The sequence below is a fragment of the Pristimantibacillus sp. Z349TD_6 genome, from assembly GCF_056173205.1.
Map to the genome: position 1 here is coordinate 5,702,501 of NZ_CM149662.1, position 57,671 is coordinate 5,760,171.

Annotated in this window: 43 protein-coding genes and 2 pseudogenes (2 of these 45 running past the window's edge); 9 read left to right on the forward strand and 36 right to left on the reverse strand. The window is 44.0% G+C overall.

Going from position 1 to position 57,671, the window contains the following annotated elements:
- From AC0VYE_RS24925 to arfA, 4 genes are all read right to left on the reverse strand, one after another.
- A protein-coding gene (locus tag AC0VYE_RS24925) for an ABC transporter ATP-binding protein (protein WP_475443218.1) crosses the window boundary here: on the reverse strand, positions 1-1,528 show its 5' portion. 317 nt of this gene lie to the left of the window's left edge; only the first 1,528 of its 1,845 coding nucleotides appear in the window; its start codon is at positions 1,526-1,528; its stop codon lies beyond the left edge, outside the window.
- Positions 1,521-3,251 carry an ABC transporter ATP-binding protein gene (locus AC0VYE_RS24930; protein WP_475443219.1) on the reverse strand — a complete coding sequence of 577 codons (1,731 nt, stop codon included), beginning with the start codon at positions 3,249-3,251 and terminating at the stop codon, positions 1,521-1,523. The genes AC0VYE_RS24925 and AC0VYE_RS24930 overlap by 8 nt, the downstream gene beginning before the upstream one ends.
- Before the next feature lie 139 nt (positions 3,252-3,390).
- Positions 3,391-4,311: an ArsR/SmtB family transcription factor gene (locus AC0VYE_RS24935; protein ID WP_076271728.1), complete on the reverse strand. Its 921-nt coding sequence runs from the start codon at positions 4,309-4,311 to the stop codon at positions 3,391-3,393.
- Positions 4,312-4,399: 88 nt separating this feature from the next.
- A complete protein-coding gene (gene arfA, locus AC0VYE_RS24940) occupies positions 4,400-5,908 on the reverse strand; it encodes an arabinosylfuranosidase ArfA (protein WP_475443220.1) in 1,509 nt (502 codons plus the stop codon).
- Positions 5,909-6,228: 320 nt separating this feature from the next.
- Here arfA and AC0VYE_RS24945 point away from each other — a divergent pair, with 320 nt between their 5' ends.
- Both AC0VYE_RS24945 and AC0VYE_RS24950 read left to right on the forward strand, forming a co-directional pair.
- Positions 6,229-7,137 (forward strand): sensor domain-containing diguanylate cyclase, encoded by a 909-nt coding sequence (locus tag AC0VYE_RS24945; protein ID WP_076271726.1) that lies wholly within the window; start codon positions 6,229-6,231, stop codon positions 7,135-7,137.
- A 169-nt stretch (positions 7,138-7,306) separates the two neighbouring features.
- A complete protein-coding gene (locus AC0VYE_RS24950) occupies positions 7,307-8,758 on the forward strand; it encodes a SpoVR family protein (RefSeq protein ID WP_076271725.1) in 1,452 nt (483 codons plus the stop codon).
- Between the two features lie 362 nt (positions 8,759-9,120).
- Here the strand turns inward: AC0VYE_RS24950 and AC0VYE_RS24955 are convergent, their stop codons facing one another.
- Together AC0VYE_RS24955 and AC0VYE_RS24960 are read right to left on the reverse strand one after the other, a co-directional pair.
- Entirely contained in the window at positions 9,121-9,645 is a 525-nt protein-coding gene (locus AC0VYE_RS24955) for a hypothetical protein (RefSeq protein WP_475443221.1), read from the reverse strand.
- A 60-nt stretch (positions 9,646-9,705) separates the two neighbouring features.
- Entirely contained in the window at positions 9,706-10,782 is a 1,077-nt protein-coding gene (locus AC0VYE_RS24960) for an L-dopachrome tautomerase-related protein (RefSeq protein ID WP_475443222.1), read from the reverse strand.
- A 1,647-nt stretch (positions 10,783-12,429) separates the two neighbouring features.
- Here AC0VYE_RS24960 and AC0VYE_RS24965 point away from each other — a divergent pair.
- Complete coding sequence (locus tag AC0VYE_RS24965; protein ID WP_475443223.1) at positions 12,430-12,675, forward strand: hypothetical protein; 246 nt, start codon at positions 12,430-12,432, stop codon at positions 12,673-12,675.
- Positions 12,676-12,962: 287 nt separating this feature from the next.
- On the opposite strand, the gene AC0VYE_RS24970 is transcribed toward AC0VYE_RS24965, so the two are convergent.
- Positions 12,963-16,076, reverse strand: coding sequence for a hybrid sensor histidine kinase/response regulator (locus AC0VYE_RS24970; RefSeq protein WP_475443224.1), 3,114 nt, complete (start codon positions 16,074-16,076; stop codon positions 12,963-12,965).
- Between the two features lie 708 nt (positions 16,077-16,784).
- On the opposite strand from AC0VYE_RS24970, the gene AC0VYE_RS24975 reads away from it, so the two are divergent.
- From AC0VYE_RS24975 to AC0VYE_RS24985, 3 genes and pseudogenes are all read left to right on the forward strand, one after another.
- Positions 16,785-17,423, forward strand: coding sequence for a DUF2238 domain-containing protein (locus AC0VYE_RS24975; RefSeq protein WP_475443225.1), 639 nt, complete (start codon positions 16,785-16,787; stop codon positions 17,421-17,423).
- Positions 17,424-17,584: 161 nt separating this feature from the next.
- Entirely contained in the window at positions 17,585-17,917 is a 333-nt protein-coding gene (locus AC0VYE_RS24980) for a WGxxGxxG family protein (protein ID WP_475443226.1), read from the forward strand.
- Between the two features lie 132 nt (positions 17,918-18,049).
- Positions 18,050-18,193 (forward strand): annotated as a pseudogene (locus AC0VYE_RS24985) (SpoVR family protein); the annotation flags it as partial.
- 187 nt (positions 18,194-18,380) lie between these two features.
- Here AC0VYE_RS24985 and AC0VYE_RS24990 read toward each other — a convergent pair.
- The 17 genes from AC0VYE_RS24990 to AC0VYE_RS25070 form a co-directional block, all read right to left on the reverse strand.
- On the reverse strand, positions 18,381-19,343 hold the full coding sequence (locus AC0VYE_RS24990; protein WP_305953938.1) for a carbohydrate ABC transporter permease: 963 nt from the start codon (positions 19,341-19,343) through the stop codon (positions 18,381-18,383).
- A gap of 20 nt (positions 19,344-19,363) precedes the next feature.
- Positions 19,364-20,266 (reverse strand): carbohydrate ABC transporter permease, encoded by a 903-nt coding sequence (locus AC0VYE_RS24995; protein ID WP_321166097.1) that lies wholly within the window; start codon positions 20,264-20,266, stop codon positions 19,364-19,366.
- Positions 20,263-22,812: a DUF5696 domain-containing protein gene (locus AC0VYE_RS25000; protein WP_475443227.1), complete on the reverse strand. Its 2,550-nt coding sequence runs from the start codon at positions 22,810-22,812 to the stop codon at positions 20,263-20,265. The genes AC0VYE_RS24995 and AC0VYE_RS25000 overlap by 4 nt, the downstream gene beginning before the upstream one ends.
- Before the next feature lie 12 nt (positions 22,813-22,824).
- Positions 22,825-24,918, reverse strand: a complete 2,094-nt coding sequence (locus AC0VYE_RS25005; RefSeq protein WP_475443228.1) for a YIP1 family protein — start codon at positions 24,916-24,918, stop codon at positions 22,825-22,827.
- Positions 24,919-24,938: 20 nt separating this feature from the next.
- The gene (locus AC0VYE_RS25010; RefSeq protein ID WP_076271716.1) at positions 24,939-25,820 is read right to left on the reverse strand and encodes a carbohydrate ABC transporter permease; all 882 of its coding nucleotides are present in this window, start codon (positions 25,818-25,820) and stop codon (positions 24,939-24,941) included.
- Between the two features lie 5 nt (positions 25,821-25,825).
- Positions 25,826-26,800: a carbohydrate ABC transporter permease gene (locus AC0VYE_RS25015; protein WP_475443229.1), complete on the reverse strand. Its 975-nt coding sequence runs from the start codon at positions 26,798-26,800 to the stop codon at positions 25,826-25,828.
- Positions 26,801-26,818: 18 nt separating this feature from the next.
- Positions 26,819-29,761 (reverse strand): extracellular solute-binding protein, encoded by a 2,943-nt coding sequence (locus tag AC0VYE_RS25020; RefSeq protein ID WP_475443230.1) that lies wholly within the window; start codon positions 29,759-29,761, stop codon positions 26,819-26,821.
- 84 nt (positions 29,762-29,845) lie between these two features.
- Positions 29,846-31,159, reverse strand: coding sequence for an ABC transporter substrate-binding protein (locus tag AC0VYE_RS25025; protein ID WP_076267732.1), 1,314 nt, complete (start codon positions 31,157-31,159; stop codon positions 29,846-29,848).
- Between the two features lie 291 nt (positions 31,160-31,450).
- Positions 31,451-32,887: a response regulator transcription factor gene (locus AC0VYE_RS25030; RefSeq protein WP_475443231.1), complete on the reverse strand. Its 1,437-nt coding sequence runs from the start codon at positions 32,885-32,887 to the stop codon at positions 31,451-31,453.
- Positions 32,877-33,890 carry a sensor histidine kinase gene (locus AC0VYE_RS25035; RefSeq protein ID WP_475443232.1) on the reverse strand — a complete coding sequence of 338 codons (1,014 nt, stop codon included), beginning with the start codon at positions 33,888-33,890 and terminating at the stop codon, positions 32,877-32,879. The genes AC0VYE_RS25030 and AC0VYE_RS25035 overlap by 11 nt, the downstream gene beginning before the upstream one ends.
- A gap of 121 nt (positions 33,891-34,011) precedes the next feature.
- Positions 34,012-35,601, reverse strand: a complete 1,590-nt coding sequence (locus tag AC0VYE_RS25040; protein ID WP_475443233.1) for a DUF4091 domain-containing protein — start codon at positions 35,599-35,601, stop codon at positions 34,012-34,014.
- A 30-nt stretch (positions 35,602-35,631) separates the two neighbouring features.
- Positions 35,632-36,597: a metallophosphoesterase family protein gene (locus AC0VYE_RS25045; RefSeq protein WP_475443234.1), complete on the reverse strand. Its 966-nt coding sequence runs from the start codon at positions 36,595-36,597 to the stop codon at positions 35,632-35,634.
- A 180-nt stretch (positions 36,598-36,777) separates the two neighbouring features.
- Positions 36,778-38,382, reverse strand: coding sequence for a response regulator transcription factor (locus AC0VYE_RS25050; protein ID WP_475443235.1), 1,605 nt, complete (start codon positions 38,380-38,382; stop codon positions 36,778-36,780).
- Positions 38,383-38,460: 78 nt separating this feature from the next.
- The gene (locus tag AC0VYE_RS25055; RefSeq protein WP_475443236.1) at positions 38,461-40,188 is read right to left on the reverse strand and encodes a histidine kinase; all 1,728 of its coding nucleotides are present in this window, start codon (positions 40,186-40,188) and stop codon (positions 38,461-38,463) included.
- A 119-nt stretch (positions 40,189-40,307) separates the two neighbouring features.
- Complete coding sequence (locus tag AC0VYE_RS25060) at positions 40,308-41,831, reverse strand: ABC transporter substrate-binding protein (RefSeq protein WP_076267772.1); 1,524 nt, start codon at positions 41,829-41,831, stop codon at positions 40,308-40,310.
- 53 nt (positions 41,832-41,884) lie between these two features.
- Positions 41,885-42,775, reverse strand: a complete 891-nt coding sequence (locus tag AC0VYE_RS25065; protein ID WP_076267726.1) for a carbohydrate ABC transporter permease — start codon at positions 42,773-42,775, stop codon at positions 41,885-41,887.
- 37 nt (positions 42,776-42,812) lie between these two features.
- Entirely contained in the window at positions 42,813-43,778 is a 966-nt protein-coding gene (locus AC0VYE_RS25070; protein WP_475443237.1) for an ABC transporter permease, read from the reverse strand.
- A gap of 239 nt (positions 43,779-44,017) precedes the next feature.
- On the opposite strand from AC0VYE_RS25070, the gene AC0VYE_RS25075 reads away from it, so the two are divergent.
- A complete protein-coding gene (locus tag AC0VYE_RS25075) occupies positions 44,018-44,920 on the forward strand; it encodes an alkaline phosphatase family protein (RefSeq protein ID WP_475443238.1) in 903 nt (300 codons plus the stop codon).
- A complete protein-coding gene (locus AC0VYE_RS25080) occupies positions 44,913-45,881 on the forward strand; it encodes a metallophosphoesterase family protein (protein ID WP_475443239.1) in 969 nt (322 codons plus the stop codon). Before AC0VYE_RS25075 ends, AC0VYE_RS25080 begins: the two co-directional genes overlap by 8 nt.
- 306 nt (positions 45,882-46,187) lie before the next feature.
- Here the strand turns inward: AC0VYE_RS25080 and AC0VYE_RS25085 are convergent, their stop codons facing one another.
- The 7 genes from AC0VYE_RS25085 to AC0VYE_RS25115 form a co-directional block, all read right to left on the reverse strand.
- A complete protein-coding gene (locus tag AC0VYE_RS25085; protein WP_475443240.1) occupies positions 46,188-46,685 on the reverse strand; it encodes a DUF1854 domain-containing protein in 498 nt (165 codons plus the stop codon).
- 1 nt (position 46,686) lies between these two features.
- Positions 46,687-48,921: an ABC transporter ATP-binding protein gene (locus AC0VYE_RS25090; RefSeq protein ID WP_475443241.1), complete on the reverse strand. Its 2,235-nt coding sequence runs from the start codon at positions 48,919-48,921 to the stop codon at positions 46,687-46,689.
- A gap of 37 nt (positions 48,922-48,958) precedes the next feature.
- Positions 48,959-49,402: a S24/S26 family peptidase gene (locus AC0VYE_RS25095; RefSeq protein ID WP_475443242.1), complete on the reverse strand. Its 444-nt coding sequence runs from the start codon at positions 49,400-49,402 to the stop codon at positions 48,959-48,961.
- Complete coding sequence (locus AC0VYE_RS25100; protein ID WP_475443243.1) at positions 49,395-49,673, reverse strand: PqqD family protein; 279 nt, start codon at positions 49,671-49,673, stop codon at positions 49,395-49,397. Before AC0VYE_RS25100 ends, AC0VYE_RS25095 begins: the two co-directional genes overlap by 8 nt.
- Complete coding sequence (locus tag AC0VYE_RS25105; protein WP_475443244.1) at positions 49,670-50,464, reverse strand: hypothetical protein; 795 nt, start codon at positions 50,462-50,464, stop codon at positions 49,670-49,672. The genes AC0VYE_RS25100 and AC0VYE_RS25105 overlap by 4 nt, the downstream gene beginning before the upstream one ends.
- 101 nt (positions 50,465-50,565) lie before the next feature.
- Entirely contained in the window at positions 50,566-50,712 is a 147-nt protein-coding gene (locus AC0VYE_RS25110; RefSeq protein WP_179089784.1) for a hypothetical protein, read from the reverse strand.
- 136 nt (positions 50,713-50,848) lie between these two features.
- Positions 50,849-52,006 carry a nucleotidyltransferase domain-containing protein gene (locus AC0VYE_RS25115; RefSeq protein WP_475443245.1) on the reverse strand — a complete coding sequence of 386 codons (1,158 nt, stop codon included), beginning with the start codon at positions 52,004-52,006 and terminating at the stop codon, positions 50,849-50,851.
- 1,146 nt (positions 52,007-53,152) lie between these two features.
- On the opposite strand from AC0VYE_RS25115, the pseudogene AC0VYE_RS25120 reads away from it, so the two are divergent.
- Positions 53,153-53,761 (forward strand): annotated as a pseudogene (locus AC0VYE_RS25120) (SpoVR family protein); the annotation flags it as partial.
- 88 nt (positions 53,762-53,849) lie between these two features.
- On the opposite strand, the gene rbsK reads toward AC0VYE_RS25120, so the two are convergent.
- The 5 genes from rbsK to AC0VYE_RS25145 form a co-directional block, all read right to left on the reverse strand.
- Positions 53,850-54,818 carry a ribokinase gene (gene rbsK / locus AC0VYE_RS25125; protein WP_475443246.1) on the reverse strand — a complete coding sequence of 323 codons (969 nt, stop codon included), beginning with the start codon at positions 54,816-54,818 and terminating at the stop codon, positions 53,850-53,852.
- On the reverse strand, positions 54,818-55,708 hold the full coding sequence (locus AC0VYE_RS25130) for a nucleoside hydrolase (RefSeq protein ID WP_475443247.1): 891 nt from the start codon (positions 55,706-55,708) through the stop codon (positions 54,818-54,820). The genes rbsK and AC0VYE_RS25130 overlap by 1 nt, the downstream gene beginning before the upstream one ends.
- 69 nt (positions 55,709-55,777) lie before the next feature.
- On the reverse strand, positions 55,778-56,329 hold the full coding sequence (locus AC0VYE_RS25135; protein WP_475443248.1) for a hypothetical protein: 552 nt from the start codon (positions 56,327-56,329) through the stop codon (positions 55,778-55,780).
- Positions 56,330-56,341: 12 nt separating this feature from the next.
- Positions 56,342-57,358, reverse strand: coding sequence for a glycoside hydrolase family protein (locus tag AC0VYE_RS25140; protein ID WP_475443249.1), 1,017 nt, complete (start codon positions 57,356-57,358; stop codon positions 56,342-56,344).
- 26 nt (positions 57,359-57,384) lie between these two features.
- On the reverse strand, positions 57,385-57,671 hold the 3' portion of the coding sequence (locus AC0VYE_RS25145; protein ID WP_076267714.1) for a carbohydrate ABC transporter permease. Its footprint extends 586 nt past the window's final position; only the last 287 of its 873 coding nucleotides appear in the window; its start codon lies beyond the right edge, outside the window; the stop codon is at positions 57,385-57,387.

Below are 57,671 nucleotides of genomic sequence, written 5' to 3' on the forward strand. Positions count from 1 at the left end.
GTCCTTGGCTAATTCCGCTGCCGTCTGATTTAAGTACGGTCCCGTACCCGTCCTTCAGACGAGAAATAAAGGAATGCGCATTTGCGAGTTTTGCAGCCTGCTGGACTTCCAAATCCATTGCATCCAGCTTGCCGTAACGGATATTTTCATAGATGGTGCCCTCGAACAAAAATGGGTCCTGCAGTACAAACGCCATATGCGAGCGCAAATTTTCACGTTTGAGCGTACGTGTATCGTGCCCATCAATCATAATGCTGCCAGAGCTAGGATCATAGAACCGGCACAAAAGCTGGATGAGCGTTGTTTTACCCGCTCCGGTTGGACCTACTAGAGCGATCGTCTCTCCTGGCGTAGCTTCAAAGCTTACCTCGCTTATCGTAGCTGTCCTTCCTTCATAAGCAAATGTTACTTTATCAAAAACGACTTTTCCGCTTACTTCTGCCAGTTCGCGAGCTGCTCCCTCATCTTTTCGTTCCTCGTCTTCGCTCAGCACATCAAATACACGTTCAGCACCAGCGACCGCAGATAATAGCGTATTCCACTGGTTAGCAAGGTCATTAAGCGGTCTTGTGAACTGCCTGGAATATTCCACAAATATAATAATTGTACCGACCGTTATTTGATCATTTAAAACAAATATCGCACCTATTCCTGCAATGATCGTGAAGCTTAAGTTGTTTAACGCGTTCATCAGCTTCGGAATGAAACCAGAAATCGTCTGCGCCCAGAAGCCAGAAACTCGAATACGCTCGTTGCGCTCCTTGAAGGCGGAGATGACTGTTTTTTCCTGAGAAAAGGCCTTCACTATGCGTTGTCCTGACAATGTTTCTTCTATATAACCATTTAAGTCGCCAAGATTGCGCTGCTGAGCTTTGAATAGGCGGCCGGTTTGTTTTGTGATCCATTTCATCCCAAGCACCATAAGCGGCACAACGAGGAAGGTTAATAGAGTCAAAAGCGGACTAAGGGACAACATAACGCTTACGGTTCCAACAAGAAGAAGGATACTTGAAAACACCTGAATAACAGAGCTATTTAAAGATGAGCTTACGTTTTCTATGTCATTCGTAACGCGGCTCATGAGTTCACCATGCTGACGCTTGCTGAAAAAAGGGATCGGCAGCCTGTGCAAATGATCAAACAATTCGACCCGCATGCGATAGACCGTTTTTTGCGAAATGGTTATCATCCATATACTTTGGAGCCACATCGTGATCGAGTGCAGCGCATAAACGAGAGCCATCAATAGTAGAAAAACAATAATTCCGCTATCTCTGTTCATCAAAAAGCGATCGATTGCGGTACCTGCCATATAGGGTCCTAGCAATGAGAACGCAGAGCTTAATATAACCATTACGATGACAGCTGCAAGTCTGCCCTTATAGAGGATTAAGTAACTCCACATTTGCTTCAGTGTTTGACTCATATTTTGCGCGCGTGGTTTACGTTTACCTTTGCCTGCTGCAGTGGATTCGACCGCTTCCCCAGATCTTTGGTACTGAAAAGGCTCCTTTAATTGTCTAAGCACGGGACACACCTTCCTTCCCGAACTGTGACTCGTATATTTTCTGATACAAACTGGATTCACGGATCAACTGCTCATGCTTGTCTTGTGCCAGCAATTGGCCTTCATCAAGCAGAAGGATGGAATCCGCAGCTACGGTCGAGCTTATTTTTTGCGTGATGAGGAATGTCGTGCAGCTCATATTTTTAAGTGCTTGCAGAAGAGCAGCCTCGGTCTGTACATCGAGTGCGCTTGTGCTGTCATCAAGCAGCAGTACAACTGGCTTTCTAACTAATGCCCTCGCAATCGTTAGACGCTGCTTCTGTCCTCCTGAGAGATTAACTCCTTTTTGACCCACTATCGTATCGTATTGTTCCGGCAGCTTCATAATGGTGTCATGGATTTGAGCTAGTTTGGCAGCCTCTATGATTTCTTCGATGCTGGCATTCTCCTTGCCCCAGCGAATATTATCCGCCACCGTGCCTGTAAACAGCATGATTTCTTGCGGAACATACCCAATCTGCTTGCGAAGCTGCTCAAGCTTCATTAAGCGGTTGTCTTTGCCATCCACGCGAATCACGCCCGTCTGCACATCGTACAGTCTAGGAATCAGTTGAATGAGCGATGTCTTGCCAGAACCGGTCGCACCCATAATGGCAATTGTCTCACCCGGCAATACCGAGAAGGATATATCTCGCAATACATGCAGATCGGAATCTGGATATTCAAAAGATACGTTCTCGAAGGAAACGTAGCCATCGCGAAGCTTTACCGCTTCATCGCTGTCAACTGTATCTGTTAAGTCGATATCCGTTAGCACTACCTCTTCAATCCTTTGAGCTGAAGCGCGCGCTCTCGAGAAGTTGACCACGATCATGGACATGATGGATAAAGCACCAATCGTCCTCATCGCATAGTTCACAATGGCAACCACCTCACCTACGGATGCTCCATTCCGATCGAGCTCGATTCTGCCAAACCACAGCACGGCTATAACAATCGCATTCATAAATAACAGCACGATAGGCATCGTAACTTCCGTTAAACGAAGAGCGGATACCGTACGATCCATCAGCTGCTCGCTGGAAAATGCAAAGCGCTTCGATTCATGCTTCATCCGAACGAATACACGCACGATTCGCATGCCGATTAAATTTTGCTGCATCACGCTATTCACTTGATCCAGCTGCTTCTGAACAGAACGAAAAAGCTTTTCTCCCTTTTTAAGCACCCAAAGCAGAAAAACACCAAGAAACGGAATGACCGCAGCAAGCCAAATCGCCAGCTTAGGCTGAACGATAAAGGCCATTACGATACTTCCGATTACGAGCAATGGGGCGCGAAGCATAATACGCAGTCCCATGAACACTGTATTTTGCAGCTGTGAAACGTCATTCGTTAATCTAGTAATAAGCGATGATTCCGGAAAACGATTAAAATTGGCAAATGAGAACGATTGCACTTTTTCATAAAGCCGCTCTCTTAAATCGAATCCGAAGCTCTGACTTACGTGTGAAGCATAGAAAGAACTAAGTATCCCAACAATAAAAGCAATAACAGAGCAACCAATTAGAAAGCCGCCCCATTGCAGCACAACCGATAAATTATTATTATCAATACCATCATCAATGATTTTTGAAATAATATACGGTTGAAGCAGCTCCACTACGAGCTCCACCAGCATAAGCAGCAGAGCAACGTAAGCAGCAAAACGATATTTTTTGAGAAAAGTGAACATAGTCAGCATCTTTGTTCCTCCGAGTAATAATGGCTTAGATTAGCTATCCTACTCATTATATCTTTTTGAACAGAAAATGGTATGCACGATTATAAACTCGGGGCAGTCTGAGGGAGGGGGTGCGCCTGCTTAAGGCAGTCAAGCTGCCTTAAACACTGCGCGCATCTTCATAGAACACTCGAAACATAATATCGTGATTATAGTTGCCAAAGCCCTTGCCATATAAGGTTAACCCGCCTACGTTAACGGCATCTTCCTTCACGCCAATGCGGAATGTCCAGAAATTTCGCTCTAACCCAATTTCGCCGATACTTGTTGATGACATATGCTGTCCATCAATTAGCGTCCCATCCTCTTGAATGCGTATCACCTTGAGCAGTCCGTATTGATTGACCCGATCTCCCCACCAAGCCGGTGAGAAACGTCCTCTTACATCTCCATAATCACCTGGGCTCGTCCACATGCCGATATCCATTCCATTAAGGGAAAAATTTATGTCAGATGGCCAGTTATCGTTTACCCCTGGCGCTTCTGAACCCAGCTCCAATGTAATTTCAAGTGCTACAGGCCGTTGTCCCGCTAGCAAATAATTCGGCACCTTGTATTCCACATAACCTTTGCCGAACCAAAGAATGCCTGCATTCATACGCTCCGGCTCCAAGAAGAAACGCGGATCGTCAAATTGCCCAATCAGCTTTTCCGTTGTAGCAATGCCGCAAGTCGGAAACACTTCAAATTCTGTAAAATGTCCAACTGGCACGCTGACGTCATGCACCTTCTTCACATCCAGCGCCTTAGGAGGCAGTTCAATCGTTATGGTACGTTCAGCAAGCGAGCAAATTTTATGTGTGCCGCCATGTTTACGAACCATCTTCGTCTCTACAATGCCAGCCTTCTCCAGCTTCCGAATATGCATCGTTACAATCGCGCTGCTTAGACCAATAGCTTCAGCAAGCTCCTTTACGTTCATCATATTTGTTGCAAGCAAATTAATGATGGAGAGCCTGACAGGACTAGCCAATGCCTCATATAAGGGCAGCCAAGCTTCATCCGTATTCGCATTTATCATCACGATCTCCTCCTCTCTCTATACTATAATAATAGAAGGGCATCCCAAAAGCCGCAATCGCGGCTTCCGGATCCCCTTGTTGATTCCATTATAGTTTAATACGAATAACGTTCCACGATGCTTTGCTAAGCGTCGCGGCAATTTTCCCGCTGTCTGCAAGCGCAGCATTGCCTGCTGTGTGAGGTGTTACGCGATTAGGCGCGTCTGCCGTGTTCGTCATTTTCAAATCATCAGACTCAAGCACGATATGCTCAATTAGTTGAAAAGCGCCGAAGCTGCGCAAATCGATTTCGAATGGAAGCGATTCTTCCGTGTTACGGTTAACCGCAAAAATCGTTACTTCCTCTTTCTCTTCATTATGAACGGCTACCGTTTCCAAGTATGGCACGTCTGTAAAATCCTTTGTATCATGCTTCGGCGATTTCACTAGCGGTACCAGCACTGTGCCACGACCGAAAATGCTTGCGTGCATGTATGGATAATAAATCGTTTGCTTCCATGCAGGTCCGCCATTTTGCGTCATGATTGGTGCGATCACGTTAACCAGCTGTGCGATACAAGCCATCTTTACACGATCTGCACGTTTAAGCATACTGATCAGCATGCAGCCAACAACAAGTGCATCTTCATGATTATACACGTCCTCAAGCTGTGGCGGAGCAATTTGCCATGGATCAAGCTTGCGGTCTTGTGCATTCGAATGATACCACACATTCCACTCGTCAAAGGAAAGGTTGATTTGCTTCTTTCCACGTTTTTTTGCTTGCACATAATCACAGGTTGAAATGACTGTATTAATGTAGGAATCCATGCTCATAGACTGTGCAAGGAAGTTTTCCGTGTCGTTATGAGGGTTCCCATAATATTGATGAATCGACACATAATCAATCGTATCATAAGCAAGATCAAGTACGGTAGCTTCCCATTCAGGGAACGTCGGCATTCCGATGTGCGAGCTTCCACATGCAACTAGCTCAATGGTCGGATCAACCCATCGCATCGCTTTTCCTGCTTCGTTAGCAAGTCGACCATATTCTACAGAAGTTTTGTGTCCGATTTGCCAAGGTCCATCCATTTCATTGCCGAGACACCATGTCTTTACATTATGGGGATCTTTATAACCATGCTGGATACGAAGATCGCTCCAATATGATCCTGACTTATGATTGGAGTATTCAATCAAGTTGCGTGCATCATCAATGCCGCGAGTACCAAGATTTACGGCCATCATAGCGTCTGTATTCACCTTTTTGCACCAGTCCATAAATTCATTAAAGCCGATCCAATTGGGCTCAACCGTTCGCCATGCAAGCTCAAGCCTCTTCGGACGCTGATCTACGGGACCAACACCATCTTCCCAGTTGTAACCGGATACAAAATTACCGCCAGGATAACGGACGATAGGCACATCAAGTCCTTTTACAAGCTCAAGAACATCGGAGCGGAAACCCTGCCCATCTGCTTGCGGATGATCCGCCTCATAAATGCCGCCATAAACCGCACGCCCAAGATGCTCTATGAATGATCCATATATACGTTTATCCACTTCCCCAACTTGAAAATCCTTATCCACTATCATTGTCGCTTTGTTTGTCATGATCATCCACCTCAATTAAATTAATAATTTCATTAATTAGTCAGTTAATCGTTAATAGTGATTTATACTACCATTTAACTACACGTTTGTAATTAATTCAAGTGTTAATTTTGAGGGATATGAATTTATGTTTATGTTAATTCATAGGGATAGAGAACCGATTCTTTATTCGAGACAAGGTAAAGGTTTACGAAGACACAAATTTATAGTTCAATTTGCCTAGTTATTATCAATTGTTTCTTGAGTTAGTCCTCTATTTAGACTACTATGGGACTATAAGGTAATTCCTTTGTTTCAACACTACGGCAGGAGTTGAGAGCATGAGCAGTACTATACGCTCACTAGAAGATGCAGCCGACCATATTATTGACACCTTGAAGCACTTTCTACAGGTTGACACTTTATTGATAGCTACAATTGATCATAATGGAAGCAGAATCATACGAGCGCTCAACCGTCATGAAAATGAAGGAACCAATAGCTTACCGTTACATTTGCTGCAAAGTTATTGCAATCTTGTTTTAGAGCAGGATTGTTCCATTCTTAACATCACCAATACACTCGATGATCCGCGTACAGCCTCTTTACCTATTACCCAGCAACTTGGAGCACAAGCTTTGGTCGGAATCGCTGTAAGAACAGCTGACCAGGCAGCAGTTGGTACCCTATGCGCCATAAATAAAGAACCGATTCATCTAGATGAAAGGCAGCTCGGATTTCTCCATTCGATGGCCGCTTTTTTCGGATATATATTGGATTTAGAAAACGCAAGTGTTACAGACAGCTTGACCGGTCTTTACAATCGACGTTATTTATCTCATTTGGATCATGCTGGCTCGGACAAGCAGTTTAGTGTGATGTTCATCGACATCGATGATTTTAAAGAGGTTAATGATTCGTTCGGTCATGACTTTGGTGATTTGCTGCTGCTTCAAATTTCTAAGAGACTGAAACAAGACGTCAGAAAAACCGACATCCTCGTTAGATACGGCGGAGACGAATTCGTCATTTGCTTTCAGCATTTGGTGGACAACCAAGATATCGATTTTGTAGCCAGTAAAATAAAAAAATCGATTGACGAGCCATTCACAATCGATGGTCATATCATTCATATTTCCGCTAGCATAGGCATTAGTTCAACGCACGGCACGGCTAGCACGCTAAAAGAATTGATAAGCAACGCTGACCTAGCGATGTACGACAATAAGCAAAATGAAAAAAAACTTTGAGATTGTCTGTTTTCAATTTGAGTTTTAACTCGAAGTGGCGGACGTCCAAGGTTTTTTCTTTTTTTGATCGCCACACATCCTGAGTCCATCCTGTACACTTCGTCATAACCTTGACCACCCGCTCATACACATGGTATGAATCGTATTTTCGCATGCGGAGGGATGACGGATGAGACAAGATGAAATTCGTGCACTGGAGCGATCCATTGATGAAATAACAGAAATTGCTACCGGCTTTGGATTAGACTTTTATCAAATGCGCTATGAGATTTGCCCAGCAGAAATTATTTATACCTTTGGCGCGTATGGTATGCCGACAAGGTTTAGCCACTGGAGCTTTGGAAAAACGTTCAACAAAATGAAGCTCCAATACGACTTCGGCTTAAGCAAAATTTACGAACTCGTTATTAACTCCAACCCCTGCTACGCGTTTCTTCTAGAGGGCAATTCTCTCATTCAAAATAAACTCATCGTCGCCCATGTGCTCGCTCACTGTGATTTTTTCAAAAACAATGCACGCTTTGGTGTTACCAATCGCAATATGGTCGAGAGCATGTCTGCTACGGCGGATCGTATTCATCAATATGAAATGGATCATGGCACGGAGGCGGTCGAAAAGTTTATCGATGCGATCCTCGCCATTCAAGAGCATGTCGATCCGACGCTCATTAAGCCTTATCAATTAGATAAGAAACGTTATATCGAAATGGTGCAAAAGGACAGCGAGCGTTCAGAGTGGAATATCCCTTCCTCCTCTTACGATGACTTGTGGAATCTAGACCCGGATCGAACCGCTGCCGCCGCATCAGCCGCTCAATCGCAGGCCGCTGACGCCAAACGTTTTCCGCCACGGCCAGAAAAAGATCTCATCTGGTTCATTGAGGAATACTCCCCTACTCTTGAGGATTGGCAGCGCGATATTCTATCTATGCTTCGCGATGAGATGCTCTACTTCTGGCCTCAAATCGAGACTAAGATTATGAACGAAGGCTGGGCTTCGTACTGGCATCAGCGAATCATACGCGAGCTTGATCTGACTAGCGATGAAACGATTGAGTTCGCTAAGCTAAACTCCTCTGTCGTGCAGCCATCCCGGCACACTTTGAATCCTTATTACTTGGGATTGAAAATATTCGAGGATATCGAGCGCCGCTTCGATAACCCAACAAAGGAAGAACAAGCACGCTTCGGACGCGTTCCCGGCAAGGGCAGGGAAAAAATGTTTGAGGTACGCGAACTCGATTCCGATATTTCGTTCATCCGCAACTACCTGACGAAGGATCTGGTTAATGATCTCGATCTGTACATTTTCGAGAAAAAAGGCCCTGAGTGGAAAATTACCGATAAGTCGTGGGAGAAAATTCGCGATCAGCTTGTTTATTCGAAAGTAAACGGCGGGTTTCCTAGCTTGATGGTTAAGGATGGGGATTTTAATCGTGTGGGTGAGCTTTATTTAATCCACGAGTATGAGGGTATGGAGCTCGATCTGAAGTATGTGGAGCGTACGCTGCCTCATGTCGTTCAGCTATGGGGGAAAAACGTTCATCTAGAGACGTTTGTTGAGGATAAGAAGATTGTGTTCAGCTGTGATGGGAAGAAGACGAGTCGGAAGTTTGTTTGAGTTAATAGGATAGTGCTTCTTAATTCTGCATTGAAGAGCTATGACGCATCACCTCTCCCCCTGGTTTAAACAAAATAAAAAGGCACTTAGGGTACGTATCCTAAGTGCCTTTTCTAATTTGACTATATCCGATCAGTAATATTAAGCTTTTGCTATATTCAAGTAAATAAAATCCCTCTTTGTTTACGAGTTAAATAAAAAAGTCCTTATAGCATGTGATGATGGACAAACTTATTCTAGATTAAGTGGAACAATGGACAAAGAAAAGAGACGTATCAGAGATACCGTATTCCAATCGGAACAGGGCTTTCAATATACGTCTCAAGTATACAACTCACGATTGTTGAAACAGTAATGTCAGTTTAATTTTTAGATAAGTTTTCACTTAAATTTCCTTGTATTCTAAGAAAAACTTTTTTTATAGAATACGGATTATATTCTGGTTTTGACCAATATCTAGAAACAAGCAGTAAACAATTCATTTGCTCATTCTCTAAGCCACCAATATGACTAAGATATAAGCGTTCATCTTGCTCAGAAAACAACCATTCTCCACCAACAGTTATTATAATATATTCTCCTAATGCAATTGCAGCATTAATAATGAAATCCCAATCCGGCTCTTTAGCACCATCAACTGAAAAAACGCGTATATTATGTTCTAAATTATCAATAAAGTCCAAATCCTGATAATTCAAGTTATAAAGCTCAATAAAATTAAATTTCCTAATTTCTAATTCATCCTTAAGTTTCAAGTAATTCCCCTCGTCAAGATTAACATCAGGTTTACTCATAATATTTAACCATTCCATGCCACCACGGTTTAAAATAACATCTGTTAAAGCTTCTAGCACAGCAAAATATGAATTTTCATCATAATACTCCAATCCAAATGGACTTAGCTCCTTAGCTAGTTGATGATGGATAGCTACCTTTGTTTAAAATTATTATGAAATCGTAGGAGCAGGGAATTCATCAATTCTCATACGAAGTAAACTATATGGCTTCTCCCTCAGGTCTCTTCCATAATGAAATCTCGCCTGCCGATGTAATTGATTCACAATGACATATAAGTATTGATCGGGGCCAATCGAAAAAGTATCCGGCCATAAAATTCTCGGGTCATGTGCGATGGTTTCCATTGCACCATTCGGCAATATCTTCCGGATACTGTTGTTTTCATAGTCTCCCGCATAAACGGTGCCGTTTGCGCCGGTGATCATTCCATCAGACGCACCTTTTTCCCCCCAATAGTGCACATATTGGGATAAATTCATGTCCTGTATCCTTCTATCTCTTAGGGCTTCTGTTGAGATTGAGAACAGTTGACGGCTGGTTAGCGGAGCATAAAATAAAACCTTTCCATCAGGAGAAATCGCTAAACTATCGGAAGCCAATCTAAATGGGGAAGTCGAGCCGTCCGGGTTTCGATTCATCAAAATTTCACCTTCTACTTTCGGTAAAAAATAGGGATCAGGTGAAGTTGATATTGCCCCATTTAACCGTCTAAACGCGTTCCCATTTTCTAAATCTATGACTATAATAGCTCCTGGCCCTCTGGAAGAAGAATCCGTTATATATGCATAACCTGCTCTTCCAACACGAAAATCCAAACGGACATCATTCAGATAAGTTGTTGGCAAGACAACATTTTCTGTAAAGGTATATACTCTTCTTATTGTATTCGTGCTTAAATCAACAGCCACTAATTTTGCTCCCCCTTGGATAGGTTCAGAAAAATTTGGTGCCCCTGTATCTAGTACCCAAAGTATTCCTCTTCCATCTGCAAAGATACTTTGGACACTGACGAAGTTAACCAAATTTATTTCTAAACTGGGATAAGGCTGCATTTCACCCTCAACAATTTCCGCCACAGTAAATTGAACGTCGTCTCCCCATTTCGGAAAGCAAACAAAAATACGGCCGGTTTCGGAAACGCTGACACCTGTAGGCATAGCCCCATAAAAAGCATGCACCAGTTCAAACTGCCCAAAATATTTTTCCTTAGGTAACATAGGTTGCATGATATCCTCCTCATCAAATCCGAACGGATATCAACTATATATGATGAATTTTTTTTGTAATGCCTGGTTCTTGATATATTTTTCTATCGTGATGAATACTGTGGGTTTCAACTTCCCATTATTAAAAATGTTGTGTCTGCAGCTATAGCTTGTTAAAACATTTTTCAGTTGATAAACTGAAAAATATTACAAAGATAAAGTCAAGACATATGCACTTGTCTTCAAGTACATGCGATGCGGTTTCTACATTTCATATTCGGTGTTATCTTTTTTTCGTTTGCGCATCAACACTTGAATTAATTGCTTCACTTATTAGTGTCCTTCTGTATGCCTCGCCAAGAACCCATCTAGGATCTCTGCCATTGGTCCGTTTTCTAACGGTCCTTTTAGTTCGTTCCTAACCAACAGCAAAGCAGCTGCAGGAGGCATATGGATTGTACGTAGCGCTTCGATCAGAGTATTCTCTTCGTCACTTAATTTTTTTATGTACTGTAGCTCTATCGGTTCAGGTATTATCACCAGTGTTTCACTCTCTTTCAGGGGTGGTTTATCCTACCTAGTTCAAGGCGTCATTAAATACCAAATTATCCTGTTTGACCATGTTTTTGTCATTCGTCCTGACAAATTACAAAGAAGTGCTGTCACACATTCCCCTTCCCCTTTATCTAATAAAATGTAGACCGTATCTTTATTATTAGCGAATGTAATTGCTATTAACCAAGAAGGACGTTACAGAATTGTTTACCCGCGTTCAATCAGACATCAACATGGAGAGATAACTCGTATTATAAATAGTAACAGTTGTTATTTTGCACTTCTTATTTTGAGTAAATATCTACAATTTCCGTTTGATGACAAAGGCAGTCCGCCAGAACCTTATGGTGGACTGCCTTTTTGCTGCAATAAGTAATATTGCCGAAATAAAGAGGTAAATGACGAATATCGTCGAATAGGATGAAAATGGTAAAATTGATTCTGATTTAAGTGGTATTTATTATGAGCAAAGAAATAAGAGATAAACATACTAGAATAAAAAAGCACTTAGACGAAACCAATGCTGATTCCTTAAATTCCTTCTCAGATCTGACAGAGAATCAGCTATCTGTTTACTGAAACAGCTAAACTTGTAAGCTACTACAGGCATATTCGCAAGACTTAGAAATTTAATAATGCCTAAAAAATAGTACCTTAGAGAATAAAAACACATAAGCAGCCAATCATAATGATCGGCTGTTTCCTTTTATTAGATGAGGAAATGTCATTTTGATAATGCAGCAGACTATATTGCTCAAGTACATCATGAGCACTCCATATCCTTTCGTTTGGATCATGTAAGATTTTAAAACTCTCGTGGATAGGTTGTTTTTGTAGTATATCCCTTTGTCAGAATCGATTACCGCGCAATAGCATCAATCTCATCAAGGAAGAACATACTAGGATTCCGAATTGCAATCAAATATTGATTGTTGATGTATAGTTATTCAACTTTCTAGTTCGCAATAGCTTTAAAATAAAAAAATATGACTTACACCTCTACTATATTTATTTAAACATTACTTTTACGAATCCTTTCATATTATTTGGGACATGATATCCATTGTGACTACGGAATATGTAGCTCTCATTAAAACGAAGGAGGGAATTTAGATGACTAACAACGAAGAACTCAATCGAAACCTTGATTCTGACCAAAATAGTACCAATACGGATAGAACTGACATCGGAAAAGCTGTAGGAACGGCAGGTGGTATAGCTGCAGGTGCAGTCGTAGGCTCTGCTTTGGGTCCTGTTGGAACTGTTGTTGGCGGTATCGTAGGTGCAGCATTGGGCAATAAGGCTGGCGGGGCTGCTGACGATATCAACGACAATGACGAATCACACCGAAATGATTAAAATGGTAGATAGTCAATCGATATTAGATGTGTGAATGCTATTAAAAATGTTTGAGATGTTTACAATAAAAAATTTTTCACTTCCTAATGCTGCATTTCGAATTAATTCGAATATGCAGCATTATTTGTTTTTACTTTAGGTTAAATCTAAAATCAATGGCAAAATAAGTTAGTCAAAAAAACAAATTATAAAAGTTGGATAAAACAAGAATCAAACATTCAAAGTTAACAACAACTCGCTTTTACAAAACAACTTATTCAACAATTTGTTTGCACATCAGCGATCCGCTATATTAATTGGTTCACCGCATTATTCGGCACGGCAAAGACGACTATCGTACCTTGACCCAGATCACTCTGAATGTGTAGCCCCTTCCCGTATAATTGTTTCAACCGTTGATTAATATTGAACAAGCCAACTCCCTGCCTTAGGTTCGAACGTTTATCGAATATATGTTGCCGCGTTTTTGTATCCATTCCCACTCCGTTATCGGCAACCGTTACTTCTGTTCTATCTTCATATTCGGCGATATGAATATGAATCACTCCACCCGACAAGCGACTCATGATGCCATGCCGTACTGCGTTTTCGACAATCGGTTGAATGGATAGCGGTGGAAGCTTTAGCTCCATGTTCGCTTCGACCTCCCAAACGGTATTCAGCCTGCCTTCAAAACGTTCATTCTCGATATATAAATAAGAACGTACGAGAGCAAGCTCCTGTCCAAGCGGAACAAGCAGCTCGGAATTTTGAAAGTTGAAACTGGCTCTTAGATAATTGCCGAACTCGTCAAGTAATAGGCGCATTCTGTCCAGATTGATGTCGCTAAGCGCAGCTATCGCATTGAGGGCGTTGAATAAAAAGTGCGGTTGTATTTGCGCCTGCAGCCATGCCGCTTCCATACGCAGACGTTCGCGCACGGAACGGTTCAGATCCGTTAATGCCCGTACCCGCACCTTTAACTCCATCGCATCCGCAGGCTTCAAAATGTAATCGTTAGCCCCAGCCAAAAAACCAGCGGCGATATCTTCTGGCTTGTTACGCGCGGTCAGAAGCAGAATGGGCAGTTCCGAGCTCGAATAGCGCTCACGAATAACTCTCGTTAATTCATACCCCGACATGCGAGGCATCATGACGTCAGCAATAACAAGATCCCATACTCTCGTGTTCAGATGAGACAAGGCATCATTGCCGCTCGTAACCGCAACGATGTCGAAGGATTCCCCAGACAGAATGTTCTCCAATATTTTCAAGTTGATCGGATCATCGTCCACGGCCAAAACCGAAGGTTTCACCGTTCTCTCCACAACGGCAGAATCGCCATTCGTACCGTAGTGTATGTTTGAGTCGTCAACGACGGCGGCTTCTGCATAGACAGGCAGACCTGCTGCAAAATCAGCTTCCCGTTGAAAGGGTGAATCGGACAGAGCCAAAGCAAAGGTGAATGCAGAACCTTTGCCATAGACAGACGTCACTTCCAACGTTTCGCCGTGTAGTTCCACTAACTGCTTGCAAATGCCGAGGCCCAGTCCGATGCCGCCCCCGGGAGCCGCAGTCATGCTGGAGTCGCCTTGCTCGTAAGGATTAAAGATTCTTCGCAGCGTCTCCTCGTCCATGCCGACGCCTGTATCAGCAACACTAATGTACGCTTTCCCGTCTAGTGCGACCACCCGGATGGAGACATTTCCTTCGTTGGTATATTTGATTGCATTGTGAACGAGATTATACAAGATTTGAATAAGTCGGTTTTCGTCGGCCATCACAGGAGGAAACTCGTTCGGAATCTCATTCACCAACCGTATCGATTTGCTATCGGTCATAAAGCGAAGCATGTCGAATACGCCAGAAGCGACCGCCTGCACCTGAACGGTCTGCACGTGGAGGCGGATGTTCCCCTCCTTTAGACGAGTCAAATCAAGAAGGTCATTTAACATTAAAGACATGCGTCGACCGACCGTCATGACCAACTCCAAATTTTTGACACTCTCACCGCTCATCGAATTTTTTTCGCTGTCAAGGACGGTTTGCGCCATATTCAGCATCCCATGTAGGGGATTTCGCAATTCATGGGATGTGTTCGCAAGAAAATCGTCCTTCTGCTTGTCTGCCATTCTAAATTGCTCATTTAGTTTGGCGTTTTCTTGGTAATTACGGAAGTACTGCTTAAACCAGTAAGCTGAAAAACTGATGATAGCCACCAGCACGTCAAACGGGAAGTAAACTCTTATTACTTCCAAGTGAGCATTAATCAGTCCCCATGCAGAACTGGACAATATGCTCATGGTGGCAAGCAGCAGGAAAGTGGCGCCTGGCTGATTTTTGGCTATAAGTTTGCCAATTAAATAGATAACCCAAGTCATTGGAAACCAATAAAGCAGTCTGAATATTTTAAATTCGATTAGATAGTAAATGAGCGGAGGGGACATGACCAACACAAATCCTGAATACAAAACTAGTACTATGGCGTACGTACGGAACAGAACTGTGTTTGTTCGGAGCTTGGCAAATATTCCAGTAATCATCAGGAAAAAAAAGGGAAACAACGAGTACGAGATTATCTTTATTTTCAGTGCCCATGCATAGTTGATAAAAGGCATACCTACCAGCAGTAGACTGTCGTTATCAGACACAATCGTAATCCCGGCGGTCAAAACCAGCATGAAAAAGGCAAGCAACCCTTTTTGCCAACTGAGCAAATATAACATCACAGCGTACAAGCCAAGAAACATCAGTACCACGAAGGTCATAATCTGAAAGCCAATGGAGATCCATCGTTCGGTATTGATGGCCGTATCCGATCCGAAGCGGATGGTTCTGACAACACCTCCATTAAACGGATTATCAAAATTAGCCACGCGAACAAGCAGTTCGATCTCATTCACTCCGTTTGCCTTATAAAGCGGGGTATAAGAAATTCGGCGGGGCTTATATGTATTCGCCTGCTCCGTCGGTTGGCCAACTCCTGCTATCTGACCGTTGAATTCAACAACGGAAGAGGCTTGAATTTCCTGAATCCAGAATTCAAAGGACTGTTGCGGTAAAGGATCAACAAGAATGCGCAGGCGGTATGTACCAAAACCGAACGACGACTTTGAACCTGCCGGTAAAGCACTTCGCCAATCTCCCGGGACCATGATATTACGCTTGTCCTCGGATTTCCAATCCTTATTTTTATGCGTGAAAAATGCTTCCGGATAAAAATCCCACTCGCCGTCCAGCGTAATAGAACGGGAGTTGGCGAAGTCCCAGCCACGCAGATCGATCACGCCTTGAACCGCACGAGGATGGTCAGGCGTAAGGAAAATTCCGGACCATAGCCACCGGATGCCGAGAAGTATAGAGAGAAACAGGATGAACGTCACAGCATATTTCAGGGTGGTTTTGTTTTTTATCCAAATCATATAGTGCACACTCCCAACGTTTCACCGTACAGTTCTGCTGAATTCTTGAAAATGTTAAGCCCCTTTCCGGTAGCTATCATATTTCGACAAGCACTGCAGAATCCCTTGTTCCATAATTGCGTGATTAGTCCAGGGAGTTATTATCTTCAGGTGATGATACTAAGAACATACGATGGATTTCATTAGACGAATTAAGACGTTTGTTGGATGATGAGCCATTGCAATTTTCTAATGTAGACAGAGCAGAGATAATGTTTTACTTAAAATCACTCAAGTAGAAGGTTTGTTTGCAAATCTCGTACTTAACGGGACCGTTATTTCAATAAAAACACAGAAGCAGCCAATCATAATGATCGGCTGCGTCCCTTTATTGGTAGAGGAATGATTATACTGATAACCTAACATACCATATTTTTATTTTTACCCTCAAATAACGATACTCACATACACAAATTACCTTTTTACAATATCTACTATAAGGGGTGCACTTCATTTTATACCAGGCTTTATTTTAAAAATCGAAGGTAGTCGCACCCCACTTTTTTGAATTACTAACGCAGCCCCATGTAGAGTCACAGGCACACAACCGACTTTATCTTTTGCATGAATAATCAGGTCAGAGGATAAGCTACAGCGAAGTATAACGTTTTCAACGTAATTATCATTTGGTGGAGAACGGTGTCATTTCAATTAAGGAGTGAAATTTCTATGACTGATGAACGACTAGAAAGGATAAATACAAGCATTCCTTTTGTTCGAAATAAGCCTCTACAATTAATGATATTCGTTTTCATTATATTTTTTGGTCTTATGGCAATATCCCCCACCAATCGATCTCAATGGCTTGCTAATAGCCTATCGCTTATAGTGGTTATTCTTATCCTTGTTTTTACTTACAAATGGTTTCGGTTTTCAAACCTGTCCTATCTTCTGATGCTTATCTTCTTTTGTCTTCATACATATGCTGCACATTATACATATGAAGGTACACCATTTGACCATTGGCTAAAATCATCGTTTCATACAAAAAGAAGTTACTATGATCGAATCGTACATTTCGCCTTCGGTTTATTATTTACTTATCCATTTCTTGAGATATTAAAATCCAAAGTTAAGCTACGCGGGATTTGGTCATATATATTGCCAGTTGTCGTTATACTCGGATTTAGCGCACTATTCGAAATCTTTGAAATGTTAGCCGCCTTAATTGCTGGGTCTAATGGCGAAGCCAAATTTGTTGGTATGCAAGGGGATGTCTTCGATACACAAAAAGATATGGCTTTAGCTTTCCTTGGTGGAGTTGTGTGGATAGGTATACTCGCATGGATGATTGGTAAAAAGGAATAAGCAGCAGTTCCAGATTAATTTCTTCCGGGCCTTCTGTCGCAATTACCTTTCAAAAAAGAAACAACAACTTGATTTTAATGACAATTAAAATCGGGTATAAACTTATCCTTTACTACAAAATATATAAGTGTATTAAAATCAAAACAGAGCGAGGTAATCTAATGAAAAGTCTTTTATTAATTGGCTTTATCAGCTGTTTAATGATGTTCAATTCAATATCTGTGTCAGCGGAAAGTAATGTTAACACACCGGGACAGGAGCTTCGTTATGATGTCAACCGCGTAACTAATGACACTAATCGTGCATTAAATGTAGATGACAATCAAAATTATCGAACAAATAGTTACAATACATCTTTGAACAATAACAATTATAGAACAAATGCAACACCAGTTAATCGTGGCTCCAACTGGGGTTGGCTTGGTCTTTTAGGTCTTCTTGGGTTAGCAGGAATGCGAAGCCGAGCGACTGATCGCGACCGTGATCGGGCATAACTAAACACATATCCCCCTTTGTATATACAAGGGGGATTTTTTCATAAGTTTCTTTTTTTTTATTTTTATTAATTAAAAACTTCAACATAATAATGCTCCTATACGACTTCGGCTTACTATTATATGGGATTGAAAATATTCGAGGTACGCGAGCTCGATTCCGATATTTCATTCATCCGCAACTACCTGTCGAAGGATCTCATTAATGATATTTTCGAGAAAAAAGGCCCTGAGTGGAAAATTACCGATAAATCGTGGGAGAAAATTCGCGATCAATCTTTTGTGTAAACTCATGTAGTGCTTTCCCGGCAATTTTTGACCACTGTTATAGACTTCGGTAATCCAGTTATCATTAGAACCTTTTAACGAAAATAGCCCCTAGAACGATGTGTAAGTTCTAAAGGGCTATTCATTGTACACGAAATGGCTTCCCTGATAGGCTGATTTAACATACCAAGATCATTTACCCGATCAATCCGCTGCGCTCTACGCTTTCTACGAAATAGCGCTGTGCAAACATATACAAAAGTACGATCGGTGCAATAAACAGCAGCTCGCCCGCGTTTTTAACCATATAGGCATAGAGGGGGTCCGTCATAGAGAAGGAAGCCCACATGACAGGCAACTTGGTCGATAATACATCTGTTGATGTCAGGAATAGAGAGACGAAATAATTGTCATTCCACTGCCACACGAACGAGAATAAGACAACTGTAACGATTGATGGAATGGCATTAGGCAGCATGATGCGGTAAAACGATTGAAAAACGGTACATCCATCAATGTAAGAAACCTCCTCCAGCTCCATAGGAATGCCTCGGAAAAACTGGAGAAAAATGAAGATGAATAAACCGCTCTTTATTCCCATACCGGTAGCAGATTGAAGAATAAATGGCCAATAGCTGTCCAGTAGATTAATCCCCTTCTGTCCGGTGAACAACTCGATAAGACCGAATACATCAAAGTAACGATAATTGAGATAAGTTGTAATCATAATCGTTTGCACAGGCACGATAATCGTAAAGATAACGCCCCCGAATAAGATCTTACTCCCTTTAAAGCGCAATCGTGCAAATCCAAATGCCGCCAGAGAGCAGGAAATCACTTGCAGGAGAGTCGATACTCCCGCAATCGTAAATGAACTCATAAATGTCTTCGGATAGCGAAGCGCCTCAAAAGCAATTTTTAGCGTATCCAATGTGAAGTTTTTCGGAATCCAAAGTACAGTTGTATCATACAAATCCACACGATCCTTAAACGACACCGATAGCTTGAAAAACAGTGGATATAAAATCACAAAGCAAAAACCGATCACGAGTATCGTTCGAACAGTTACCCAGCTCCAATGCTTACTCCAATTAAGCAGGCTGAATCGCCTTGCACGTTCTCTCCAAGCTGTTGCGCTTGAACGGATGGCCAGCTTCACTGTATTCCCCCCTTTGCCTGTTAATCGTAATAAAATACTTTGCGTGAAACGAGTGTCATAGTCACAAGTAGAATGACGGATACGATAAGAAAGTACACCCACGCCATCGCTGCGCTGAGGCTGAAATTAAGTGTTTGAAACGCCGTATCCGTTATCATCTGGCTTAATGCGTTTGTACTATAGGAATCAATAACGGTATACACGATATTCGTCAGTAAAATAGGGCTAAGCATCGGGAAAGTAATTTTCCAGAACGCTTCATAACCGGTCGTCCCCTCAATTTTCGCTGCTTCATACAAAGATGGTGAGATCGATTGGAGCGCTGCAAGGAATATCAGTATCTGCACACCAGATGAGCTGATAATTTCATAAATTCGATCCACGGATCCTGTAATGTAGCTAATAATCCCATTACCTACACCCGCCTCAACCAGCATTCGCTGAAGCTCAAAGCTAGTAAAAGCAAAGCCTCCATCCTCACTTGAAGAACCCGTAATCGTTGAGGCAATGGATGCCATCTCGGAACTGTTCTCCAGTGATAGCACGGGGGCTGCAAGAAGTACCGGAAGAAAGAATACGGCTCGCGCAAATATCCTTCCTCTAAATTTCTGATTAATCAACGTTGCGACAAATAAACTAAATATCGTAATGGACGGCACATTAATTAAAATATCAGAAATTGCCTCAATCAGCGTTCGATTGAACGTTGGATGCGACATAAATAGCTGCTTATAAAATGAAAATCCTTCATATTTGGTATCGAAGCCGCCCTTACCAAGAGTTAGCGTATTTAAGCTATACAGAAAGGACTTATACAATGGAATGCTAAACAAGAAAACAAAGCCTAGAAACCAAGGAGTTACAAAAAGAATGCCTAGTCTAGACTTTTTCTGCTGCAGCGTCGGACTTTTACGTTTCATCATAATCCACCGCCGATCACGCGGTAGCCCTGTGCTTCAATAGAAATATCGTCTACCGTTACCGCAGATTTATTGTAGTTCACTATTATTTTCTTGCCTTGTTCAAACGTTGTTTCGAATACTTCATCAGCTAACTTGCGGTGACCCTTAATCGTCTGATCCTGTACATCCCTTAAGATGGCATTGGATTCCTTATATAGCTGAACGGCCTCCTCAAGCCAATCTCCATAATGCGGAGAATATAAGCTGTTCAGCTTCGTATCACGAATCATAGTAGGCTGTGCGTAAAACCATTGATAAAATACATTGGATCCTGTCTCCAGCGTTTTTAGCAAGGCGGTTCTCTGATCTTGATCACGGCCGAGGTTTATAGGCGTTCCGGCATAGTCCACATATCCGTGCAAAACCATAGAGTAGAAGGGCACATCTTCGTCAGCAATATTAAATTCACTGCTCGTGAGCGGAGCATTTACGATCGTCTTCGCATACGGCAATGTGTAAGCATTCCCTCCGCTAAGCATGATTTTCCCGGTTTCTTCTTTAATCTTCTGCAGATTTTCACCTATAATCCCTATGGCTTCCTGTCGGTTAACGGTTTCATGAGAGGTAACATCACTGTTTAAATCCTCTCCCAAATCACGTAAGGAAACACCATCGGCGTCAAATGATTTATAGTTCTTCAGAAACTTATCTACCACGCCCGTCAATTTACGAGGTGAGAGCAAATAGTAGAGCATATCTGAAGGATTGGTTGTTACAATATCATCATCAAAGCTTTTAGCAGATTTACGATTAAGGAAGCGCGTGGCATCTTTTGATGCTTGAAAGCCCTTGCCATTTTCATAAACCCTCTGAAAAGCAACGTCCGGATATACCTCGATATTGTTTTCCTCTGCATAATTTAATAATTTCTCAAACTTCTTTTTTCCACCAAGAATAGAATCCGGCTTGATCGATGAAGGCAGCCTGTGCTGAACGCCCTTGTTAAACCAACCTGAATATTTGAGCTGGATTTGGGATATGTCACGTTGTTGCAAAGACTCCAGTATTTCTATCGCCTGTGAAAAGGTAGTTACCGCTTCAGTAGATGGATAAGGAATACCTAGGAAGTTTTTACGAACAGGAATTGAGCCGATTAACTCCAGAACGAATGGCGTGTCGCTCCCGTTTTTATGCCGAGTCAAGCCATAATGCTTAATCAGATAGTCCCTGTAGTAATTAGCCATTCCATTATAATCAGCAGAAGAGTCTTCTAAAAAAGCATAGCGAATTTGAAGGCCACTATCATACATCTCCGAATATTTAGGAACCTGCTTGGTAACCGAGCCCGTTCTAAACACAACTGGTTCCATGTCTTTCATTTTGAAAGTGGCACCTACCCGGTTATAGCTATTCAGCTTGCCGCTCGTATCCGCCGTTATTGTTGCCTTGGCATCACCCTGTTCAATAATGGCAAACATCGCGTGATTCTCCTGCTTCATTCCAAAAACAGGAAATCTAGAAACCTGTGTATACTGAACCTCAGTTCTCGAATTTTGCAGCGGTGTCTGATCGATGCCATACAGCGGAACCTCATAGGCACGTGCTGCATGGTTGTTATTGTTCAAATAAATGAGTGCTCCTGATCCATCCGGCACAAACATATAACCTTCAGCCTCATGATCAGCGGCTCCGAAAAATGGAAGTAATTGCATCGTATGAAGGGGGAATGCGTCCGAATCCATCACCTCATCCGTTGCAATTCGTGCAATGAGATTCTCACCCTCAAGCTGGTAGATAAGCGGGATAGTAAATCGAGGTGCTACATTTTCTGCCTGATCCCCACTCTCCACCATCTGGTTATCCTCTTGTGCATCTTCAGCCGTATAGCCGATGGACTCAAGAACTGCCACGACGTCCTTTACGACATAATCCTGCATTTTTTTGCGCTCATACTGCTGCTTCTCCTCGTTGTAGAAAAAACGAGTACGAAGCTTATTTCTAACTGCTTCATCCGCAATTTTGTTCAAGATTCGTTCTTCAAACCGTTCTTTGCCGACAGCTTTCGGGATAGAACTTAGACCCTTCTCTGAGCTTCCGATTTCGTAAGTGATTTTGACCCCGTTATCAACGAGAGCAATCTCAAACTGATTCTTCTTAATGCTCTCTTCTTCATTATTCATAAAGGACTCATGCCCTTTGTCATTGAAGTACGAAATAATCAGCTGTGAGGCTAGATTGGTTTTATTAATTGCCGTTGCAATCGTATCTTTGGCATGATCAATGGGATTGGTCGACCAGACTTGCCCGTTGCGTTTCTCCCTCACACTGACCTCAGTCGTCTTCTTATCGATAAATAGCTGCAGATGCTCATTCTCAGCAATCATACCCATTCCACCCGGAAGTGCGCTCATTTCGGAAGCGATAGTCACTTCGTGGTTATCTTTCTTCACTTTCTGACTCTCGTTCGCAGCCTCCATCTCGCTTCTGAACATGGTTTCGTATAGGCATGATGCTGCAATAAGACAGCATAGCATTATCAATATCGTCCGTTTCTTTCCCTTATTCATGTACGCACCTCCTCACGCTCTTGCCCTGATTTCTGAATAGATTGAAAGTATGAAAGTGGTCATCTGCTGCAGTAAGCTAAAACAAAGGATGCATAGGAAAACAATAAAAACCATGACTACAACGGTGAGGAATAAAGTCAGTAATGTTTTGAAAATAGAGTATTGGTGAATGGTCATCATACCCACGAACAACAACCACAAAAACCAGCAAATAGCAGCAGACTCAATCAAATAATAAAAAGGGGCTTCTTCATGCGTAATCATATTACTGAATAAGACTTGCGGCAGGTACAAAATAATGAACGGCAGCAGCGAATAACCAACAGCCGTAATAATCTCAAGAAACTTTCCTTCACCGTCCATTAATGTTGTCAGTGACCAGTTAGCCACACAAAACAAAATAAATGGCAGCACAATATAGATAAGCTCATCCACGCTGTTAAGTGTGCTTAGCTTATTGAAATTAACAACAAAGCCCGAGTATTGCCGCTTCAAAATCATCGTCACGACAAGTAACAACACAATAATCAGCGCAATTTTCACTCGACCCTTCTGTTCATACTTCATCTCCCAGAATCCGTTGAAAGGTCTCATCATTGTATAGAAAGGCGCTTTTACAATATTGGTTTCAACAAAGTAGAGCTTCGGCTTTCTTTTGACCCAATAGATACGGATCGCAACGAAGAGCGCGGCAGCAGAGAGTAGAACCGTCATAATGGAACCGAAATGATCCCATACATATTGCTTGCGGTATTGTTTGAAAGCTTCTGAATAATACTTCCTGTTATTTCCGTTTTTGAAATAATTCATGGCCATCTTGTTCTCGTTTTTCTTGAGAAACGCTTTGCCCATACTAATATAAGCGATATCGAAATTAGCGTTTAATTGAAGCACCTTATTCCATGAATCAGCAGCTTCATCCACCTTGCCCGCATAATGGGCCTTTACAGCTTGCCGAATTAGTTTGCCATAGCGAGTCGGCGCAAAAATCGTCATCCGGTTCATCTCATTATCCAGAACCGCTATTCGCTCTCCGAGCATTGAAAGGGCCACCGGTTTTTGAAAGTTATTAGCCTGTGTGCCTATTCCCCCAAATTGATAGAGCAGGTTGCCATCGCGGTCATAGGTAAAGATGCGGTTGCGAGTGGAGTCTAAGCCGCTATACATGCCGCTTTCATCGGACACTACATCAATGAATCTAGAGCTTCCTCTATTTTTTTGGTCACTCACTACACTCTTTGTTGGGTCAAGTCGAATAACCGAGATGTCTCCCATCGGAGGGAAATAGCCTTCACGGCGCAAGATGTCCTCCCCACTGGGATTAAACCTCTTAATTGGTGTATTCGAATTAGCCTCCGAAGATACGGCATAGATTAGGCCGCGATCATCGACATCCAAATTACTGAATTCAACCGGCAGGAATAACTCCATTTTCCCGACTTGCTCCTTGGTCGATAAACGTTTCCACAGCAAGTCAGTTGGATTAAATCTTACTTTGTTCGTTCCGATATAGCCTTTAAAACCACCTGAAGCGTCAAGCTCCATAATCCCCTCAAAGGCACCTTGCGCAATCACGTAAATCCGATCAAACTTATCAACGTACAGCTTGAAGGGGAAATATTGAAACCCTTCCGGGAGTATGCTGGACTCAGGAGCTCCGAACAATTGAATGAGAGTTCCATCATTGCTGAGCTTAACGATCCGATTGTTGTACGTATCCGCTACGTACATATTTTGTGACGCATCGACAAATATGCCATAAGGCTTGTTAAAGGTTTCCTTCTTGCCGTTATTGTCGAAGCCGTCTATCGTACGAATAAGTTTGCCATTCTCATCTAAGCTGACGATGCGATTATTACCTGTGTCTGCGATATAAATCCGATGATCCTTGGCAACAAATAAATCCTGCGGAACATTAAAATGGCCGATACCAAGCTCCGATCCATCCACATGCTTTTCGGCCAGATAAGGATACGGCGCTGGCTCCGCCTCTTCCCAGTAGGAATAGTTGTATCCGTGATCAGGCAGAGCATAAGCCGGAACAGCGAAGCCGGTAATGAAGCACATAAGGATAAGAAATGATGCAATGCCCCTTATGGACGCCAATTGCGTTCCCCCTTTCTCTTTTATTCTTTCAGGCCTGATGTCGACATTGTCTGAATCACGCTGCTTTGCGTCACGATAAAGATCGTAACCGGCACAAGCATCATAATGAGCGCAGCGGCAGCCATCGGTCCTGAACGAGCAAATCCTCCGGACAAAATTTGGCTAAAGGCATAGTCCATCGTTTTTAACTGTTCACTAAACACATAGGAAGCGCCTTGGCCCCCGCTGCCTGTTCCCCATAAGCCTTTAAAGGAGAAAATAATAAGGGTTAGCCACGCTGGCTTAACCATTGGCATGACTATGGTCCAAAAGATCCGGTACTCGCTCGCACCATCAATCTTCGCGGCTTCGATTATCGCATCAGGGATTTGCTCCATAAATTGCTTCATTAGAAACAAACCCAGCGAAGTTGCTAGAGCCGGGAAAATCAGCGCCCAATAAGAGTCGAGCAAACCCAGCCACGTAATCGTTAAATAGTTGGGAATGGACGTTACCTGTGAAGCAAACATCAGCGATAGAATAACAATTCCAAATAGGATATTGCCGCCTGGAAGCTTCAGCTTCGCTAGCGGATACGCTGCCATGGAAGCTAAAATGACGTGCCCGACCGTACCGGTTAATGCAACAAAAACCGTATTAAACACATAGCGAGAAAGCGGTACCCATGAATCAGAAAAAATAAGTAACAAATCATAAAAGTTATCCACTGTCGGAGAACGTACAATAAATGTAGGTGGAAACAGGAACATCTCATCCAAAGGCTTTAACGCAGTGCTGATCATGAAAACGAAAGGCACTGCCATGAATGCTCCCGCTCCTAGCAATATTAGAAATAGAGCTATATCAACAGGAAGGGAACGATTAAGTTTCTTCTCTCGACGCAGACGAAAGCTTATATTCATGCTCTCTAGTCACCCACCTTCCGAAGCAATTTCTGCACGACCAAGTTCGAGCCAAGCATAATCGCGAATAATACGGTTGCAATCGCACTAGCATAGCCCATCTCGAAACGGATCGTCCCGAAATCATTCAGATGCGTTACTATTGTATGTCCCGCATACTGCGGGCTTGGGAAGCCGACTAGGCTTGTTGCCACATCTGCGACCGCGAACGAAGATGTAATCTGCATAACCGCGCCAAACATCAGCATCGGACGCAGCGAAGGCAATGTAATAAACCACAGCTCCTGCCAGCGATTTCTTATGCCATCGATCGCACCAGCTTCAATTAGCGTCATATCCATTCCTTGTAATCCAGCGATAAAAGCCAGAAAGGCTGTACCGAGGCTTAACCAGAGCTGAACCAGCATAATAATCGCCAGCATGTATTTGGGATCCTGCAGCCATTGAATCGGTTCAAGAATAAATCCCCATTTCATCAGGAATGCGTTGATATAGCCGAAAGAATCGCCAGAGAAGGCAACTTGCCATATCAAATATACATTTCCTGAAATCGAAGGCGCATAAAATAAAAGCGTTATAATAGACCTTATTTTAGGTGAAAGCTCGTTGATGAGCCATGCGAGAAAGAAGCAAACGATATAGCTGAGCGGACCGGTTATCGCCGCGAACAGCAGCGTATTTTTCAAAGCAATTAAAAAAACTTCATCCTTGACGAACAAGTTGGCATAGTTTTCCCAACCCACCCAGCCTGGCGCTTCAAGTACATTAAAATCCGTGAAGCTAAGTCCGAATGCCATAAGGACTGGGAAGGCGGTGAAGATAAAGAAGAGTATGAAGTATGGAGCAAGGAGCACATAGCCATGCCGTTTCACACTAATCTCGCCCCGTAGATGAGCAAGCCTCTTCTGCCTCTCGCTAGGCTGCCTCTTCAATCTGCTTGGACCCTGCAATTCAACGCTTGCTTGATTTGGGCCTGACAATACAACCGCCCCCTCTCTCTAGTTTGGCAAGCCGAACTCTTTTCGTTTTTTTACAATTTCCTCATTAATAAATTTCGTATAATGGTCTATCGCTTCACGTGGATCCTCGTTAGAGATAACGACGCTGCGGAACGCATTGTCAAGATGACGTCCAGTGAAATATCCGCCAGCAACCTCAGGCAATCCCTTTGCCCATTTCCACTGCTCCATCAATACGTTGTAATCCTTTACCTGCCAAGGAATCCGAGCCACCGCTTCCAGATTAGCTGTGGAAGTTCTTCCAGCCGGCCCGAAAATGGCTTCAATTTCAAGACTGTACTTCGCCTGTACGCCCGTGCTGGTCCACCAATCTAGGAAGGACCATGCGTCCTCCTTATGCTTACTGTCCTTCAGCATAATAGCAGCGGTTCCAGTTGCAGGCACTTCCCGGTGAATAGTGCCGTCAGCCTGCTCAAGTCCTGGCACAAGAGTAAAATTCCATAGTCCTTTCAGCTCCGGTGCAACGACGTTGATGAGATTGAATCTCGTATAGTCAGCAATCGCGATTGGCATCTCTCCACTGCGGAAACGGTTCACGAAGTCGGTCGTTAACGGCAGCTTATAGGTCGTATATAATTCCGTCCAATCGATAAATGATTTTACAGACATCTCAGTATCTAGTGCGCTGGCTTTATCACCTTTGCGATAAATTTCCCCGCCGTTTTGGAACAGCATCGTGCCAAAGGTAAAGTTAACCGGCAATGTAGCGTTATCTTGTACGTTCGCCCCCGTTTTCACCAAAACCTGAATAGGGAAGCCGAATAACAGATTTTGCTTCTGCAGCTCAGGAATGATCTCAAAGACATCCTCCCATGTTTGCGGAATCTCCAGATTCATTTCCTCGAGAATATCCTTCCGATAAAATAAAACCGGAAATTGCTGCTCAATAGGCAGCGCGAATGTTCCCTTATTAAATTCATAAGGAACGAATGCGCTCTCATGGAAGCGCTGCTTCACCTTGTCGAACCCAGGATATTTGGATAAATCCTCCACTGCATTCCGCAAGGCATAATTGACTGGTTTATCTTCCGGCAGAGCGAAGGAAACATCAGGACCGCGTCCTGCCAGCATGGCTTGCATGAGCACGCCTTCACTGACCACTTTTATGTCGACGGCAACTCCGGTTTCAGGAGTAAATGACTCATCAATAAGCCGCTTCGCAATTTTTGCCTGATCAATCCCCTGCGTCATCCACACCGTGATTTTTTTACTGCCTTTCTCCGTCGAACCGAGCACATTGTAATCGGTGAAGAAAGAGAGCATGAACGTACCCACTTGATGCTTCATTCTTTTGAAAAACTTCGCTTTGACAGCAGGCATTTTCTTATCAGGAGAGGCGATGACAAGATAATCAATCGATAAAGGCATATAATTGATAGAATAAATCCAATCTCCTAATGAGCTTGTATTGGATTTGAACGTCTCTAACCGGCGTGCTATTGTCTCTGGAGCATCTACCATGTCTTGCAGCTGAAAAATGAGCCGATTCAATGAAGCTGTGCGATCACTGCTGCCGCCAGATATTTTCTCTACACGCTCAACTATAGATTTCAACACTTCAATTTGTTTGGTGAAAACTTCAATCATCTCTGGAATTTTTTTATCAAGCTGATAATCCCGATATTCATCCGGTACCGTGCCCGTCACCATAATAATGCGCCGGAAAATATAATTTAGATCAAGCACGCTGGACTCCACTGTTCGCAGCAGCAATGCCATTTCTCCGAGTGTCACTTCAAGCTTAATCTCGTGCTTGCCTTTCGTTAAATAAAATTGGTACGGACTCTTCCCGTCTCCAAGCTCATTCATTTCCCAGTTCGTTGAGAAACCAAAGGCAATGCCATCAGCCTCCTGAAACGGCAGCTTGCCGTCAATATACATTTTGCGATAAGAAATCATACCTCGTTGAAAGCTTTGTTTATATTTAATGCCGATATGATAAAGTCCATCTTCCGGCACTTCTATATCCCAAGTCATCCACTGACCGGATTCCGACCAGTTGAAGCCGCCAATCGTATTGAGTCGGATTTGAGACATATGATAAGGCTCGGTAGACGGGCTGCTGCGATCCATCATCGGATAAAGTACTTGACTTGACTTCAAGGACGCTAATTCCCCTTGAACCTTGATCATGACATCAGAAGCATCTTTATAACCATTCGATTCATATTCAGCGGCAACCGCTTCGTAACCCTTCGCTTGTTCAACTTGGTTCAGCTTGATAGAACGAATCAGCATCTTTTCCTTTGCGGAAACTAAAGTGATGCTGTGCTTCCCTTGTGTAAAGTAATATAAATAGGGTTCATTGTGGCGACCATCCGCACTTTGTGCGTATGTCTCCTGCCACATCGGCAGCTCTACCTGCTGGACATGGGTGTCATTCCCACGCTTATCACGTGCAATTTCCGCTTTGCTCGTCCAAACTCTTCCGAACACTAAGTTTCTGCTCTCAGCAAACGGCGCTTCTCCATCAACCAGCAGCTCGCGGTCAATATCCGCACCCTTACCCTCCATTGGATAAAAATTTATTGCAATATTATATAAGCCTTCATTCGTTACATCGAACTCCCATGAGATACTTCCCGTTTCATCCGATTCAACCGCATTGCCCGCCAATCCAGCCATGTCGTTAACGACGTTAGCCTTCATGTCTACCACTTTAGAGAAGGTATCTCCTGGGATGATAATCTCTTGATCAGGCCTAGGCGCATTCTGATGCTTCACCAAATATTGGTCGTATCCGTTCTCACTTTTACTACCGAGCATCTGCTCCGAGATAGTTTCAGATGTATCAGCAGCATTTGAGGCTGCCTTTACCGTGGACATCCCCTTTGATTGAAAGCTCTGGGGCAGGATACACACAGCAGAGAGCGTGACTAAAAGTACTACCTTGACTATTCCATATTTATTGACGTTGGCCATATGGAATCCCCCTTCCCGCTTATGAGCAGCACCCCAACCATAGAAATGAATTGGGGTGCGCGCAGCGTTTTATGCAACCAAATCCTATTTCTTCAAAGTCACATCAATTGCAGCCTGAGCAAGCGGTTTAATTCTCGCAAGTTCACTTGCAGGTGTCGCTTTTCCTGTCATGATATTATTAATCGCTTCATCGAAATAACCCTGGAAGCCATCATAGGCAAAGAACTGCATCACCGTTCCGTTACCAAGCATTTTACGCAGCGTATTGAGACCCTCTTCACTTCTAAAGTTAGCTTCTTCTCCACGAATTACGCCATCATAGCCTTTTTCAGGGTTTCTCTCATAAAGCTCCTGCCAAACTGTCATAACTGCTTTAGGGTTTTCTACATCCGCCATCAGATGCCACATGTTTACAGTTATTGGAACAACATATTCGGTTGCTTTAGGACCCTTAGGAAAGAATACATAACCCCAGTCATCTGCCAGGCTGCCATTGAAATCTGCTGAAACCCAACGAGCTCCAGGATAGAATAGCGCTTTACCTTCCACAAAAGATCCGCCCACAACTTTATGAACATTGTATAAATCGGAGACAAACTGTATAGCTTCTAATGCTTCCGGTCCCTCAAATGTAATTTGGTCATCTTTCGTTACAGATCCGTTATTGGAGTAAATGAAAGGAAGCGTTAGGCTCGAAGCTGTATCGTAAGGAGTTACGCCGAATACGCCATCCTTCGTAGCGGCTTTGGCCATCGCTAGAAACTTATCCCAAGTCCATTCCCCCTTTTCCTGCAATTCATAAGGATCTTCTAAACCGAATTTTTGAATTAACGTTTTGTTATAGTAGAATCCATTGCCGTTATTGTCCTTGTCAGTGAAGCTGTACTGCTTCCCGCCGTAGCTGCCATTCTTCAACATAACTTGATTCCAGTTAGGGTCTTTCATATCCACTAGGTCGTCAATATTGCGAAGATACCCCTCACTAACCATCTTTGGAATCGCCCATTCCGTCGGAATCATAATAATGTCGGCAAAAGGCTGCCCTGCTACGGAAGTTGTTACTATTCTTGATTGAATCTCAGCGAAAGGTACGGTTACATACTCAATTTTCACATTGTATTTTTCCTCTGCTTTGCGCTGCATTTCCTTCTCTTCCTCATTCAAATAGTTTTCCATTCCCCACCATTGCCCGATGCGGATCGTTCCGCCTTTGAAGTCAATCTTCTCATCGACTGGCGCAGTTGAAGGTGGCGCTTCCGTTGCCGTCTCCTCGACGGTCTCCGTTGTAGGAGCCGGGGTTGGCTCATCCTTAGGCGCATTAGATCCGGAATTTTGCGAGCAGCCAGTAAATACAAACATTGCAAAAACCAGCATCATCGTTAATAATTTTAGCTTCATTTTTCTTTCCCCCTTAATATCATTTTTTGGATACATTCCCTACTAAACCCAAATGAATGATCGCCTAATGTATAAGGATTGGAGCATATTTGAAAGCGGTTACATTTGGTTGTAATCCTAATTATAAGAGTTTGGTTTAGAGCGAGGTATCTGTACAAATTCATACTTTTTCTACATAAATAACCTAAACGATAAGGTCCATCAAATCTCATAATAAATAACGATAGATTATCTAAAAATTTTACATACTAATACACCGTGAGCAGGTATACCCTCTAATAAAAGAAGCGCCTACGCGAGCTTCATCTCCGCACGGAACCTTGATGGCGTGGTACCAACAACTTTTTTGAAAATTTTTGTGAAGTAGAAATAATCCTGATATCCCGCCTTTTCTGCAATTTCACCCACCATTAAATTAGTATTGCCAAGCAGCTTGCAGGCATAGGTAATGCGTAATTTGGCGATATATGCTGTAAACGTCTCACCTACTTCCTTTTTGAATAATTGACTGATATAACTAGGGTTTGTATAAAACTTGATCGATAAGCTCTGTATCGATATATCTTGAATGTAATTTTGATTCACATAGTTCAGAATAGCTCTAAAGGTTTCATTGCTAATTTCTTGTGAGACATTTTCAGTCGCTTCAAGAATATATCTGCTTACATATTGACGTAAACAATGAATCATTTCAGATAGAGAGCCAAAAGAAGCAAGCAGCAGTTCATTGCTATATAACATCTTATCGGACAGCTCAATTCCAAACTGGTACATGAATGAAAGTACGATATTATAAAGCTGCAGTGCATGGCTAATAGTCAGACTTCCTTCTCTGAACAGGACGAGTACTTGGTCAAAAGCAACATTCGCAGCAGCTATATCACCTATTCGAATAGCATCATCAATTCTCTTCAGCATTTCGTTAAAAGGTTTGCGTATCGGGTTTTTTTTGCGAAATATCGCTGCTTTACCAGTAATAAAATAATGATCAGCTAATGAATTCGCGATTTCAACCGATTCCTTTAGTTTCTCTATTTCTGTTATTTTTTCACTTACGCCAATTCCACGGATCCAATCAGGCATCCCTTTGCTTATTTCATTAATTGTCTTCTCCAATTGAGCCCAGGCCACGAGATACAGTGACTTTGATCTTCCGATCTTAACCTGCAAATAGTTCTCTGAAGCCTGTACTGACTCATTACCGATAGTGGAACAGACGATTAGGCCAACTCCATCATTAAAGCCATCGATTAGGCCATATTGTTCGAGCTTGTGTGTAAGCCTATTGCGATTTGTTTCGTTTGGTTCTTCCAAAAATAATTGAAGTGGATTTTCAGCTGTCTCATGTTGTGCTTCATTATTTTTCTTGAATTTGCTTAGGATCGATATAATATCCTCTTCATCGAACGGCTTAAGGCAATAAGCAAGCGCACCATAAGAGAGCGCCTTCTGCGCATAAGCAAATTCTGCATAGCCGCTTACGACAATAAATTGCGCTTTATGCGGAAGCTCACGTGCTTTTTTAATTAGCTCCAGACCATTCATACCTGGCATACGGATATCGGTGAATACGATATCGGGAAGTATAGCTTCAAACATGGTCAGTGCCTCTGTCCCGTTATGAGCCATTCCCACAACCTCAAACCCATAAGCATGCCAATTAACACTCGCCTTAAGACTCTCAGCAACCCATGCTTCATCATCAACTAGCAGAACCTTATAATACATTCGAAAATTCCCCCTTCGTCGATAGCTTCACCGTTACCCGAGTTCCTTCACCTTCCTTGCTAGCAATATCAAGTCCATACTCTGAACCACAGATCAGCTTGATCCTTACATTCACATTGGCAAAACCGATGCTGTTATCTCTCTCGCCTATCAGCAATCCACTAGGCTCCGAGTCCGACAATGTAGATTGGACCCGCTCCAGTTGAGCTTGATTCATCCCTACCCCATCGTCCTCAATGACGATAATCAAGTCTCTGTACACATCCAGATAAGCGCTTATCCTCAATAAACCTTGCTTTTCATTTAACTCTAGTCCGTGATAAACCGCATTTTCGACAATTGGCTGTAAAATCATCTTCGGCACATGGCAGTTGCGGGCAAGACCATCGATATCAAATTTCACACTAAAGCGGGTACCAAAACGTAGCTTTTGAATTTGTAAATATGACTCGATGATAGAAAGCTCCTTGTCCAGGGGAACATTTCCTCCCCCCTTAACGCTGTAATGAAATATACTTCCAAGCAAAGCGGCAGCCTCTCTAATTTCAAGAACCCCTTTTACTGCAGCCATTCCTTTGATCATTTCCAGCGTATTATAGAGAAAATGAGGATTAATTTGGCAGCGCAGGTATGCAAGCTCAGCTTTCTTCTTCTCTAGCTGCATGAAGGAAAGCACCGCATTTGTATCCAGAAGCTCTTTGGCTAAGGAATCGTTCTTGTTAAGCAAAATGTTGCTTGTAATAATAGTGAACATAACTGCTGCGAAAACAGCTCCAAACACAAATATCCAAATAAAAGAAAAGCGAATCGCGTTCATGTCGCGCATCAGTGCGTCTTTAGGGATCATATCTACAATCTCGCTCGAATATTTTTCACTGTTTGAGCTAATGATCTTAGCCATTTGCAAATAACTGGTGCATAAGATGAAAAGTAAGACAAAGGTGATAGATAACGCGATTATGGATAACTGTGAACGAATCGAAAGCTTACGCAGCAAGGACACGTCTATCGCTCCATTCTCATGCGTAGGTTGATGAAAATGATGTGGGGACTCCCCACTAAGAAACTGATAAATAAAAATATCAAGCGCTTAGCAGGAAGTTATGGTGTTAGTAAGGTATCAATCAGATGGATGCGGCTTCTAGCAATCGTCGATGTACTTGCTGAAATGCTGCTGCATCGGTAGTTGCTTCTGTAAAGCTTGTCATGCAGGAGTTTACTAGCTCATCCGCTATTTTACGGTCAGCTTGAGCTATCTGTTGAAGCAATTCATAATCCTCAATGCCCATCCTCATTGACTCCAGCCTCATGCTTAGCCAAGGTCCATCCGTACCCGGATAGACGATATGGGTATCGCCGGCAGGCACCCTTTTGGCGTGAACGCTTGGAGCAAGCATGGGGTTTGTCAATTCAAATGGATCCTGACCTTCCAGGTAATAATTCAATCCCCAGTGGAGATAGCCATCCATTTTGTATAAGTAATTGCCCCAATGCAGAAATCTTGTTTTGAGAAGCGGAATATCTAGAAAGCGATTCATATAATGACCGCCTGGGTTCCAGCATGTATAAAACCATAGCGTATCTCCGCCAGCCTGAATTCTTTCGTAAGCCGATTGGTTGCGATCATAGTCCCTATTCGTCGGCACCCAAATATCTAATGCTCCTTCTAGTTCCGTATGAATGATTGCGTCAATAAGTGGAACCCCCGGCATGAACTTTCTAACTATGCCTGCCAAGACCCGATAATCTTGAGCCGACTCTTCAAGCGGTTCATCAGCAATATGCTGTACGGTTAAGCTCAACCAGCCGTTAGTGGCAAGGAACTTATTCCAGGAAGATAGGTATTGCGATATAAATGTATAGCCTTCCGGGCTTGTTGCTTTTATGTTGGTATCATAGTTTAAAACAAAAAAAGAATCGTCCCAGCCTCTTCGACCAGCTATATGCCCGCCTTCTATACGGGTGAAGCCCAGTCCTAGAAACATTTTGATTAACGTCTCGACGCGCGAGAAGTCAAATTCATAGCTGCCGCTTCCCGTTTCCTTAATATCAACCAGTTCCATGCCGACTAAGAAATGAGTTTGACGAGTCCGGCGCATCGCTTCTCCGTATTGGTAAACCATGTTCCAGAAGGGCTCCGACCATTTTTCGAGGTTATGCCACTTTGCAATATTGCCAAATGAGAACCAATTCGTAATCGACAGCGTTTCCTCTTTGGCAACTTTAGCTTTAAAGACCTCTATTTCAACAGGAATGACATAGCTATTGCTATCAATATGGAAACGCAGCTCCCCGACATGCTGATGTGGATTTGCGGATTCGTCCACTTTCCAGCAAACATATAGGGCATCTTTTTCAGCACGTGCTTGGAATTCCTCGCCGACCGGCTTTAAAGCATCGTATACACGGAACGGCGCAAGTCGTGTTACATAATCGGCTGGAGTGCCTACAGGTACGGTGGAATAATCAGGCCCTGTATTCTCATTCACCTGAACATCAATGAGCTGATACATGGACGTATTTTTCACAAATTCAGACTCGGCCGAGACATATTCCCATGTTATTTTCGCATTAGAAGGGAGTCCCTCCAACAAGATTTGGCAGCCAATATAGGTGCCTCGCGCCGTCTCTAGATTAATGCTTCTCGCCCCTGCATCTGATAATTCAGTATCCGGATAAACCCACTCATTCACATCGAATATTTGCCAATTCATCAACAAGCCTCCTCGCACAAGCTTTTATAATTAGTCGGACTGGTTCGGATGATGCTCAGGCAAAACCGCAATCGTTCCGTCATTTTGGCGAATCCATGTATCGAAATTCCGCTCGCCTGCCTTTAATCGGATAACTCTTGCTCCCGTTTGAAAATGATCCTTGCGGACATTATCAACATAACTCACATATCGCGTAGATCGGCCGTAACAAAGGTGGATACCATGCAGCGTTCCGCTAAAGTCATTCGCATGATCATGGCCAACAAACGTCCCCATTACATCTCCCATCTCCACCATCGCCGAGAAGAAACCGGAATTTATAACCGGTGCGCTTACTCCATCAAAGCAGTGTCCCAGACAAGTCTGATTATTCCATACCTCTTGATACTCCGGCAGAGGAATATGAAAGAACGCCAATGCTGGTAAGGGCGAATCGTTGTTAATGGACGACAATTTCTGCGATTCAGAGACATACCATTCAATTTGATCTCTTCGAATCCAGTCATAGCCGCCAACCGACGGGTTAGAAGAATAATCACCGCTGTCGAGGAAATACAAAGCAGCGGCCGTTTCATCATTTTGGTCAAGAAGAGTAATGATATAATTACCAGACCCGCTTACATTCGGAGGATCGGCCTCAGCGACACAGTAGCTGTGGGCTAGCTGTTCTTCATGCATTTGCTCACGAGAAACGGCTCCTTCTGAATCATGATTGCCGAATACAGCTGCCCATGGAATGCCGCTCTCCTCCGCTACCGCGACAGCATCGCGTAAGGATTGAATCGGATCATTTCCTCTGGCGCTAGCTGTAACATCACCGGCAAATACGATTAGATCCGGCTTCTCTTGTTTGATAACGCTTTCCATTGTCTCCCTCGTCATGCGATTAAATTCCGGTGTATCCGGGTCATAATCTCCCGCGTCTATAAACTCCACATCGGAAAATTGGACAATGACGAAGGTACCATCCTCACGAAATTTCATTTTATTTCTCATCCGGCTGAGCTCCTTTCACTGTAAAGAATGCTGTACTTGAATTGTATGAACACAGCCCATTTCACTCTACCAGAATAGTGACTATCTACTAACAAACTGGTGACTTCATTGCTTTCTATAAGCTGCGGCAAAAAAAAGCCGCCCAATTAATCGGGCGGCGATGAAAAACAACGAAAAAATTCAGCTATTCGAGCTGCCTGAAAGCTTCCTAAACTGCTGGGGGTTCGCTTGATAGACACGCTTGAACATTTTAGAGAAGTAGGAAAAGTTACTATATCCAATCGATTGAGCGATCTCTGAAATCGGCATTGTCGAGCTGGCAATCAACGCTTTGGCAATCCGCATCCTCTCGTTAAGCAAATAATCTGTAATACTCATCCCTACCTCCTTTTTAAACAAACGGGAGAGATAAGCAGGATTGAGATGAACGTATTCCGCGAGCATTTCCCGGGTGATATTCTCCCTGAGATGATCAGCAATAAATGCTTTAAGACGCGGAATGACTGACTCTTCCTGAAAGAGATAGCAATATACCTTTTGAATCAGATTTATACCCCACTCTTCCATCTGCTCTAGCGTACGCGGAGGCGCTTTCATTTGAGGGACGCTAGTGTCTTGAAGCAGTTGATGGGCAGAGAGGCCTTTCTTCTGCAGCAGGTAGTGAATCATCTGCAGAAATCCCTGATAATAGGCTTGCAGCGCGTTTGCACCAAATCGTCGATCCGAAGCCAGCTCCTGAAGACTATTCCTCAGCTGTTGAACCAGTTCTTTTTCTTTGCCGTTTTCGAGCAGCAGCGCCCAAGCTGTAAAGTCAGGCAAGCAAGGATCTGGAAAAGGATCTGGACTCTGCTTGCTAAGCCAGTTAAGCTGATTCGACTCACTGAGATTATTGTACTCCATGGACAACAGCGTCTTATACATCACCGTTAGCTCATGCAGTCTCACAGGCTCACCGATGTAGCAGGATACCGTACAGTTTAAGTATTGACTGCAAGCATCAATATACATATTGCATCTATCACCGATACGATCACGAAGCGTGAACTCCTCTTCCGGTGAGAAGTAGAGGATAGCCAACGTGACACCGTTCTTGGTCTGAACGACCTCTCCTCGTGAGTCGGCAATCAACAGCTCGGAGGATGATTGACGAATGGCGTACTCCATCACTTCCTCATCCCGCGTGCTGAGTTCCCGCTTCCAATTTTCTACGCTGACTATGACTGGAAGCAGTCGATCATCCGGCTTCAATATTATGCCGTACTCAGCTGGCAGGCTGCAGTTGTCATTCTCTCTAGCCACAATACGTTCTGACAGCAGATCGTACCAGAAGCGTTCGCTAAGCAGCGTCTTTTTTTTGTTCCACAACTCATAATATGGCTTGTATTGTTCGCTCTGTACCAGTTCTGCACTCTTCTTATTCACACTAAGAATAGCTTTCCGGATTGCTTCTTCCAAGACTTCATATTCCACAGGCTTCATCATATAGTCAAAGCTGCTGAGCTGAACAGCCCGCTGCATAAACCTAAAATCGTCGTGAGCCGTCAAGAAGATCGTCTCCGTATTCGGGGAATTCTCGTTTACCCACTCTAGCAATTCGATTCCTGTGTTTTTCGGCATTTCGATATCACTAATCATGATTTGAATTTCTTGCTCCTGAAAGATCTTAACAGCTTCCCTCATGTTATAGGCATCGAATACCGCAGAGACACCTAGTGTATCCCAGTTGATTGCATCCTTTATCCCCATGACGGAGTACATCTCATCATCAACAATCAGAACCTGCAAGCTCTTCGCCTCCTGCTATCATGATAAATCTATTGGAATCAAAAACCTGTCTATTATAATTCGAGTCAACACTATACCCTAATCTACTGGAGCCTCGACAGGAATCTCCAGCTCTATTAGAGCGCCGGAGTCAGTGCAATTATCGAATTCCAAGCGAAAGGTGTTGCCGTAAAGAAGCTGCAAGCGATGATAGCTATTCCAGATGCCCAAATGCTGGTCATTTGTTTGATGGAAATAGCGACCACTCCGTAAGGAGTCCAGCAGCTCTTGCGAGAATCCACTGCCGTTGTCAACAATCCGAATGCGGCAACGTTTTTGATCGGTATCTATTATGGAATGAATCTCAATATGAAAAGGATCATCCATGAAGTCGAAACCGTATTTGATTGCATTCTCGATAAAAGGCTGCACGATCAGGGGAGGAATCTGTACCTTCTTCGAGTCCTCATCCATCACAAACCGATAGGTTATCCTTTCGGGAAAGCGGAGCTGCTGAATACGCAAATAACTGTCCATATGTTCCATCTCTTCGGAGAGAGTAACAAACTGCTTGCTCGTTTTGGTCGTAAAGCGAAAGTATTTCACTAGATTAAGGCACATCGCTTGAATGACGGAATAATTTTTGAGCTGAGCAAGGTTATAGACCACATTAATGCTGTTGAGCAGGAAATGCGGATTAATTTGCAGCTGTAAATGCTTAAGCTCCGCCTTATGAGCTCGAATATGCTCTTCATAAACGTTAATTTTCAGTTTTTGAATTTGATGCGCCATGTCATTGAAGGTTTCATTGACCATATAAAATTCCCTAGAAGGAGAATTGTTCAGCCTATATGCCCAGTCCCCTCTTTTGAGAGTGCGCATGCCTTTTATTAATTCATTCATCGGCCTGAGAATAATACCGTTAAGATAAATCAAATAGAGAGAGAGCAGCACAACGGCAAATACCGGAATCCAAGCAATAATCATACGAAAACGAGCAAGATTATGAAGCATTCGCTTCTCCGGAATGAACGCAGCCAGCGTAACATCTGTTGAGATTATTGGATTACTGACGACAATGTAGGTATCTTTCTCTCCCATAATCCTCTGGTATTTCTCGTAGAAATCAATATGAGGAGGATCGGCGAAACCGCCAACATCGAAGCTTCCGGTGATCAGTTTCCCCTCACTATCCGCAAGAGCAGCAAAGCCTTCTCTTCCAAGCTGAATCAGATCCAGAGGAATCATCAGCTTTTCAAGGCGAACCCATGCTCCCAAGTATACACCAGTGCCCGAATCCACAATGCGTACCAAGCCATGTATGTTACCAGAGCTAACTACCCTCCACCCTGAAAATAATGGGCTGCCAGGCTTTACTGTGTCAAGCAAGTCCTGAAGGCCTTGCTTGATGGCCAGATTTTCATCGTAAGAAGCTGTTTTGATATTGGTATGAATCAGATCAAGATATGCGTTAGAATAGGCGAACTGAATATCTACCGTGCTGTCAAACCGATTATATCGGCTTAAGCTGTTCAGGATTCGCATCTTGGTCAATGTATATTCATTAGAGTTGTAGACCATCTTGTTCAATGACAGAATATCCACATCCGCGGTTGCTAAATCGTATAGAAAATTAGTTTCTATGCCAAGCGCAGTCTGGATCTGGTTAGAATATAATGTGATCATACTTTTGCTCGACTCCGCCGCTTGTTCTCGTACGGAATTGGAGGCCGTGTAATTACTGTAAAGCAGCAGACAGACTAGAGGCAACGTAATGGTAATAAAGCCGACCGTTAACTTGAAACGCAAAGAGCCTTTAGGATTCATCGCAGTTCTTCCCCTATTCCTTTATGTCGGTATACCTTTTGCATTTTATTATGGCATATCTCATCAGGTTGGAAAAGAAGGAGGAGTTGGAGGTTTACTCTCCAACTCCTGCATATAACTTATTTCGTATTCGCTTTGGCCCACTCGTCTAGCTGTCGCTGCTGTTCTTCCAAAATCTTCTGGTATCCCGCAGCATTACGCTTAGCTTTATACTTGGCAATCGTTCCTTCCACATCATCGACAGCGCCTGAGTTCAGAACCATCTGGAACTCTTTATCTACGTTACCGACTGCAGCCTTCTCAGCCTTAACTGGTGCCTCATCGAAGGTAAAGCCAAGAGCGATAGAGCGTTCGGAACTTTCGTTGAACTTCTCGAATTGTTCCCACTTGTCAGCGTCTTCGTTTGCCCACAGGTATGAGATGAACTGATTTCCGAACATCCAACCGCCTGGGCTCGGGTATCCTTGTGTCTCAGCTGTTACGCCTTCTGGATAATCAATGACGTTGTCTGCTTTTTTAACATAGTGCGTACCTTCAATTCCCCAATCCAGCATATTAAGAAGCTTAGCATCCGTATACAGCATATTAAGAAACATCATTGCTCTCTCAGGATCCTTGGAAGTACGGGAAATCGATAGCAATGCTCCATTTGCTTCACCTGTTGTTGTATAAGGTAGAGCTGTCTCAACTTGTACGAGCGGCAATCCCATTGTTACAGACATTTCTTTATCTTTACCAGGCTTCAATGATGAACCGATTGCAAAGGCTTTGCCGGCTTTCATCATGTTTTCTGCTTGACCGCTTGAATCTGAAGTCATAACATCCTTATCGAACCAACCATTAAGATTCCATTGTCTCATACGCTTAAGAAAATCAATAAATTTAGGGTCTTCTAGGATATCAATAGCTTTCAGCTCTTTGCTGTCACGTGAAATTATACTGCTATCGTAATTAGCTGCTCCCCAAGTGTTTGCAAATTTATTACTAACAACGGGTACTATACCTTGTTCTTTTTCTTTAATCACTTTAAACATTTCTTCCATTTCCTCCAGAGTTTTAACTCCTTCAGTATTGAATTTATATTTATCAACCAATTCTTTGTTTAGAAGGAAACCAAAACCTTGTGCGAATTCCTTTTTGGTAGGAACGCCATAAGTCTTGTTGCTAATTTGTGCGCCTTTCATAAAATCATCGCCCAAAATGGCAGGGATATCTTTACCGTGTTTTGCAATGAGATCTGTCAGTTCTACAAATTGTCCTTTGGATACGTCTAATCCATAACCAAACCATCCGGCAGTAAAGATGAGATCAAAGGATTCGCCAGAAATTTTCATCAGGTTAGTCTTGTCTGTCCAAGAGCCCCAATCAATCGGTTTCAATTCGATAGTTGCGTTGATTTTTTCTGTTAAGTATTTGCTCATTTCATCTTGAACAAGCTTTAGATCCTTAGGCACAGCACCAGGATAAATCAATGTAATTTTGTAAGGCTTGAGACTTGCAGCACCACCGGTCTCATTGGATGGTGTGTTATTCGTATCTTCTTTTGGAGTGTTGGAACCTCCTGTTTTGTTCTGTGCGCATCCGGACAGAACAAGCATAACAATGATGATCAGGGTTAATCCGATTTGCAGCTTTTTCTTCAACGTAACCAATCCCTTCTTCTCTTTGTTTTTATCGGAAACCTAGATGCGTATTCTTAACCTTTAACCGCACCGCTGGTGATACCGCTGATGTAAAATTTTTGAAAGAATGGATAAGCGACCAGGAGCGGCGCGACGCCGATAATGGCGAGTGCCATTCGAACACCTTCGGTTGGCATTTTGGAGAGAAGTTCGCCTACCTGACTGGATGTATCCGCCTTCATAATTAGAAACTGTACATTATTTAGCGTCTTGGTCATCAGGTACTGGATATTCATCAAATCTGGTTTATCGATAAACAGCATACAGTTGTACCAGTCATTCCAATAAGCTAACAAATTGAAGAGGGCGACTGTCGCCATAATTGGCGCTGAAAGCGGCACCACTAGCTTCATGAAGATTGTCAGCTCGCTCGCCCCGTCGATCGTGCCTGACTCAACGATAGATTCTGGTATCGTGTTGGCAAAAAAACTACGCATCAGCAAAACGTTAAAGGCACTCAGTAATAGATTGGGTATAATCATGCCAAACAGTGTGTTTTTGAGCCCAATCATTGTCACATAGGTGATATACCAGGGCACCATGCCTCCACTAAACAACATCGTGAAAAATAGAAGAAATGACATCGTGCGGCGCAGCGGCAAGTCTTTGCGTGATAACGGATAAGCGAAGAGCGCCGTTATAAACAAGCTGACCGTTGTTCCAATAAGAGTTACGAGAATGGTTACTCCATAAGATCTCGCAATCTGACCAAAGTCATTAAATAAGAACTGATAAGAGGCGAAATTAATTTTGCTTGGAATTAAGCTGTATCCGTTCTGGGCAATAGAACTCTCATCTGAAATGGAAACCATGAATACTAAAATGAACGGGAATAGTGACGCTATGCTGAAGAGCACAAAGAACAGATGGATAAGTGGAGATCGCAAACGTGATGTAACTGGCATCTGCTTGATGCCTCCTCTCTTTATGAATTTTTATCGATTAGAATAACGCGTCATCCTTGCTGATTCGGCGAACTGCGAAGTTTGCCCCTAAGATCAAGAAGAAGCAGACAACAGATTGATAAATACCGGCGGCAGTCGACATTCCAATGTCTCCACGCTCAATCATTGCTCGGTAAACAAATGTATCGATCGTATTAGTTGTAGGCATTAACGGACCTGAGTTCATCGGTACTTGATAGAATAGACCGAAGTCTGAACGCATAATCGAACTGATCGCTAGCAGCGTCATGATGATAATCATTGGCGAGATGAGTGGAATCGTAATCCGAGTCATCTGTTTCCATTTGTTAGCGCCGTCGATGGTTGCCGCTTCGTAAAATTCCTTATCAATACCGATAATGGCCGCAAAATAAATAATTGCCAAATAGCCGACATTTTTCCACGCATTCACAATAACCAAAATATACGGCCAATAATCCGGCTCATTGTACCAAGAGATCAACTCGGCGCTAAACCATTTGTCTAACTGTCTATTGATAAGCCCGCTATCGGTATTTAAAAAGCTGTATACCAGATAAGCGACAACTACCATTGAAATGATATGTGGCAGCAAAAACGTACTCTGGTAAAAACGGGTGATGACTTTATCTTTGATCTCGTTGACCAACAGTGCGGCAAGAAGCGCAAAAGTGGTATTCACAACGATGAAAAAGACGTTATACATAATCGTATTTCTCGTTATCAGAAAAGCATCGGGAGAACTAAACAAAAACTTAAAGTTGTACATTCCAGCCCAAGGACTGCCCCAAATGCCATCTACATAGTTCAGTTCCTTGAAAGCTAAGATGACTCCGTACATAGGAATATAATTGTTTAAAATCAAGTACGCTAGCCCGGGGACCATCATAATGAGTAAAGCCCTGTATTTCTTTATCTTTTTTTTGAATGTTCGCATTCGGCTACTCATCGTTGTGGATGTATCGTTTGATGCAAACGCCGTCATAAGGCTCACCCTTTCATGTTGTCGTTCTCTGTCTCTCATTATAGTGGGCTGTTAATCATGTGAACTACTACAATAATGACATATCTTTATCACGCTAATGACTAGTTGTCTCAGAGCATGAATTAGGATATTGACGGTTACAACGGGTGCTCTTATGCTAAAAGCGTGAACTGGTCGTGTCGTTTCCTATTAATGGAAGACACATCCTTCACGAGAGATTTAATATGAGGGAGTGAAAGATGATGAAGCAAACTAAGGCTGTACAGCGGGTATTTATTCTTGGAATGGATGGTGCGGGTAATTTCGTACAGCAAGCAGACACACCGAATCTAGATGCTTGGCTTCCACGTGGAGCCTACACCTTTGATGCGAAGGCGGAAATGCCGACGATCAGTGCAGAATGTTGGGGATCTGTGCTTCATGGGGTACAGCCTGACAAGCATAAATTAAATAATGAGAAGGCGGCAACACTATCCTATCCGAGTGATTCTCCCTTTCCTTCCCTCTTTCGACTAGTAAGAGAACAACAGCCAGAGGCTAAGCTTGCTTCCTTTAGCAGCTGGAGTCCGATTAACTCCGGTATTATTGAAGATAATCTCGGCGTACATAAAGTTTCTTTGCCGGATGCGGAGCTTGTCTCTTCTCTTCTCGTTTACATGGAAGAGAATCAGGACGTTCGTCTGTTATTTTTACAACTGGATGAACCGGATGGCTCTGGACACCGTTACGGCTACGGAGATGATTGTCCGGAGTATTTAGCTGCGATAACTACTTGTGACGAACTAATCGGCAGTGTGTTGAAGCGATTAGAGAAGTTAGGTCTTATGGAAGACAGCTTAGTTGTGCTTCTCACTGACCATGGCGGAGGCGGTGATAACAAATACAGCCATGGCAGCGCCCATCCAATGGACCGTGACGTATTCTGGGGGTGTATAGGACCTGGGATTAATAGCGGTCTTCTAAAAGGACCTGTATCCATAACAGATACAGCTGCAATTGCTGCACTTGCGCTAGGATTAACCTTGACTCAGCAATGGGATGCTCGCTTACCAGAGGGATTGCTTGATAACACATGGGCATCCAAGAGCATTACTATCGTCGATAGCAAAACAGCTGCCGCCGAGGAGTCCCACAATGGCTAAGTCGCTGCGGTTTCGAGAAGATGGGAGCTTCAAAATTGTGCAGTTCACAGATCCCGAATTTTCTTCATACGAAGCGGAAGAACAAAGGATGGAAGCTATGATGCTAGGTATCTTGAAAGACGAGCAGCCTGATCTGGTCGTCTACACAGGAGATATCATTGCTTCAGCTGGTCACCCTAACCCGGTAGTCGCATTTCGACGCGCTTGCTCCGTGCCTGAGAGCTTGAACATCCCTTGGGCTGCTGTGTTCGGCAACCACGATACGGAAGGAACCGTCACGCGGGAGCAGCTTCATGCGCTGCAGCTAACCTACCCGCATAATTATGCTAAGCCTGACCCACCTGGCATTCATGGCTCCGGTAATTATGTCCTTACTGTAGAAGGTAAAGAGCGCGAAACGGCCGCAGCCCTTTATTTTCTGGATTCAGGCAGCTACTCTCCGCTGGAATATAGCAGAATGGGCTATTATGATTGGATTCGCCGTGATCAGATTGATTGGTACACACGCGAGTCCTATCGCCTTACCGGAAGCAATGGCGGAACGCCACTGCCCTCCCTCGCCTTTTTTCACATACCGCTCCCTGAATATAACGATGTATGGGACTTCGGTGTTTGCTACGGAGAGCGTAATGCTCCTTTCTGCTGCGCGCCTTGGGTGAATTCCGGCTTCTTCGCAGCTATGATCGAGATGGGCGATGTCATGGGTACCTTCGCTGGCCATGACCACGGCCACGATTTCTGGGGCGATTGGCATGGCATCCGTCTTTGCTATGGCCGCACGACCCGAAACGCATACCTGGATCGGCCCTTTTTAACAGGAGCGAGGGTCATTTCCTTGAAAGAAGGAGAACGAAGCTTCGATACTTGGCTGCACTTAGAGGATGGAACGGTGCTGTCAGAGCAGCCTAAGCATGAGCCTGAGGGACGTACACCGGAGAATGTTGCTATTTACTTGACATAAGCAGCACCGATTCGAAAAGAAGCTACTTTATGTATTTATAATCATTAACGATAGTTTCAATTTATATAAAGAGTGGCCGATTCAACTGCTCAAACCAATCGCTGCAGGAATTTCAAAGAAATACCTTCAGCATCCGACTGAACATCACTCTTGCTCTGACAACTGCGACCAATTCTCAAATCTAAAAGTATGTTTTTCATATTTATTGTTATTTGATAAGGTAGTTAACAAAAAAATCAGTGTTTTCATAAGCGGATGACCCTTTGTATTCCAAACGAATACCTCCTGACTTTTACAAACCGTTAATCAGATCAGCTTCTTCCAATATTCACGGCTTCGGGCATCCATCAGCTCCGGATCGGACAGCTCGAAGCGGCGTTCTTCATTGTCCGTTACCATCCAGCGGCTTTCCGTTACGGGTTGGATATTTTCATGAAGGTTATCCATGACCAATGCTGCCGGGCCATAATTCGTATCGACCTGCAAATACCACTCGCTGCCTCTTTTTCTAACGGTCAGGATTTGTGTAATGACAGGAATCATATAACTTCGGTCAAGCTCTTCTTGTACCGCCTGAAAGCTATCTTCCGCGAGAAGCTTCACATCCTGTATCATTGCAATTTCAAGCCCTTCCGCCGAGCGAACCGAGATGAACCTATCGGGCAGTGTATATGGAAAACTGCGAATAAGTGTTACGCGGGCAAAACCTTTACCTTCCTGCTCCAAATGCAAAATACCGTCAGAAGATCGGAACAAACGGATTTGACTCGGCTCAGAGCGGCTTAAAAAGAATAACGGGTTCATCTTATCCGACCTCCGATGGTATTTTCGCTGTTTGTTTTTGCGATTCGACCAAACGATAATAATGCATTTGTTTCGCGTAAAGCTCTTCATGCGTCCCCATTTCAACAATGCGGCCTTGGTCGAGGACTACAAGCCTGTCTGCATGACGTAAAGTGGATAAGCGATGGGCAATCGCGATGGTGGTTCTTCCCCGGATTAAGCGGCTTAACGCTTCTTGAATGAGCCGTTCCGTCTCCGTATCAACAGATGCCGTCGCTTCATCTAAGATCAAAATCTCCGGATCAAGCAGCAGCGCTCTCGCAATTGCGATACGCTGTTTCTCCCCGCCAGATAAGCGGTGTCCGCGTTCCCCGACGCGCGTATCGTAGCCTTCCGGCAGACGACAAATAAAATCATGGGCATTCGCGGCATGGGCAGCTGCGATAATGGTCTCCGGCGGACTATCCGGACGGCCGTAGGCTATGTTCTCAGCAATCGTACCATCGAACAAAAACGTTTCCTGAAGCACGACGCCAATATGCTTCCGGAGACTCTCCTGCCGGATATCTCTCAAGTCGTGCCCGTCAAGCGCAACGCTTCCGGCATTCGGGTCATAAAATCGGCAAATCATGTTTATGAGAGTCGTTTTCCCTGCACCGGAGCGGCCAACCAGCCCGATCATTTCACCGGGACGTATGGTGAGGTTAATATCTTTTAGCACCGGTCGTTCCACTTCATACCCGTATCGTACACCATGAAAGCGGATCTCGCCAGAAACGGAAGAAAGCTCCACCGCATCCCGTTTATCAGGGACATCAACCTTGGCATCGATGATTTCGAGAATCCGTTCGGCCGAGCCAAGCGAGCGGTTGAGCCAGCTTAATAGCTGCCCGGAGGCTTGAACAGGCCCGAAGAACATGAGCAAATAGGTCGTAAAGGCGGTCAATGTTCCAATAGACATGGTGCCGGACATGACCGAACGTCCTCCCAAATACCAAACAGCGATGCCGAACACAGCCGTCAGTACCGTAAAAATCGGAGATACGCCAAGCCAAAGATTGCCAAAGGAAATCGTGCGATTGATCCATTGATTATTCACCTTGTCAAAACGGTTTTTCTCGGCATTTTCCTGCGCAAAGGCTTTAATGACTCGAATGCCTTGTAGCGCTTCGCCAATCACATTGTTGACATGCAAAGCGGATTGCCATTGCGAATACCAAAGTGAGCTCAGCCTCTTCCACAGCCAATAGAATCCGGCAAACAAGAATGGAGTCGGGATCAGAATCATCGCTGCCAGCTGCCAATTCAGATGGAATAGCATAAACAAGATGCCTACGGCCAGCAGCATCTGCGTGATTAGATACACCATGCCGTTCGTCAAAAACTCTTTTAATTCATCGGTATCATCCTGGATGCGGCCGATAAATTGAGAGACCTGGCGGTGATCGAAGAAGCGCATCGAAAGCTTCATCAAAGCGCCGAACATATCCCGGCGGATCTCCCCTACCAGTTTCCCGCCTATTCGAACGCCAAGGTAGCTTCGAATGACTTGCATCGCCGCAGATAACACCTGTACAAGGGCCAAACCGCTTGCCAAGGCAAAAAGCATATTCAAGCTTCCAGACGGTTTGGCCACTTCATCCACAATCATTTTGATCAAATAGGGTGGGATCACTTCAATAAATACGGATAAAACAAGCAGCAGCGCACTTACCAGCATGGGGCTTCGGTACGGGGTACAATAAGCCGCCAACCTGCGCAGCATGTACCATTTGCTGCTACAATTTAAACACTTGCTTGTTCCGGGAGAGACGGTTTTGTCGCATTTTGAGCATCTATACGTTTCCGTACTTTCTTCTAGAGCTGGGAGGGTAAGACCTCCAGTTTCGTCCCCTTCCGCCAACCAGTTCCTTATCGCGGGAATTGCCTGTCGAAAAGGCTCGATGTACGGAAGTGAGAATCTCGCAGCTTCTATCTCGCCATCACCGGTTATAATAAAAAACGATGCTCCGCCGAAAGCCTCGCGAACGGATACATCGATCATGTTATTCTTATGGAAGGTCATGATGGTTTTCCCTTGCCCGTCCACCATTTCCATGGTTAAAGTCTTGAAAAAAACCTCGTAATGCCTAAATCGTCGTAGGGTGAAATCCACATCCGCCCTTAAACGGAGCCATGGATTCTCCGTATCCTGTTGTTCGACTGCGACGCCGTTAACAAGTTTACCAGCTTCCCGCTTCGCATTCTCCGTTTTCAATTTAAAATACTCCTTTGTCAATGCCACTCTCCGGCAGTTACATAGAACGCTCGTTTTTTACTGCGCACCATCGAATCACTTTGTGCCATTTAGGTACACGCAAAGCCAGTACAGCAAGCAGCATGGATCTCCAATGATTCGCGGCTTGAAAATGGTTGTTACGGCGAACGCCGGACCATCGTCCCAGAATGCTTGTGAACGGTACGGGATCATCCGGCTCATAGCATGTATCTCCCTTGAAGATAAATAATTCCTTTGAGCCGTCCTGCTTTACGGCGTACAGCCGGTGTCCGATCAACGCACCTTGGTCCGTAACAAATAAACAGATATCGCCAAGTTTCAATTTTTCCCGTTGCACGGACAAGAAAGTGCTTACGTTTCCTTCCTTGATCAAGGGATACATGCTGATACCCGCAGAGGGCAGCTCGATCTTTCCGGTTCGCTGGATTACTGCTGACATAACTTGCGTCAAATCATGCATTTATTAGCAGTCCAGCCTCAATCAGCATTTCAACAAACGCCTGAACGTCAACGAGGACAACTTCCATCTCAACGCCGTATTCGGTATGTACTTTTTTGGCCAGCTCCGCGACAGTTGGAAATTCGGGAAGAATCGACCAAATATAACCTCCAAGCTCGTTCACTTTCGTGATGGCGTGGGTGTCGATGTTCAGCAGCAGCCACTCGCCATCCAGCTCAGCCGTCTCGATATTTTCCCGTCTCAGCAGTGTTTGGTCTGCCAGTATCGTCATGATATCACTCCCCAAAAGGTATCGTTTTTCTGAAAATATAGTTCATAAGCCGGTACGCCTTCTACCGCCTGCTTGCAAAGCGCAATCATCTTTGCCGTTTCCTGCTTGTTATGCTCCCAATAAAAAACCTTATCCAGAAGTGAAATCAGCGCGTCGCCTTTGCGGATACCTACCCGCCTTACATCCTGCGATTGGATCAGAAAATGAATGCCTGCCAAGGGACTGCTTGGTAGCTCGCATGCTTCTTCCATTTCACTCCGAAATGGGGAATCGTGGATTGTAATCGAACCATCCGGCTCAAACAATAGGAGCGTAGCCTCATCGGAAAGAATAGGACGGGGAACGGAAAGATCAGCTACCGTCGACTTGCCTGCTCCTGATGGCCCGGCGAACATCCAAGCGCGGTCATCCTCCACCACGCATGACGAATGGATGAGCAGCCCTGCACGCCGATGGATCAGCCAGGCGCTGTAGAGATTGATTAAGGCGTGCTTGAGTGCAAGGTCATCGTGAACATAAATTTTTGCCTGGCTGTAATCAGGTGTTGTCACCAGCTTATAGTCCGCACGGATATAGACATATTCGCCGCCGTTCTCTTGAATCTTGACAGGACCGTCGTCGAAAGGTTTCCCGTAAAAGTCATAGACCTCCACCTGAATGTCAGGCGCTTCAAGATTTCTGCTTGCTTCAAAGGAACGAAAACGCGCGGTTAATTCATCATATAAAAAGGTAGTTTGAATTTGAAAATCGATCGAACTCCTGCCGACCTGTGTATGCAATGTGTACGTCATTATGCACCGCCCGTTCTTCAGAAGTTATACCTGAGAATAAAAAGGGAGCAAACTCGATCGTTAGCTCCGCTTCTCAGATAAAATCTATCATTGCTTTCTAGTTAACCTCCGATAAAATGCCTGCAAAACATAGGTTTAAAATTACGTTTTTGGCACCATTCGTAGCCACCGACTTTATCGCTTGGTCTCGCTGTTCCAAATTCGACAGTATGCTGCGTAAGTACTTTAGGAGCTTCATATTTTTTCATTTCGTTCACCTCCTTTCAAGGAATTTATGTCATATTATAGTTATAGTCAATGATATTTATGAAATTTAGTAAAATAATACTACGATAAAATGTATTAATACCTGCTTTTTGTATATATAAAACGAGAATATTTGATTTAATTCTTCTTTTGTTTGGCACGAATGGTTCGAATCCAAAATTGTAGTCTTCTCTTATAGATTTTGGCATAGATTTTGCCCATCGGCGCATTCGAATCCGGGACATCTGATCTATTGGCATACTTTAATAGGTCCAAGGCATAATCTCTTGGCGGCAGCAGTAAATAACGCAGATGCGCCCACTGTTGTTTAACCGAATCATAGGCGACGAAGGCAGAAAACAGATGGAAGCCATAAAATCGCCAGTTTCTGATCCCGAATTGGGCATTTCGCATCAGTTCGATATTCCAAAGCGGCCAGCGTCTCCGTACGTTTAGCGGCTTGGTTTCATGCAGCTCGGGAAACAAGTCATAGACAATTGTCAGCGCAATTAGTACTTTGGCATAGTTCCCATCGCTCTTTGCCTGTGCAAAGAGCTGGCCGTAGTCTATTTCTGCGCTGCAGCATCTCAGGACGTGCAAAATATCGATAACGTACTTCAGTGATAACATATTATGGTTATAGCCATGAAGGCATAGGTAGTAAAAGGTGTCCTTGGCCGAAAGCTCCTTCACCAATTGATAGGGAGAAATTGGTTCTGCATCCATCCAAAAGCAGCTCATATCCGTACCCGAGACATGTTCGCGCAAAATATTCCAATGCAGCTCCACCCCGAGCAGCGGGAAATCCTCATTCGCATAAAATTTATTCAACAGCATATGGAAATGATCCGCATCGTCTTCTATATACCGGATAAACTCATGGCGCTCCAATAGGGCAACCGCCTTATCCAAATCTTCTGGACGTACAAGCAGATCGATATCGGATGTTCCCCTGCCCGAAAAATGTCCAAAAAAACGTTCAGACAACCTAATACCTTTCAGCACGATCACTTGAATTCCTGAACGCTCAAACACATCAAGAAGCTTGTACATCTCGGAGCGGATCAGCATGTTTTGAAACAAAACAGCATCCACACCCGATTTAAGCCTGCTTAGGTGCTCGGAAGGCACCGCTTCCAATAAGCCGCTGCTCTTCAATAAATAATAAACTTGGGGAGCGACTTGGAAAATATCGATATCGTCAATTGCTGCTTTAGCCGTCTCCTCGGAATCAAATAACGGATGTTGGTTTTGGTAGATTCGGCTTATAAGCGTTACCGCTTTCGAGTGTTTCATGAGCCGCTCCCTTCACTTTCGTTAATAAACTAGTTTCGGATTTATAATGTCGTTTGTGGGGGTATGCGTATGAAGCCAATTGAGAAATTTTTCTAATCTTCGAAGATAAATCGGTTATCCGGTGCAAAGATAAAGCGCCTGTCTTCAACGCGCAGTAATAGCATTTCACCACCTATAAAACGAAAAGACCATCCAAAAAAGGCAATCAGCCTTTCTAGACAGTCTTCTAATTCCGATCACCTATTTTTTGCTCTATACGCCACGTAGTTCCATTATCTTTAGACAAAAGGATAAAAGATAAATCATAATGGCTTCCCTCCCATATTTCACGAACATAAATTATTTTTTTAACTCTTCTGAATTAATCTCATCTTCTACTTCTGATATTCGATACCATAGAAATCATTATCTTTTTTGTTACGATATTTCTCATTATTTAGTTGGTTTTGGTATATTTCTAGGGAATTCGTCAAGTCACTACTAAAGAGTTGTATATATCGCTCTGCAATCTGCCTAATTTAAGACGAGCCTATACTATAAATCCAAAAGCGTTTGAAAGAGACTGTTAAGTCACTCTATAAATTTTATATGGCAAAAAAAAGAACAAGCGCGAAATCCCTGCTTATTCAGTATTTGTGTCAAGATAATACTTCTGTTAGATGTAGTTCTGCTGTATCTTAAAGAGACTATTTCCAACAATTTCTTTAAGAAGTTAAGCTAAGAGGATTAATATTATCTTCTTTCGCTTAAATATTTGTCTCCATTTCATAGAATAAAGACAGAAGAGCCTTTATGAATCAAGGTTTTTTCTGCCATCTGACTGTTCCTTTATTAACTTCTCAATTACGTTATACCCCTAGTTAATAGGATGATACGCCCAACTCATGTTCACTCCGAATTACATATCCATTTGATGGAAGGAAGATAAATAAAAAAACAAAAAGGCTCAAGCATTATACATGCTTGAGCCTTTCATCATCAATCATCAATCCCTCTTATAAAAAGCCTCTTTCTTAAACTCAGCATAATCCTATTATCATTGTAAATGTTCGATTCTTGTTCAGATGACCATGATCAAATTCTCGTTAGAGGTGAATACCATCACTTATTAATGGTTATATTTTTTCATATTTATTGTTACTTGATAAAATCTTCAACAAAATGAAGCTCCAATACGACTTCGGCTTGAGTAAAATTTACGAGCTCGTTATTAACTCCAATCCCTGCTACGCTTTCCTGCTTGAAGGCAATTCTTTAATTCAAAATAAGCTCATCGTCGCCCATGTGCTCGCTCACTGTGATTTTTTCAAAAACAATGCTCGCTTTGGCGTTACCAATCGCAATATGGTCGAGAGCATGTCTGCTACAGCCGACCGCATTCATCAATATGAAATGGATCATGGCACGGAGGCGGTCGAGAAGTTTATTGATGCCATTCTTGCTATTCAAGAGCATGTCGATCCGACGCTCATTAAGCCCTATCAATTGGATAAGAAACGTTATATCGAAATGGTGCAAAAGGACAGCGAGCGCTCGGAGTGGAAAATCCCTACCTCCTCTTACGATGACCTGTGGAATCTGGACCCGGATCGGACGGCTGCCGCCGCATCAGCCGCTCAATCGCAGGCCGCTGACGCAAAGCGGTTCCCGCCTCGCCCAGAAAAAGTTGTCATCTGGTTCATAGAAGAATACTCCCCGACCCTACAGGATTGGCAGCGTGATATTCTGTCTATGCTTCGTGATGAGTTGCTCTTTCAGGAAATGCACCTTAACCGTTAGTAATATTAAACGCATAGCTAGGGGCGGAGAATCAGGAACTGCCTGACTCCCCGCCCCTATAGACTTACAACAATGAAGTGATGCTGCTCTCCCCTTCATCCACTGCGCTTTCGATCTCGGCCATGGTCGGCATGCCTGCTTGAGCGCCGAATCGCCTTACCGAAATCGATGCTGCTTTTACCGCTAGGCGAAGAGACTTTACAGTATCCCACCCAGAAGCCAAGCCAAAGACAAATGCCGCATTCAAGCAGTCTCCCGCTCCAGTTGTGTCTACCACCTCGACGAGCGGAGCCTGCACGGTATGCAATTGCCCATTTAGCATAATAGCAGCCCCCTGCTTGCCTCGCGTCAAAACAACCTTTTGGGCAAACGTCTTCTCCCAGGCCGCTAATGCTGCGATCCAGACATTCTCCCCAGCTGCTTCCGCATACTCCGCCAGCTGAGCAAATTCCGTTTCATTCGGTGTAATATAATCGGCCAGCTGCAATATAGCGGTTGGCAGCTGCTGCGCAGGCGCCGGATTGAGAACCGTCGCCACTCCTGCTTCCCGCGCCAATTGCAGCGCCTCCTTCACAGCATCGAGCGGAATCTCCAGCTGTACTAAAAGCAGGTCCGCCTGTTCAATCACAGACCGGTACTGCCTCACCCGTTCCGCGGTCAGCTCGGCATTTGCCCCAGGCACAATAATGATCGAGTTATCGTCTAACGTCCGGGTAATCGCGGCGATTCCAGTCGCCTTATCTTCCAGTATGTCAATGGCATCGGTGTTTACGCCGCTTTGCCTCATTTCACTAAGAATACGCTGCCCGAAAACATCATTACCGACAGCTCCAACCATCTGCACATCCGCTCCGAGTCTAGCGCAGCCAACCGCCTGATTAGCTCCTTTTCCCCCGGCAACATAATGGATGGAGCTTCCGGGTATCGTCTCTCCTATTCGAGGCATTCGCTCTGCGCTCACGACCAGATCCATATTCAGGCTGCCGACAATGACGATACGCGGCGCCCTTCTCAGGCTTATCTGCTCCATCATTAACGGGCACTTTCCTGAATTTTACAGAACAGATCCCGGAATACGTCATCCCTCCGGATAAAATGGACGCAGCGGATAAAGTGGCGGTTCGTATCCACGCTCCAGCGGAAATCATCGGATAAGCGCGGGCTGTGAACCAGTGTGCTCCAACACCATTCGGGGTTGTTCAGCCAAGCGATGACCGCGATATCCCAAATGACTCTCGAATAGCCAAAATGGTCGGAGGAGCAATTCTCATACGTCTCATATAGATAGTCGCCGATCTCTCCTTGCCCCTTCACGTAATCCCGAAGCTCGGAGAGCGAGGTTTGAAGATGCGTGGCTACACCAAGACACGGCATTAAGATGAGCGGCACGCCGCTATTGAACATCAGGCGAGAGGCATGAATGTCCTGCTGCAGATTAAACTCCCTTGTATCGGGCCAGTGCAGCGCATTGCCCCCAAGCCATACGACGACAATGCGTTCGATAATGGCCGGCTCTAGGAGCAGGGCCGCCGCGACATTCGTAATCGCTGCAATGCCGACCACGTACAGCGGATCGGAAGGATCGCTCGCCATCGCCCGCTTCACCAAATCCCGTGCCGCTTCGCTGTCGACAGGCACAGCGGCAGCGGGCTGAAAGGAGGTCGCGCCGTGAAACACCGGTACATCCTCTCTTCCCAATATGCGCCTGATTTTCAGAATCTCTTGATAGCTCTTCTCCATGCCATCTGCTGGACCGGTAGACAGCTCATTAAAAAATGGCGCCGCATAAAAGGCTTCCACGATCATATTGTCAGCGGACAGCAGCGCATACGTAACGGCGAATTGATCATCTATTTCATTAAAGGTGTCCGTATCCAGCACCATTCTTATTTGTCTACCGGGATGCGCCAGGCGCTTAACCATCTCTTCGGGCGAAATTACCGGAAATGTTGTCATGTAGAATCCTCCTAAATCTCATCATTATTCTGCTATTTATCCGTAAGCAACTTCATCATACCAAGGCAGCTCCCTCGATAATGCCGCCCTCCGATAAAATGCCTCGGCCTGTTTCTCATCCAAACCGTTCATCAGCGCCAAAGCAAACGCTCCGGCCAGTGCCTCCGCATGCTCATGCTCACCAAACGTAATGACCCGATTAGCCGCCATATTTTCATTGCTCTCCGGTACGATAAGAATGTCCGCTTGCGAACTGACTATGGCATATTTATTCAGGTCAGGCCTCATGTATACGAGCACAGTTGTCGCGCCGGCTTCCTTGGCATATCTTAGCGCCTTTATCAGTAACGGCTCCGGCAGGTTTGTTTCCATAAACAACGAATCTCCTGGCATCAGCCGGTGATATAAGCGCTGCAGCCTGCGTTCCGTTATCGGGCCTTGCTCCCATGCCTCGCAAAGAAACACATGATTATGCGCAAGCTCGCTTACCAGCTCCTGGTCAGCGATGCCGATATAATTGACATCCGCCTTCATTCTTGCCGCAGCTATCGCGATTCCCGGCGATTGAAGCACATAGGTTCTAGACATGGCCGTTCCTCCTCATGACTGTTCCTCTACTTGAATCTCCGTATGATAGATTCTATACGTCCATAAAAAGCCTTGATCCATGAGTTCGGAGACAGTAACTGCCGCTTGAGGCTTTCTGCCCTGCGGCTGCCAGCCGAATGCGTCTTTGATTAAACCTGCATTATGATTGCGAGGAAAACCCGTATCTCCTTGATCAATGTTGTACAGAACCTGCCAGCCGCCTTCATTCCGCTCAAAGCTTTGTCTGGAAATTACACAAACCTGAGAATAGGAGGAGATAAAGCCAGGAACGCGCTCGCGGTCGAAGGGCGTACCTTCCCTCGTCAAATAGTACAGATCCTGCTGCCGGTCCCACATGAGCGACGGGTTAAATACGGCTACCACACCTTCCTTATCCTTGTTCGTTATCCCTCCCTCATGCATCGCTACTTCCTCCGTTATGATCGGATGGTCCGCATCCGAGAGGTCAAAGTCTCGCCAAAAAGTTCTCGTTCCGGTCAGGCGCCTCTCGTACTCATGTACGGATTGCGTATACAGCATGCGGAATTTCCCTTTGCCATCCAGCGATATTACGCAGGGCTGCCCCGCACCCCAATGAAATACCTCTTCATAGTTCACGATGGGGTTGCCATCATATTTGACATAAGGCCCTTCGATCTCCTTGGCAAAAGCGATCCCGATTTGGTTATGGTAGCTGTAATGGATATCGCAGCCTAAGAAAACCATCATCCATGGGTAGGTTTCACCCTGATACCGAAATTCCCCTTGGATGACATCGGGATCGCATACATGGATGTTATCCCATCCCAGCCGAGAAGGCTCAAGCACGCGGAACTTGTCCCCGAATTGCCACGTACCGTCCACAAGCTTGCCTTTTCGCGCATAAATATCATCGATAACAAGGCCTGGCCACGTATTGGCACAAAAGAAAATATACATCGTTTCCTCATCGGTACACACAGGCGAAGGGCAATAATTATATATCCCCTCCACCTCATCGAACATTTGATATACCCCAGCTTTAGGCATCGATTTCCCTCCATTGTTCCAAGTGGCTATCCTTTAAGAGACCCGACCATAAAGCCCGTAACGAAATACCGCTGCAAAAAAGGATAGACGCATAAAATCGGTACGGTGCTCACCATGATGGCTGCCATCCGAATCGTCTGTACGCTGATCTTGCGCTGTACCTGCGGCGGGATATATTGGCTGTTCGATATGACGTCCGCTTCCCGGATCATTTTCATCAGCAAAAGCTGCAGCGGCATTAAATCTCTTTTGGTCGTAAAAATCATTGCATCAAAGAACGAGTTCCAATGGTACACCGCATTCCACAGCCCGA

Coding starts and splice junctions, on each gene's coding strand:
- AC0VYE_RS24930 (WP_475443219.1), bottom strand. CDS start 3,251: ATGCTGACTATGTTCACTTTTCTCAAAAAATATCGTTTTGCTGCTTAC.
- AC0VYE_RS24935 (WP_076271728.1), bottom strand. CDS start 4,311: ATGATAAATGCGAATACGGATGAAGCTTGGCTGCCCTTATATGAGGCA.
- arfA (WP_475443220.1), bottom strand. CDS start 5,908: ATGACAAACAAAGCGACAATGATAGTGGATAAGGATTTTCAAGTTGGG.
- AC0VYE_RS24945 (WP_076271726.1), top strand. CDS start 6,229: ATGAGCAGTACTATACGCTCACTAGAAGATGCAGCCGACCATATTATT.
- AC0VYE_RS24950 (WP_076271725.1), top strand. CDS start 7,307: ATGAGACAAGATGAAATTCGTGCACTGGAGCGATCCATTGATGAAATA.
- AC0VYE_RS24960 (WP_475443222.1), bottom strand. CDS start 10,782: ATGCAACCTATGTTACCTAAGGAAAAATATTTTGGGCAGTTTGAACTG.
- AC0VYE_RS24965 (WP_475443223.1), top strand. CDS start 12,430: ATGACTAACAACGAAGAACTCAATCGAAACCTTGATTCTGACCAAAAT.
- AC0VYE_RS24970 (WP_475443224.1), bottom strand. CDS start 16,076: ATGATTTGGATAAAAAACAAAACCACCCTGAAATATGCTGTGACGTTC.
- AC0VYE_RS24975 (WP_475443225.1), top strand. CDS start 16,785: ATGACTGATGAACGACTAGAAAGGATAAATACAAGCATTCCTTTTGTT.
- AC0VYE_RS24980 (WP_475443226.1), top strand. CDS start 17,585: ATGAAAAGTCTTTTATTAATTGGCTTTATCAGCTGTTTAATGATGTTC.
- AC0VYE_RS24995 (WP_321166097.1), bottom strand. CDS start 20,266: ATGATGAAACGTAAAAGTCCGACGCTGCAGCAGAAAAAGTCTAGACTA.
- AC0VYE_RS25000 (WP_475443227.1), bottom strand. CDS start 22,812: ATGAATAAGGGAAAGAAACGGACGATATTGATAATGCTATGCTGTCTT.
- AC0VYE_RS25010 (WP_076271716.1), bottom strand. CDS start 25,820: ATGAATATAAGCTTTCGTCTGCGTCGAGAGAAGAAACTTAATCGTTCC.
- AC0VYE_RS25020 (WP_475443230.1), bottom strand. CDS start 29,761: ATGGCCAACGTCAATAAATATGGAATAGTCAAGGTAGTACTTTTAGTC.
- AC0VYE_RS25025 (WP_076267732.1), bottom strand. CDS start 31,159: ATGAAGCTAAAATTATTAACGATGATGCTGGTTTTTGCAATGTTTGTA.
- AC0VYE_RS25030 (WP_475443231.1), bottom strand. CDS start 32,887: ATGTATTATAAGGTTCTGCTAGTTGATGATGAAGCATGGGTTGCTGAG.
- AC0VYE_RS25040 (WP_475443233.1), bottom strand. CDS start 35,601: ATGAATTGGCAAATATTCGATGTGAATGAGTGGGTTTATCCGGATACT.
- AC0VYE_RS25045 (WP_475443234.1), bottom strand. CDS start 36,597: ATGAGAAATAAAATGAAATTTCGTGAGGATGGTACCTTCGTCATTGTC.
- AC0VYE_RS25055 (WP_475443236.1), bottom strand. CDS start 40,188: ATGAATCCTAAAGGCTCTTTGCGTTTCAAGTTAACGGTCGGCTTTATT.
- AC0VYE_RS25065 (WP_076267726.1), bottom strand. CDS start 42,775: ATGCCAGTTACATCACGTTTGCGATCTCCACTTATCCATCTGTTCTTT.
- AC0VYE_RS25070 (WP_475443237.1), bottom strand. CDS start 43,778: ATGACGGCGTTTGCATCAAACGATACATCCACAACGATGAGTAGCCGA.
- AC0VYE_RS25075 (WP_475443238.1), top strand. CDS start 44,018: ATGATGAAGCAAACTAAGGCTGTACAGCGGGTATTTATTCTTGGAATG.
- AC0VYE_RS25080 (WP_475443239.1), top strand. CDS start 44,913: ATGGCTAAGTCGCTGCGGTTTCGAGAAGATGGGAGCTTCAAAATTGTG.
- AC0VYE_RS25085 (WP_475443240.1), bottom strand. CDS start 46,685: ATGAACCCGTTATTCTTTTTAAGCCGCTCTGAGCCGAGTCAAATCCGT.
- AC0VYE_RS25095 (WP_475443242.1), bottom strand. CDS start 49,402: ATGCATGATTTGACGCAAGTTATGTCAGCAGTAATCCAGCGAACCGGA.
- AC0VYE_RS25100 (WP_475443243.1), bottom strand. CDS start 49,673: ATGACGATACTGGCAGACCAAACACTGCTGAGACGGGAAAATATCGAG.
- AC0VYE_RS25105 (WP_475443244.1), bottom strand. CDS start 50,464: ATGACGTACACATTGCATACACAGGTCGGCAGGAGTTCGATCGATTTT.
- AC0VYE_RS25110 (WP_179089784.1), bottom strand. CDS start 50,712: ATGAAAAAATATGAAGCTCCTAAAGTACTTACGCAGCATACTGTCGAA.
- AC0VYE_RS25115 (WP_475443245.1), bottom strand. CDS start 52,006: ATGAAACACTCGAAAGCGGTAACGCTTATAAGCCGAATCTACCAAAAC.
- rbsK (WP_475443246.1), bottom strand. CDS start 54,818: ATGATGGAGCAGATAAGCCTGAGAAGGGCGCCGCGTATCGTCATTGTC.
- AC0VYE_RS25130 (WP_475443247.1), bottom strand. CDS start 55,708: ATGGTTAAGCGCCTGGCGCATCCCGGTAGACAAATAAGAATGGTGCTG.
- AC0VYE_RS25135 (WP_475443248.1), bottom strand. CDS start 56,329: ATGTCTAGAACCTATGTGCTTCAATCGCCGGGAATCGCGATAGCTGCG.
- AC0VYE_RS25140 (WP_475443249.1), bottom strand. CDS start 57,358: ATGCCTAAAGCTGGGGTATATCAAATGTTCGATGAGGTGGAGGGGATA.